42 protein-coding genes, 1 tRNA gene and 1 other annotated feature (2 of these 44 running past the window's edge) are annotated in these 57,671 nt (G+C 44.1%); of the genes, 26 read left to right on the top strand and 17 right to left on the bottom strand.

Annotated features, from left to right (window positions below; genetic code table 11):
- From ACPEGP_RS02110 to ACPEGP_RS02100, 3 genes are all read left to right on the top strand, one after another.
- A protein-coding gene (locus tag ACPEGP_RS02110; protein ID WP_423813788.1) for an NADP-dependent oxidoreductase crosses the window boundary here: on the top strand, positions 1-245 show its end. The gene continues 805 nt to the left of window position 1, outside the view; only the last 245 of its 1,050 coding nucleotides appear in the window; its start codon lies off the left edge, out of view; the stop codon is at positions 243-245.
- Between the two features lie 109 nt (positions 246-354).
- On the top strand, positions 355-1,032 hold the full coding sequence (locus ACPEGP_RS02105; RefSeq protein ID WP_423813787.1) for a type 1 glutamine amidotransferase domain-containing protein: 678 nt from the start codon (positions 355-357) through the stop codon (positions 1,030-1,032).
- Between the two features lie 28 nt (positions 1,033-1,060).
- A complete protein-coding gene (locus ACPEGP_RS02100) occupies positions 1,061-1,696 on the top strand; it encodes a glutathione S-transferase family protein (RefSeq protein ID WP_193030347.1) in 636 nt (211 codons plus the stop codon).
- A 60-nt stretch (positions 1,697-1,756) separates the two neighbouring features.
- On the opposite strand, the gene ACPEGP_RS02095 is transcribed toward ACPEGP_RS02100, so the two are convergent.
- On the bottom strand, positions 1,757-3,103 hold the full coding sequence (locus tag ACPEGP_RS02095) for a D-arabinono-1,4-lactone oxidase (RefSeq protein WP_423813786.1): 1,347 nt from the start codon (positions 3,101-3,103) through the stop codon (positions 1,757-1,759).
- Positions 3,091-4,311, bottom strand: coding sequence for an alanine racemase (locus tag ACPEGP_RS02090; RefSeq protein WP_423813785.1), 1,221 nt, complete (start codon positions 4,309-4,311; stop codon positions 3,091-3,093). Before ACPEGP_RS02090 ends, ACPEGP_RS02095 begins: the two co-directional genes overlap by 13 nt.
- A 482-nt stretch (positions 4,312-4,793) precedes the next feature.
- Here ACPEGP_RS02090 and ACPEGP_RS02085 point away from each other — a divergent pair, with 482 nt between their 5' ends.
- The gene (locus tag ACPEGP_RS02085; protein WP_423813784.1) at positions 4,794-6,482 is read left to right on the top strand and encodes an MFS transporter; all 1,689 of its coding nucleotides are present in this window, start codon (positions 4,794-4,796) and stop codon (positions 6,480-6,482) included.
- Between the two features lie 99 nt (positions 6,483-6,581).
- The gene (locus ACPEGP_RS02080; RefSeq protein ID WP_191691595.1) at positions 6,582-7,877 is read left to right on the top strand and encodes an HlyD family secretion protein; all 1,296 of its coding nucleotides are present in this window, start codon (positions 6,582-6,584) and stop codon (positions 7,875-7,877) included.
- A gap of 116 nt (positions 7,878-7,993) precedes the next feature.
- Here the strand turns inward: ACPEGP_RS02080 and pdxH are convergent, their stop codons facing one another.
- From pdxH to cysS, 5 genes are all read right to left on the bottom strand, one after another.
- A complete protein-coding gene (gene pdxH, locus ACPEGP_RS02075) occupies positions 7,994-8,653 on the bottom strand; it encodes a pyridoxamine 5'-phosphate oxidase (RefSeq protein WP_191691626.1) in 660 nt (219 codons plus the stop codon).
- A gap of 63 nt (positions 8,654-8,716) precedes the next feature.
- The gene (glmM, locus tag ACPEGP_RS02070) at positions 8,717-10,087 is read right to left on the bottom strand and encodes a phosphoglucosamine mutase (protein WP_191691594.1); all 1,371 of its coding nucleotides are present in this window, start codon (positions 10,085-10,087) and stop codon (positions 8,717-8,719) included.
- A 415-nt stretch (positions 10,088-10,502) separates the two neighbouring features.
- Positions 10,503-11,975: an IMP dehydrogenase gene (gene guaB, locus ACPEGP_RS02065; protein WP_068405659.1), complete on the bottom strand. Its 1,473-nt coding sequence runs from the start codon at positions 11,973-11,975 to the stop codon at positions 10,503-10,505.
- Between the two features lie 373 nt (positions 11,976-12,348).
- Entirely contained in the window at positions 12,349-14,391 is a 2,043-nt protein-coding gene (locus ACPEGP_RS02060) for a mechanosensitive ion channel family protein (RefSeq protein WP_423813783.1), read from the bottom strand.
- 165 nt (positions 14,392-14,556) lie between these two features.
- The gene (gene cysS / locus ACPEGP_RS02055; RefSeq protein WP_423813782.1) at positions 14,557-16,017 is read right to left on the bottom strand and encodes a cysteine--tRNA ligase; all 1,461 of its coding nucleotides are present in this window, start codon (positions 16,015-16,017) and stop codon (positions 14,557-14,559) included.
- A gap of 250 nt (positions 16,018-16,267) precedes the next feature.
- Here cysS and ACPEGP_RS02050 point away from each other — a divergent pair, with 250 nt between their 5' ends.
- Positions 16,268-16,867: a cob(I)yrinic acid a,c-diamide adenosyltransferase gene (locus ACPEGP_RS02050; RefSeq protein WP_306495752.1), complete on the top strand. Its 600-nt coding sequence runs from the start codon at positions 16,268-16,270 to the stop codon at positions 16,865-16,867.
- Between the two features lie 147 nt (positions 16,868-17,014).
- Here ACPEGP_RS02050 and ACPEGP_RS02045 read toward each other — a convergent pair whose 3' ends face one another.
- Positions 17,015-17,983: a hypothetical protein gene (locus ACPEGP_RS02045; RefSeq protein ID WP_423813781.1), complete on the bottom strand. Its 969-nt coding sequence runs from the start codon at positions 17,981-17,983 to the stop codon at positions 17,015-17,017.
- Positions 17,984-18,367: 384 nt separating this feature from the next.
- On the opposite strand from ACPEGP_RS02045, the gene ACPEGP_RS02040 reads away from it, so the two are divergent.
- The 7 genes from ACPEGP_RS02040 (at position 18,368) to ACPEGP_RS02010 (ending at position 27,610) form a co-directional block, all read left to right on the top strand.
- A complete protein-coding gene (locus ACPEGP_RS02040; protein WP_423813780.1) occupies positions 18,368-19,096 on the top strand; it encodes a glycerophosphodiester phosphodiesterase in 729 nt (242 codons plus the stop codon).
- Positions 19,097-19,398: 302 nt separating this feature from the next.
- Positions 19,399-20,796, top strand: coding sequence for an acyl-CoA desaturase (locus tag ACPEGP_RS02035; protein ID WP_423813779.1), 1,398 nt, complete (start codon positions 19,399-19,401; stop codon positions 20,794-20,796).
- A gap of 289 nt (positions 20,797-21,085) precedes the next feature.
- Positions 21,086-22,552: a protein adenylyltransferase SelO gene (locus ACPEGP_RS02030; protein ID WP_423813778.1), complete on the top strand. Its 1,467-nt coding sequence runs from the start codon at positions 21,086-21,088 to the stop codon at positions 22,550-22,552.
- A 340-nt stretch (positions 22,553-22,892) separates the two neighbouring features.
- Positions 22,893-25,214: an NADP-dependent malic enzyme gene (locus tag ACPEGP_RS02025; RefSeq protein WP_423813777.1), complete on the top strand. Its 2,322-nt coding sequence runs from the start codon at positions 22,893-22,895 to the stop codon at positions 25,212-25,214.
- A 163-nt stretch (positions 25,215-25,377) separates the two neighbouring features.
- Positions 25,378-26,565 (top strand): tRNA nucleotidyltransferase, encoded by a 1,188-nt coding sequence (locus tag ACPEGP_RS02020; protein ID WP_423813776.1) that lies wholly within the window; start codon positions 25,378-25,380, stop codon positions 26,563-26,565.
- Between the two features lie 58 nt (positions 26,566-26,623).
- Positions 26,624-27,436, top strand: coding sequence for a pteridine reductase (locus ACPEGP_RS02015; protein ID WP_201591025.1), 813 nt, complete (start codon positions 26,624-26,626; stop codon positions 27,434-27,436).
- Positions 27,437-27,533: 97 nt separating this feature from the next.
- A tRNA-Ile gene (locus ACPEGP_RS02010) sits at positions 27,534-27,610 on the top strand.
- Positions 27,611-27,844: 234 nt separating this feature from the next.
- On the opposite strand, the gene ACPEGP_RS02005 is transcribed toward ACPEGP_RS02010, so the two are convergent.
- Positions 27,845-29,064, bottom strand: a protein-coding gene (locus ACPEGP_RS02005; RefSeq protein WP_423813775.1) for an IS3 family transposase whose coding sequence is annotated in 2 segments (ribosomal slippage) — positions 27,845-28,782 and positions 28,782-29,064 — 1,221 coding nt in all. Because the reading frame shifts where the segments join, the coding sequence is not laid out codon by codon here.
- Positions 28,673-28,789, bottom strand: a sequence feature (AL1L pseudoknot). It overlaps the preceding gene by 117 nt.
- Positions 29,065-29,362: 298 nt before the next feature.
- Complete coding sequence (locus ACPEGP_RS02000; protein WP_201591028.1) at positions 29,363-30,166, bottom strand: helix-turn-helix domain-containing protein; 804 nt, start codon at positions 30,164-30,166, stop codon at positions 29,363-29,365.
- Between the two features lie 342 nt (positions 30,167-30,508).
- On the opposite strand from ACPEGP_RS02000, the gene ACPEGP_RS01995 reads away from it, so the two are divergent.
- From ACPEGP_RS01995 to ppc, 6 genes are all read left to right on the top strand, one after another.
- Positions 30,509-31,501, top strand: a complete 993-nt coding sequence (locus tag ACPEGP_RS01995; protein ID WP_423813774.1) for a proline racemase family protein — start codon at positions 30,509-30,511, stop codon at positions 31,499-31,501.
- Positions 31,502-31,625: 124 nt separating this feature from the next.
- Positions 31,626-32,873 (top strand): NAD(P)/FAD-dependent oxidoreductase, encoded by a 1,248-nt coding sequence (locus ACPEGP_RS01990; RefSeq protein WP_369958193.1) that lies wholly within the window; start codon positions 31,626-31,628, stop codon positions 32,871-32,873.
- Between the two features lie 96 nt (positions 32,874-32,969).
- Positions 32,970-33,833 carry a 4-hydroxy-tetrahydrodipicolinate synthase gene (dapA, locus tag ACPEGP_RS01985; protein ID WP_305935352.1) on the top strand — a complete coding sequence of 288 codons (864 nt, stop codon included), beginning with the start codon at positions 32,970-32,972 and terminating at the stop codon, positions 33,831-33,833.
- 53 nt (positions 33,834-33,886) lie between these two features.
- Positions 33,887-35,371 (top strand): aldehyde dehydrogenase, encoded by a 1,485-nt coding sequence (locus tag ACPEGP_RS01980; RefSeq protein WP_068407412.1) that lies wholly within the window; start codon positions 33,887-33,889, stop codon positions 35,369-35,371.
- A gap of 62 nt (positions 35,372-35,433) precedes the next feature.
- A complete protein-coding gene (locus ACPEGP_RS01975) occupies positions 35,434-36,882 on the top strand; it encodes an alanine/glycine:cation symporter family protein (RefSeq protein WP_201619401.1) in 1,449 nt (482 codons plus the stop codon).
- Between the two features lie 90 nt (positions 36,883-36,972).
- Positions 36,973-39,747 carry a phosphoenolpyruvate carboxylase gene (ppc, locus tag ACPEGP_RS01970; protein ID WP_423813773.1) on the top strand — a complete coding sequence of 925 codons (2,775 nt, stop codon included), beginning with the start codon at positions 36,973-36,975 and terminating at the stop codon, positions 39,745-39,747.
- 139 nt (positions 39,748-39,886) lie between these two features.
- Here ppc and ACPEGP_RS01965 read toward each other — a convergent pair whose 3' ends face one another.
- The 7 genes from ACPEGP_RS01965 to ACPEGP_RS01935 form a co-directional block, all read right to left on the bottom strand.
- Positions 39,887-40,648, bottom strand: a complete 762-nt coding sequence (locus tag ACPEGP_RS01965) for an IS5 family transposase (RefSeq protein ID WP_423813772.1) — start codon at positions 40,646-40,648, stop codon at positions 39,887-39,889.
- 951 nt (positions 40,649-41,599) lie between these two features.
- On the bottom strand, positions 41,600-43,282 hold the full coding sequence (locus ACPEGP_RS01960) for an NAD-dependent malic enzyme (protein WP_144296318.1): 1,683 nt from the start codon (positions 43,280-43,282) through the stop codon (positions 41,600-41,602).
- 359 nt (positions 43,283-43,641) lie between these two features.
- Entirely contained in the window at positions 43,642-44,700 is a 1,059-nt protein-coding gene (locus ACPEGP_RS01955) for a CaiB/BaiF CoA transferase family protein (protein WP_423814230.1), read from the bottom strand.
- Between the two features lie 4 nt (positions 44,701-44,704).
- The gene (locus ACPEGP_RS01950; protein WP_423813771.1) at positions 44,705-46,888 is read right to left on the bottom strand and encodes a 3-hydroxyacyl-CoA dehydrogenase NAD-binding domain-containing protein; all 2,184 of its coding nucleotides are present in this window, start codon (positions 46,886-46,888) and stop codon (positions 44,705-44,707) included.
- 57 nt (positions 46,889-46,945) lie between these two features.
- Positions 46,946-48,154: an acetyl-CoA C-acetyltransferase gene (locus ACPEGP_RS01945; protein WP_423813770.1), complete on the bottom strand. Its 1,209-nt coding sequence runs from the start codon at positions 48,152-48,154 to the stop codon at positions 46,946-46,948.
- An 81-nt stretch (positions 48,155-48,235) separates the two neighbouring features.
- The gene (locus ACPEGP_RS01940; RefSeq protein WP_423813769.1) at positions 48,236-49,387 is read right to left on the bottom strand and encodes an acyl-CoA dehydrogenase family protein; all 1,152 of its coding nucleotides are present in this window, start codon (positions 49,385-49,387) and stop codon (positions 48,236-48,238) included.
- Between the two features lie 720 nt (positions 49,388-50,107).
- Complete coding sequence (locus ACPEGP_RS01935; RefSeq protein WP_423813768.1) at positions 50,108-51,025, bottom strand: LysR family transcriptional regulator; 918 nt, start codon at positions 51,023-51,025, stop codon at positions 50,108-50,110.
- Between the two features lie 187 nt (positions 51,026-51,212).
- Here ACPEGP_RS01935 and ACPEGP_RS01930 point away from each other — a divergent pair, with 187 nt between their 5' ends.
- From ACPEGP_RS01930 to ACPEGP_RS01900, 7 genes are all read left to right on the top strand, one after another.
- Entirely contained in the window at positions 51,213-52,385 is a 1,173-nt protein-coding gene (locus tag ACPEGP_RS01930) for a muconate/chloromuconate family cycloisomerase (RefSeq protein WP_423813767.1), read from the top strand.
- A 42-nt stretch (positions 52,386-52,427) separates the two neighbouring features.
- Positions 52,428-52,718, top strand: a complete 291-nt coding sequence (gene catC / locus ACPEGP_RS01925; protein WP_011513602.1) for a muconolactone Delta-isomerase — start codon at positions 52,428-52,430, stop codon at positions 52,716-52,718.
- 99 nt (positions 52,719-52,817) lie between these two features.
- The gene (gene catA, locus ACPEGP_RS01920; protein WP_200661716.1) at positions 52,818-53,741 is read left to right on the top strand and encodes a catechol 1,2-dioxygenase; all 924 of its coding nucleotides are present in this window, start codon (positions 52,818-52,820) and stop codon (positions 53,739-53,741) included.
- A gap of 128 nt (positions 53,742-53,869) precedes the next feature.
- The gene (gene benA / locus ACPEGP_RS01915) at positions 53,870-55,255 is read left to right on the top strand and encodes a benzoate 1,2-dioxygenase large subunit (RefSeq protein WP_423813766.1); all 1,386 of its coding nucleotides are present in this window, start codon (positions 53,870-53,872) and stop codon (positions 55,253-55,255) included.
- Between the two features lie 62 nt (positions 55,256-55,317).
- Complete coding sequence (gene benB / locus ACPEGP_RS01910; RefSeq protein WP_020443471.1) at positions 55,318-55,815, top strand: benzoate 1,2-dioxygenase small subunit; 498 nt, start codon at positions 55,318-55,320, stop codon at positions 55,813-55,815.
- A 65-nt stretch (positions 55,816-55,880) separates the two neighbouring features.
- Positions 55,881-56,897 carry a benzoate 1,2-dioxygenase electron transfer component BenC gene (benC, locus tag ACPEGP_RS01905; RefSeq protein ID WP_191691231.1) on the top strand — a complete coding sequence of 339 codons (1,017 nt, stop codon included), beginning with the start codon at positions 55,881-55,883 and terminating at the stop codon, positions 56,895-56,897.
- Positions 56,898-56,956: 59 nt separating this feature from the next.
- Positions 56,957-57,671, top strand: the 5' portion of a protein-coding gene (locus tag ACPEGP_RS01900) for a 1,6-dihydroxycyclohexa-2,4-diene-1-carboxylate dehydrogenase (RefSeq protein WP_191691233.1). It continues 65 nt past the right edge of the window; 715 of the gene's 780 nt are visible here — the first part of the coding sequence; it begins with the start codon at positions 56,957-56,959; the stop codon falls past the right edge of the window.

Raw genomic sequence — 57,671 nt, 5'->3', positions numbered from 1 at the left:
TCGGTATGCTAATGGGTCTTATTCTGAGCCAGCGCCTGACTATCAAAGGTTTTATTATCTTTGAAGAGTACGGCGATTATTTCCCAGAGTTCTTAAAAACCATGGGTGAATGGGTTGAGTCGGGTAAAGTTAAAACCAAAGAGCATATTGTCGATGGCTTAGCACAAGCGCCGCAAGCTTTCTTTGACATGTTAGACGGTAAGAACTTCGGTAAAACCGTGGTTAAAGTTGCCGACGTTCAGTAGTGGTTATTTTAAATAGCGCAACGCTAAGAGCAATAGAATCTCTCAGCAATACTTAACGATGAATACCAACAAGCATCAATACCAATATCAATAATAAATAAGGACAATTATGAATATTTTAATGGTACTAACCTCACACGATAAATTAGGTGATACTGGCAAAAAGACCGGCTTTTGGCTCGAAGAATTTGCCGCCCCTTACTATGCTTTTTTAGATGCTGGCGTCAATATTACCTTAGCCTCTCCTGCTGGCGGTCAACCACCACTCGATCCGAGTAGCGATACGGAAGATGCGCAAACCAAGGACACCAAACGCTTTAAAGACGACAAAGAGGCGCAAGAGCGTCTTGCCAATACCAAAAAGCTTGCCGACGTAAAAGCCGAAGACTTCGATTCTGTCTTTTATCCAGGCGGTCATGGTCCATTATGGGATTTGGTAGTCGATAAAAATTCTATCGAGTTAATTGAAAGCTTTGTTAAGCAAGACAAGCCGGTTGCTTTTGTTTGTCACGCTCCTGCAGCGCTGAAAAACGTCAAAGTCAATGGTGAGTATTTGGTTAAAGGTAAAAAAGTTACTGGCTTTACCAATACCGAAGAAGAAGGTGTACAGCTCACTGACGTCGTACCTTTCTTATTGGAAGACGTTTTAAAAGCCAATGGTGGTGACTATCAAAAAGGCGCAGATTGGGAATCGTATGTCGTCGAAGACGGTCTATTGATTACCGGCCAAAACCCAGCCTCATCAGAAGAAGCTGCCAAACGCTTACTGGCTAAACTGAACGCTTAATATAAAATACAGCAACAAGGCTGACATCATGATTCGCTTACACCATCTTAATCAATCACGCTCACTACGTACACTATGGCTACTAGAAGAATTGGGGCAACCTTATGAAATTATTAGCCATCAGCGTGATGCCAACACGCATCTAGCACCTGGTAGCCTAAAAGCAATTCATCCACTCGGTAAATCTCCGGTTATTGAGATGGATGGCGAGCTTTACGCAGAATCTGGGGCGATAATCGAGCTATTGATTGAGCGTTTTGCGCCAGAGCAATTACGCCCTGCGACCGACAGCACTGATTATGGTCATTACTTGCAGTGGATTCACTTTGCCGAAAGCTCGCTGATGTTGCCGTTATTGCTTGAGCTGTTTACCACTAAAGCAGGCGTTGGCGACAATGCGTTTTTGACCGGTTATATCGCTCAAGAAAAGCACAAACTCCTGAGCTATTTAGATAATGAGGTGAAAGACAAAACGTTTATCGTCGGCAACAAACTCAGTGGCGCTGACTTCATGCTATCGTTTGATTTAATCATGCTCGCTAAGCGCGGCGCGTTAGAAGACTACACCCATATCAAACAGTATGCTTTGCAACTGACGAGCATTGATAGCTACCAACGCGCCATGCGTTTGGAAGCCAACTATGATGACTCTATTAAGCGCTAAGTAAGACATTTCAATGGTTTAATATGAAAAAACAGCTCTTTATGAGCTGTTTTTTTATGGCTAAGCTGTTAAGGGCTTAAGGCAAAACTTTTGCTCAAGCCAGCTATTCATAAAGACATTATCAGGATCATACTCACGGCGTATCTCCAAAAAGCGATTTAGCTTAGGATATAAGCTTTGCAGCTCTATACGGCTCAATTTATTCACTTTGCCCCAATGCGGGCGACCCTGCCATTTTTTCATATACTCGTACAGCCATTTAAACAATGGCTCACAGTCCATACCCTTATAGACATGGAACGATAATACCGCGCAATCCTCCCCCTGCGTAGGACTAAGCATGCCTGTCTCGCCTTTATGCGTGCGCACCTCAATAGGAAAGTGCGAGCCTTTATTGTCGTTTAATAAAATATGATTGACCTCTGAGATACATTCATCAAAGTCAGATAACTTGATAAAATACTCAGACTCATTAAACTTAACGCCGCGCGGTGTCGGAAACACCTCGTAGCTATAGCCTTCACGCTTGGTATTAGGAATGGAGCTTGCTGATATTTCACTGACCTTTTTGGTCAGCGACGGCTTCATACGAGCCAGCTCGCACAGTACATAAAAAGCACCATTTAAAGTGACCACACTGTCAAAATGATCTTTGAGTTTTTGCGTGCCCGTCATCGCTTTGGGTGCTATGACTGACAGCGTCTTTTGCTGAACCTTATTGGTGCCGGGAAACAAAAACCATTCTAGATGACGATGGCTGTGCGCGGTTTCATGAAAACGTGCCAAGCCTTCTTCAAAATCTAAGACTTCATTGGACTCTTTAAGTCCGTAGATATCGACTACTTTAAGCGTTAATTTGGTGAAAATACCAAGCATACCAAGGCTGGCATGTAAGGCATTACCCAGCTCATCGGTTTTCGGATCGCCGCGATGATGAGTATGCAGTTCTCCTTTACCATCGACCCATTCCCATGTTACCACTTGATTGGCAATCGAGCCTAAAGTAATCCCTGTGCCATGAGTTGCGGTACTGGCAGCACCAGCAATGGTTTGCGCTTGCACATCGCCCATATTTTCTAATGCCAAACCATGCTCTTTGAGCGCTGGGCCAATTTCATATAAGTAAGTACCAGCATGTAAAGTGGCAAGCTTCGCCTCTTTATCGACTAAGATAAGACCGCGCATATTATGTAAACTGACGGCAATTTCTTCAGGTTTCGCGCAGCCACTAAAAGAATGCGCCGCACCGGTGACTCTAACGCGCTTTTTATTTGCCCGTGCATTTTTCACAATCTCTTGTAGTTCTGCAACCGATGAAGGCGTGAGTTTTTGCTCAGGGGCAGCACGCTCGTACCCTACCCAATTTTGCCAATCATTGCTTCCTTGCCACTGCCTTAGTGAAAACATTTGCGCTCTCCTCGGTAAGTTATCATGGTTTGCTGCTTTTGTTCTTTGTTTGCTGCCACTGTAGGCTGACCAAATTGTCGATAACAAATGAGTTCATTAAAATGTTCACACAGCTCGCCTGCTTTTGCATGGCGGCACCAAACCATATCGCCAATATTAAGACGCGGCATCTCATCATTGCCCGTTTTGCCAATTGCCATCGGCGTTTGTACTTCACCAAAACCTTCATCGTTTAATAGAGATAAATATTTGGGATAATGAATGACCGGTGCTTTATCGGCACCTGTCGCACCCGAGGCAATAAAGCCGCCACTATGACAGGTAATCACGCCTTTTTCTGGTTGACGCGTCACAGGCAGCACAAAGCCCGCGGCAGGCTGAAACTCATGCATGCTATCCATATAATCAAAATACACCGGTTTATAATAGGCAGAACCGACCGTTATTTCGCTAACCTCAGGCTGGCTTGAGGTGAAATCCATACTGCCACTGCCGCCCCCATTGACGAGCTTAAGCGTATAACCTTGTTTATCCAGATAGTCAACAATTGAGCGGCGGCGCTTACTCACTTGTTTTTGTGAGCGATTTTTTAATAAACGAATCGCAGGCGACAACACAGTTTTACCCGGTAAATGCTCGGGCAAACCCGCAATTTGTGCCTCATAGCCCATTGCCGCACTGATCTTAATATTGGGATATTTTTTGATATGCTGTAGTAGCTTTTTTACGTCTTTGATGCTCATTATTGCTGAACGTTTGGTACCGAAATACAGCTTGGGCAGCGGCATCGACATATTGATATCGAGACAAACATCAATAATGACATCGTGCGCTTTGGCAACTTCATTAAGCACATCCACATGCTCTGGGCGATCGATCATCCAAATCATGGTTGCGCCCTGTTTGGTAAAGTCAAAAGTTGCGGCGACACTTTTCGTATCTAAAGTTGGATAAGCGCAGAGAATATTATCAAAGCCATTTTCTAACAGATACACTGATTCGTCAGCCGCATAAGACATCAGCCCGATAAAGTTAGGAGATTTGTCTTTAATGTAGTGCAGAACGTCGATAGAGCGAATAGATTTGGTCGCCAAGCGTAGTTGAACAGACTTAGTTTTTTGGTTGACCAGTGTTATATTATGATCGAGCGCGTCCATATCGAGCCACGCACTCGGAGCTTTCGACGGAATAATGTGGGCAAAATCCATTTTACTTTCCTTGTAACGACCATTGAATACGACCTTATATTTCTTATAATACTGTTATTATGCCTCTAAAAAAGAGGATATATCAGCATCATAGTTTGTACCCAGAGCCTAGCTCAGTCAAGCGCCATATTTATAAAAAATCGACATTTGTTAAATCACATAAATAAGTTTAGCTAAGAAGACCTTCGAGCAAAAACTCTAAATAAAAGTGGAATTATTTATATCTTTAAGCATAAAAATAACTATGACGCTCTCACCTTTTTAAACTAAAAAAGTACAATCACTAAATAGTCTCAAATTGAAATCATGATAAAATAATGCAAACAGTCCTTTGACTGTTTTTTATTTTTTATAGCTACTATTTATAGCTACTAAATGAAGCACTTATGGCTCAATTTGATAATAGCTCTTCCAATTATTGCTCGTATAAGAGTCCTACGATGTCACTTTATCTTTCTACTTTTAGCAGGTGGCGATAGACAATGAGCAATGAATACCAATTCAAACCGCACGAACAACCCTTTATGGTGGGTTCTCCCGCCACACCCGACCATCCTACTCGCCGTAAAGTATTTTATCTATTGATTGGTATTTTTATTGGCATCACCGCCAGCTTTCAAAATGGTTTATTGGTAGCGAATCTGACCCAAATCCAAGGTGAAATGGGCTTGACACCCGTCGAAGGTGGCTGGATATCGGTCGCCTATAATATGACCAATGCTTGTATTACGGTGCTGCTATACAAAATCCGTCAGCAATTTGGTATGGCGCTCTTTAGCAAAATCACCCTGTTCTCACTGTTGGCGACCACCAGTTTACAATGGTTGGTCAGTAGTCATTTATTGGACACCAGCGCTATTATTATTGAGCCTTATTATCTAGAAATCATCGCCCGCGGCTTAAGCGGTATGGTTGCTAGTGCCATGACGGTGTTGGCTATTTTTTATTGCTTGCAAGGCATGCCAACCGCCAAACGCATTAGCGGTCTGATTTTGGGATTTGGCTTAGTACAATTTGGCATTCCTCTCTCAAGGATTATCTCGCCATATCTCGCGGTCGACGGCCAGCTTGAAACGCTATTTTTGTTTGAATTGGGCTTAACCCTGATTTGCTTTGCCCTGATTAATATCTTAGAGCTACCACCTGGCAATACCGAAAAAGTATTCGAAAAACTGGATTTTTTAAGCTTTGCGTTTTTTGCTAGCGGACTTGCAGCCTTGGCAGTCTTTTTGGTTCAAGGGCGTATCCAGTGGTGGACGACGCCTTGGCTGAGCTATCCGCTCATCATCGCGGTGGTGACGATTAGCATCGCTTTATGGATTGAAACGCACCGTAAAAACCCAATGTTACAAGTGCGCTGGATGCGTAGCCGCAATATCATCGCTTTTACGATAACCGGCGCGGTGATGCGTATTTTATTATCCGAGCAAAATGTCGGTGCAGCAGGTTTATTGGCCAATTTGGGCTACGGAAATGATCAACTGATTACCTTTTATGCGGTGATACTTGCCGCCAGCGTTCTGGCCTTGGTCATCAGTATTTTTAGGACTAATGCGATGGATTTACGCCGTCCGGTCATTTTCGCCGTGGCACTGATTGCTGTTGGCGCATGGCTAGATACAGATATTTCGCTAAATTCTGCTCCTTATATGTTTTATGTCAGTCAATTTATGATTGCCTTTGCTGCCGTTTACTTTATGGGTCCCATGGTTTTTGAAGGGATGTTTCGCGCTATCGCTAACGGCCCCGCTTACATTATTAGTTTTTCGGTTATTTTTAGCATCTCGCAGACCATTGGCGGACTTGCAGGCGCGGCAGCGATTCAAGCGTTTACCACCATACGTACACAGATACACTACGCTGATATGGTCAGCTCGCTTAATTTGGGCGATCCGGCCTTAATGGCACAAGTTGCAGGCGCAGGTCGTATGTTATCTACCCAAATCACGGATGCCAATCAAGCAAATGTCGCAGCGATGGGACAAGTATTGCAAGGCATTCAGCGCCAAGCGACTGTCGCCGCCTATGCTGATTTATTTTTTCTTATGGCAACTATCGCCTCCATCACAACGCTGATTTTATTACTAAATTACTTGTATCATCGCTACCATAAACGTAATCCATTGGCTAAAGAATTGGCAGCGATTGCAAAAATGCGCGAAGCAAAATAGCCCGAATAATTAAAGCATTTTCTTCATTTAAAAATGCCACTTAACATATTAATTAATGCAAAAAACTTATGATAACTATTCAAACTTTAGGAGCGCGGCATGAGTCAAGAAAAATCTGATGAGCTTAACCAAAACCCTAAGCCTGCCTCTGACGCGCTAACCAACGACAATCATGCTCCTGATGCAACAAATCATCCAAGTGCTGTGGTCAATATAGATAAATCAGCTAACGACAGGCTCGTAAATGATGAGAGTATTGTTAATGACGAGAGTACTGTTAATGATAATCTTACTGACAGTGATGAGTCGTCCATGCCGCCAAAGGAGCCGATTCCTAGCAGCGACGGCTGGTCGCCAAAGAAGAAATCTTATTTAAATTTAGGCATACTAATCGCCTTGATTGTGATTGGCGTGGCCTTAATTTTGTACGCTTGGAAGCTGCCGCCTTTTACTCCGACGATCCAGCAGACCAATAATGCCTTTATTAAAGGCCAAACCACCATTATCAGTCCGCAAGTATCTGGCTACGTGACTGAGGTGGCGGTTGAGGATTTTGCCAATGTTAAAGAAGGTGATTTATTAATCAAAATAGACGATCGTACTTTTAGGCAGCAGCTTGAGCAAGCGCAGGCAAACATTGAAATCGCTGTGACCAATCGCGCTAGTAATGCGCAGGATACAGGAACCAGCCAAGCGCAAATCGAAGCACGCGAGGCGGACTTATATAGTGCTAAAGTCAGCGTCGACAGTGCGCGTGAGGATGTCAAACGCTATCAAGGTTTAGACGCTATCGGCGCGGTCTCAAAGGCAGAAGTGGCGCATATCAAAGCGCAACTTGCAAAAGCGCAGGCCAACGTGCAACAAGCAGAAGCGAATTTACAAGTGGCTCGTGAGGCAAGCGAGAAGACCAGCGGTAGCCGCTCATCTTTAGATGCCAATATTAAGAGTGCAGAAGCCGGTGCTAAGCAAGCTCAGATTAATTTAGACAATACCGTTATTAAGGCACCAGAATCTGGGCAGCTGAGTCAAATCAGTGTCAAAGAGGGACAATACGTGAGCGCAGGTACGCAGCTGATGTATATCGTACCAAAAGGCGTATGGATTATTGCTAACTTTAAAGAAACGCAAGTAGCCAATATGCGTATCGGTGAGCCCGCTACCATTCATGTCGATGCCCTTGGCGGTGCCAAATTTAGTGGTCATGTCAGTAATATCTCGCCTGCAACGGGCAGCGAATTTAGTGCCGGCGCGGCCAATCCTGCGACGGGTAACTATATCAAAATTGCCCAGCGCGTTCCTGTTAGAATTGATTTAGACCAAAGCCAGCCTAACCTTGCGCAGTTACGTCCAGGTATGTCAGTGTCAGTGAATGTCGATACCAAAGCAAGAAGTTAGGCTAAAAATCAGCGCAAGAAAAGCCTCTTTAAATGCCTAGCGTGTTAGGTTTAAAGAGGCTTTTTGATTTTTGCAATATCTTATTTTCAGTAGATTTTAGCTTAAATGAGCTAATTTTATGGTAACAAACGTTTGGTTGTCCATTTTGCCGCGTCGCCCGTGCCACTCTTATCTTGCGTATAAACAATGCGGTCATGCATACGATTGGCACGGCCTTGCCAAAACTCGATGCTCTCAATCGTAATCTCATAGCCACCCCAAAACTCAGGGGTTGGCACTTGACTGTCTGCTGGATAATCATTTTGCAACTGCTCAAACGTTTGCTCCATGACCTCGCGATTGGCAACTTCACCACTTTGCGGCTGGCTAACCCACGCGCCCACTTGACTATCATGCGGACGTTTTTGGAAATAAGCCGCGGATTTAGTAGCATCTATTTTAGCAATGCTGCCGCTGATACGGATTTGACGCTCAAGCTTATGCCAAAAAAACAGCGCTTCGGCATTGGGATTTTCAGCGATATCTTGACCCTTGGCACTTTCATAATTGGTATAAAACACGATGCCTTTTTCAGTAATCTCCCGCAGCAAAACGATACGCACGCTGGGCTTATTGTCTGCGCCGCACGTCGCTAAACTCATCGCATAAGGTTCTTGCACTTCTGCTGCTATCGCTTCATTCATCCACGCGTGTAGCATCTCAAATGGTGAATCTGGTACTGACTGCTGGTCGAGTTGCCCTTTCTCATACGATAGGCGCTGATCGGTAAAATCCATACTCATGATTGTTTCTCGCTAACTTTCAAATATTATTAATATAAGTGTATTTAACCAAGACGTTTAGCCTAAAACCGTTTTGATTTTATCGGCCAAATCATTGGCCATCACATCACATTCTATCTCATCGTCTGACTCAACCATGACCCGAATCATCGGCTCTGTACCTGACTGACGGATAAGCAGGCGACCACGACCTTCTAAAGTAGCGCGCGCTTTATCAAAAGCTGCGACAAGCTCTTCATGCTCAAACGGATCTTGCATTTGCGATAAGCGCACATTGACCAGTTTTTGTGGTAATACTTCAAAACCTTCGGTCAAATCGCTAAGTGCCTTACCACGTGCTTGCATCACTGCCAGCACTTGTAAGCCTGCGATAATGGCATCGCCCGTGCGGCTTTTATCCAAGCATAAAATATGACCAGATGGCTCACCGCCCAATATCCAACCTTTGGCTTCAAGCTCTTGCATGACATAGCGGTCGCCAACTTTTGCACGGGTAAAGGCGATATCCGCGTCTTTTAACGCCAACTCTAAACCCATGTTACTCATCAAGGTACCCACAACGCCTTCAGCTTTGGTTTGACCTTGAGTAGCAAGTACATACAAAATACCATCGCCATCGACCAGCTCACCGGCTTCATCGACCATCACGATACGGTCACCATCGCCATCTAAAGCAATACCGACATCGGCTTCATATTCGAGTACCGCTTTTTGCAGACTCTCAGGATGGGTTGAGCCGCAATTGGCATTGATATTGATACCATCGGGTTTGTTATTAATTGCGATAACATTGGCGCCAAGCTCACGCATAACGCGTGGCGCAACGCTATAACCAGCCCCATTGGCACAGTCGACGACGACGGTCAAATGATCTAAGTCATATTGATAAGGGAAGCTACCTTTACAAAATTCGATATAGCGCCCTTTCGCATCATTAATACGATTGTTTTTGCCCAGTTGCGCCGGATCTAGAATTGGCATGATGGCATTATTAGCGGAATTTGAGGCATCCATAATTGCGGTCAATTTATCATTGATTGCGCTTTGCATCTCATCGGTCAGTTTTTTGCCATCACCTGAGAAGAACTTGATGCCATTATCAAAATAAGGATTGTGCGAAGCAGAAATCACCACACCAGCATCGGCGTTAAAACTGCGGGTCAAATGCGCGATAGCAGGCGTCGGTAGCGGCCCTAGCATATGGACGTCAACCCCAGCCGCATTAAAGCCCGCCTGCAGCGCCCCTTCAATCACATAGCCGGACAGACGCGTGTCTTTACCTATCACCACACTGGGTTTGCGCGCAGGATTATTATTATTTTCTATCAGCACCAGCCCCGTCACATAACCTAACTTCAAAATAAAATCAGGGGTAATCGGTAACTCACCAAATTTGCCGCGAATACCATCAGTGCCAAAGTAACTCATTATTATTGTTCCTCAATTTTATAAAGTAAAAAATCAAACGGGCGCGCAGACTGTCATTGGTTTAAAAGAAGCTAATTGATAGACAATCGCTTTTGTAGAAACCCTTTTAAAACTGTCTGCTGCTATAAATTTTCTTTTTTTGCTCTCTTTCTATGCGCCTTGTCCTTTTTAAGGCTACTAAAAATTCACTCCAGCATTAGCGAAGTGTTTTTAAAATACATCAAGTATAAGCCTTAAACCTAGACAAGGCGTCTAAATAATAAAAAGGCGTCTAAGTTATAGATAGAAGAGTTTAATGTTGTATTTTACAAAAAAAACAGCCAACAATAACAAAGCATTGTTGGCTGTTTGTATCTTGGTCTCACGGCAACGCTACAGAGCCGATAACCTACACATAACTAGCGTTAAGAAATGATTAATCAACGCGATAATTAGGTGCTTCTTTGGTAATCTGCACATCATGGACATGAGATTCTTTCATACCTGCTGAAGTGACTTTGACAAACTGCGGCTTCGTGCGCATCTCTTCAATGGTCGCACAACCAGTATAACCCATCGATGAACGTAGGCCACCCATCATCTGATTGACAATACCAGAAACTGGGCCTTTATAAGGTACGCGGCCTTCGATACCTTCTGGTACCAGTTTTTCTACGCCGTCTTTGGCATCTTGGAAATAGCGATCTGATGAGCCGTTTTGACCTGACATCGCACCCAAGCTACCCATACCGCGATAGGCTTTATAGTAACGGCCTTGGAACAGCTCAACCTCACCTGGCGCTTCTTCGGTACCCGCCATTAGTGAACCAACCATGATGCACGACGCGCCAGCAGCAATGGCTTTTGCCATATCGCCTGAATAACGAATACCACCATCAGCAATCAGTGGAATACTGCCTTGTAGCGCGCTTGCGACACTATCGATTGCCGAGATTTGCGGCATACCAACACCCGCAATAATACGCGTGGTACAGATAGACCCAGGACCAATACCTACTTTTACCGCGTCTGCACCGGCATCACGTAATGCTTTAGCGGCATCACCAGTGGCAATATTACCGCCGATAACCTGAACGTTTGGATAGTGCTTTTTAATCCAAGAAACTTTATCAATCACGCCTTTTGAGTGACCATGCGCGGTATCAACAACGATGATATCGACATCAGCGGCAATCAAAGCTTCAACACGTGCTTGGGTATCAGCGCCAGTACCAACAGCCGCGCCAACACGCAAGCGCCCTTGCTCATCTTTACAAGCATTCGGATTGTTTTCTGCTTTAGAGAAATCATTGACCGTAATCAAACCACGCAAACGAAAATCATCATTAATCACAATTACTTTTTCGATACGGTGCTCGTGAAGTAATTTTTTGATATTTTCATTGCTTTCACCTTCTTTGACGGTGACCAGCTGATCTTTTGGCGTCATGATATGGCTAACTGGTAGTGACAAATTGGTTTCAAAGCGCCAATCACGATGGGTGACAATACCGATGACTTTATCGGTACCCTTCTCAACCACAGGCACCCCTGAGATGTTGTTATCTTGGGTCAATCTTAATAGCTCACCGATGGTCATCTCTGGGTGCACGGTGATGGGATCAACAACTGTACCCGCTTCGAATTTTTTAACGCGGCGTACTTGCATGGCCTGTTTATCGATATCCATGCTCTTGTGCAAAATACCCAAACCACCAAGCTGCGCCATAGTGATGGCCATCTCAGATTCAGTAACGGTATCCATCGCAGCCGAAATCATCGGTAAGTTTAAAGTGATATTTTTGGTTAGGCGGGTCGTTAAATCAGCAGCTTTTGGTAGGATTTCAGAATAAGCTGGTAATAATAAAACGTCATCAAAGGTTAAGGCTTCATCGACAATTCGCAACATACAGACCCCTAGTGGTGGTTATTTTGATGGGTGGGCAATGCAGTATCACGTCGATAAACGAAAGCTTTATCAAAATCAATACGCCAAAATAAAGCGGCTAGAATTGTGAAAAAACCATGAGGAACAAACCTTAAATACGGATATCACTCGGCATGTTATCTGTTTATCAGCGGTAATAAAATGCTTAAGAAAGTAGAATTGCTAATATCGCGCTTCTAAACCTTCTAACATCTGATTACCCGACGCTTAATAACTGAATTATCCCTTAAAAATAACGCCATATTATAACAAATAAAGCAAGTCTTCGCATAACATATTTGTCAGCTTATTTTGCTAGATGATGCCTTTGTTTTTCGATGCTCTTACATCGTTACTATGTTTCTGTTTTAACGATAAAACGTTCCGCTGGCAGATAATCCTTTTGTTCGCTATATAAGTAGCTTAGCATTTGCTCACGCACTTCACATTCAAGCATCCAAGCATTGAGCGGGCTATCGGACGCTTGGCTACAGCGCAGCTTGATAGTGGTCTCTGTTACCGATACCGTATACATCTCAGGCTCGGTATCACTATCCCATAGCTCACTGTCTTTGACCAGCTCAATATATTTTTGTCGTATCGCTTCGATATCGGCGCCATAATCGACATATAAATAAATCACTGAGATTTGATGCGACTCAGTATGTGACCAGTTTTCTACAATCTCAGTGATAAAATGCCGCATCGGCACAATCAAGCGGCGCTCATCCCAGGTTTTTAGTACCGCATAGGTATAACCCAAATCCTCAATCGTGCACCACTCGCCTTCCATCATCACCGTATCACCGATACGCACCGGCTGGGTAATGGCGACTTGCATGCCTGCGATGATATTACCCAAGATAGGCTGGGCGGCAATACCTATCACCGCACCTGCAATCCCTGCCGAGGTAAGTAAGGTTTTACCCAAACCATCAATATTGGTAAATTCACTCAAACCTATCCAAATACCGCCTAAAATCATCACAAAGATAAAAACGCGGCGAAAAATAGACACATAGGTGCGGCGACTGCGGCCTTTATCAAACTGCTCTTCGCTCAAATTCTCGATTTGCAAATCTTTATAACGATTGGCAAAGAAATTAATGGCGCGTGTACCCAGCCACATGGCGCTTAGCACCAGCCCAATCCAAATAATGGGGCGTGTCGATGAGGCAAGCGCATCTAAGTAAGGAAAACCGCCCGATACCAAGGTATAAACCGCGGAAAAACTGATGGTAAACGTCAAAGGCACGGTCAGCTTATTGACCAAGTCCTCGACGCCGTTATGATGAATGGTGGCGAGCCGATTGCCCTCTTTGTCTAAAACGTACCAATTGAGCAGTTTACCAGCCGCTTTACTGAGCAGCCAACCAGCGCCCATGGTAAAAGAAAAGAATAAAAATAAAGCGATAAATTCCCAAATAGCAATGCCGAAAACTTTTAATTTGGTCCAGTCGGGCAAATAACGCTCAAACTTGGCAGGCTGATATTGCTCATACAGCTTATTGATATTGGCGACCGTTTGCGCGGAAAACACCCAAAAAGGCGGGCTGTCATCGATACGTACGCGCTCAAGATGCAGCGGTACACGGCGATCTCGATAGTCGATATAACCCAACTGGATTGAGCGCCGAGGGATGCCTTGGATACTATTATTGCTACCAAGCGGCGGTTCTATCAAACCATCAGGACGGTCGGGCAACTTATCAAACGTATACAGCTTTTTTTCCATCAATAAAAAATCGAGCTGTTTGGCAAGCTCTATTGCTTGATTACGCTGCAACTCCTCGTCAATCAAGTTCATATTGAGCGCATAAGCGGCCAAATCATACTGCTGCTTGATAACTGCCGATTGAAAAAACTCTAGCGTTGCCAGTGGTGTCGATAAATTCGGTGGCTCAGATAGTGGCGGCAAGCCGACATTGAGCTTACTTAAGGCATAATAACTTTCGTTATAGTCGCCAGTCAGACCAGAGTCGCCCTGTAATACTCCTGCTTGCTGTTCGGTTTTTTTCTCAAACGGACTAATGACCTCTTCGGCAAGCGCAGAGACACTGACGCCCTCTTTTTTGAGCTTATCAATCCGTTGCGATGCATAGTCAACGATATTTTCTGGCGCGTCGGTGATTGGCGCAGTTGTTTCGTTTTGATTGTTGATCGTTGAATTTTCATTCGCTGAATGACTAGCCGCATAAGCTGGCAGATAGACAATACTTAGGATAATAACGGAAATACTGAAAATAAAATGACGTATGTTCAAATGCCTCACGGTTAATTTCTGCCTACCTTTAATAGTGTCTAGACTTTTACAACCAGAAACATCAGCGTCGCCCCTATTGCCCATATACCGAGCTTGGATATTTTTAGCAATCAAAGACTGAGAGGAATGTTTCATACGTTAAGGTTCTAGGCTGATTAATGAAATGATTTAGTAAAGTTAAGCATTAATTTTGAATATAAGATAAAGCTAATGCACTGAACCAAAAAAAGCCAGCGTAAAGCTGACTTAATTTGAGGGTAAAATGTTAATTGATACAATTAGTTATAGAAAGAATACGATTTAAGCACGGCGCCAAGTTGTACCCGCACGGCTGTCTTCAAGCTCAATTCCCGCCTCTTTTAGCTGCTCACGTATCTCATCAGCACGGGCAAAGTTTTTATTGGTTTTGGCATCGGCACGCTCGGTGATTAATCCATCGATAGCGTCATCGGACAAACCACCTTCTTGCGCCCCACCCACGACCGCTTGTAAAAACTGCTGTACCGGCAGCTGCAATATATTTAATGTCTGTGCCAAAGCTTTTAGTTGCTGCGCTAACTGCCATGCAGCCTCTGCATCTTCGCCTTTGAGCGCTTTATTAATATCTCGTGCCAGCCCAAATAATACGCTAATAGCCGTTGAGCTATTAAAATCATCATTCATGGCTTTGATAAAGTCTTGTCCTGCCGCGCTATCATAAGCAGAGTTTGTTAGCGCATCATCGATAGTGAGTGTTTGTCCTTTTTGTTGTTCAGCCGCTTTTAATGCTTGATATAATCTGCTTAGGCTATTATGCGCTTCATCTAAGGCTTTGTCTGAGAAGTTGACTTGGCTGCGATAGTGACTTGATAACAAGAAAAAGCGCACCGTTTCAGAATGATACTTGGCAATCACATCGCGAATGGTAAAGAAGTTATTTAGCGATTTGGACATCTTTTCGCCATCAACATTGATAAAGCCAACATGCATCCAATTACGTGCGTACTCGCAGCCCGTCGCGGCCTCAGATTGCGCTATCTCGTTTTCATGATGCGGAAACTGTAAATCATGCCCGCCGCCGTGAATATCAAAGGTATCACCAAGGCATTTGGTTGACATCGCCGAGCATTCGATATGCCAGCCCGGACGCCCTTGACCCCACGGCGATGCCCATTGTGGCTCACTAGGTTTCGCCGCTTTCCACAATACAAAATCAAACGGATTGCGCTTGTCGTTTTCGACATCGACGCGTGAGCCCGCCTGCATATCGTCCAAATTGCGCTTGGATAATTTACCATAATCTGGAAAGCTATCGACCGCATAATAGACATCGCCATTATCGCCAGCGTACGCATAGTCATTGCTGACCAAATTGCCAATCATCTGCTGCATCTCATCGATATAATCGGTCGCACGTGGCTCAGCATCGGGTGCTAAGCAGCCAAGGGCCGCAAAATCTTCATGCATCGCTGTGATAAAGCGCTGCGTTAATGCGCCAATTTCTTCGCCATTTTCGGCTGCGCGAGCGATGATTTTGTCATCTATATCGGTGATATTCCGCACATAATTAACCTCATAGCCCAATTGCTTAAGCCAACGCACCACCATATCAAAAGCAACCACCACTCGCGCATGACCAATATGACAATAATCATAGACCGTCATTCCGCACACATACATGCCGACTTTACCCGCAACCAGCGGCTTAAATACCTGCTTGCGTCCGTTGAGTGAGTCATAAATGGCAAGCTGAGACATCGCGTCTGCAAGAGGTGTGGTCATAGTAAAAAAGCCTTTTGATAAAAAAGATAAGAGTGAAACGAAAATATTCTTACTGCACACTTAAATAATGAAAACGCTTATTTATAACAATATTTAGCGTCATTATTATTTTTGAAAAAGTAGCAGTATAAAACTTAACCCATTATCTTAGCGAAAATGCTCGTAAAATACTACAATGAGCGCATAACTAACATTCGCAATGCTAAAAAATACTGACTTTTTAACAAACACTAACCTTTAAGGATAAAACATGGGCAATCGTTTAAGCAAAATATATACACGTACTGGCGATGACGGTACCACAGGCATGGCAGATGGCAGCCGCGTGAGTAAAGCGGACAATCTATTTAGCGTCATGGGTGATGTCGATGAGCTCAACTCACATATTGGTTTGGTACGCGCGCAGTTGGCGCAAAACTCGACTGAAGCGACAAAAGAAGCCGACTTTGCCCAAGCATTAGTGATTATTCAGCATCTGCTATTTAATATCGGTGGCGAGCTTGCCATGCCAGAATATGAAGGCGTGAATAGCGCGCACATTGCATGGTTAGAGCAACAGATTGACGCGATGAATAGCACTTTGCCGGCGCTAAAAGATTTTATCCTACCAACAGGTTCAGTGTTGGTCAGCCAATTGCATGTCACCCGTACCGTCTGTCGCCGAGCTGAGCGTCAAGCGGTGCTATTGCAGCAGCAGCGACCAGAAGCCATTCGTCCAACGGCAGTTAGCTTTATCAATCGTTTGTCGGACTGGTTGTTTGTCGCTGCGCGTTTTTGCACCGACCCTGAGCAAGTTTCTGAAGTGCTATGGGACAGTCAAGTATTACAAAAATTCGCTGAGAATAAATAGTTTAGCTTTTACTGACTGCTAAAAATTAACCGCTAAAAATTAATTTAAGCAAAAAGCCCGCGACTTACGATAGTTGCGGGCTTTTGAATTTCAAACGCTAGGCTTAGACAGCACCTACTGACATTTTATTAATAAACTGAGAGGTTATTAATAAGTTGCGTCTTTATCTTCAATAATCACCATATCGATACTGTCATCTTTAGGGACTGACTTAGGTGTAGCTGGAGTCGCAGGCGCTGTAGTACTAGGCGTTGTGGCAGCTTGGTTATTGCTTTGGTTATCCTGATTACTCGTGTTCTGGCTACTGTTTTGACTGCTGCTATTTTGATTGACAGTCGGTGGCGTAGCTGGCTCAGCTGGACGCACAGGGGCCGCTGGCGTTACCGGTCTTGGTTGACGAGTTTGGTTTTCGCTATTGTTTTGTGCCGTTTGACGGCGGCGTTCGGCTGCTTGCGCGGCACGCTGCTCTTCTAGTGCTGTCTGAAAGGCTGAGCCTGCCACTACTTCTGATACCACGGTCAGCAGTGCTGGCTGTCCAGCGATACGCGTACGTACTTGACCGCCTTGGGTACCAACGACATAGGTAAAGGCATCGTCAACAAGCATGTTGTTATTGATACGGATATTGTCATTGGCTAGGCGTGATTGTAAGCTTGGCTGATTGTTAGTGGCTTGCAGTTGGCTGGCTTGGTATAAGTCTTCACTTGGCAAAGTCATGCTGACACTCGCCTGACAGGTGGTCATGCCATTATCATTTGTGGCTTGTAATACCGCAGCGTTTTGCACATCGATGACGATACCGTTGGTTTTACCAGTGACAACGCCACTACTTAAAGCAATTTCAGCATCGTTAGCGTAACTTGCTGCCAAGGTTTGCGCTTGTTGATTGAGCGTATTTTTTAAGGCTGATTTGAGGCGATCTTGCACCATAGGATCATCACAACTTACCGCTGTAGCAGCAGCGTTTTCGTTAGTGGCGGTCTCTTCGGTTAGCTCGGCAGTTTCTGTGGCCTCTTCTTTTTCTGAGCGGTTACAGCCTGTAAGTACCAAACTACAGGCGATACCAATACCAGCAACCTTATACCACTTGCTCAAACTCTTATTTGCTACGCTCATCTTCTTTTTGCTCCAATTTCCTGATTCGTACCGCCAATGACGGCCAGTGTTTTAACATTCAAAAACTTACACGCGCATCATGACATTTAAATGGTAACGACGGTATAGTAAAGATCGTCATGCAAGTTTTGAAAACCACGTTATTATACGGCGTTTGATTTAAATGGTCATCAGTGTAGCCTATTGATATACAAATAACGTCCAACATTGTGTACAAAACCTTGCTTTGGTTGCAAAAAAGCTACAAAGACATATTTTATATCGTAGCTGCAGCTCCTACGTACGCTATATAAGTAATGCTTCTGTTCTCAGATAAATATTTTATTAGACCCCATTTTGCAGAGACGATATGATAGCGATAAGAATTTTTGATAGCTATTAATAATGATAAATTTTAAAAATACCCTTTTATTGGGCCATCGCGGGGCGCGCGGTGAAGCATTAGAAAACACCTTAGCAGGCTTTAAACTGGCGCAAAACCTACAAAGCGCGGGTTTGATAGGCGTTGAATTTGATGTGCAATTAAGCGCCGATGGTCACTTGCTGGTCTTTCATGATGATAATTTACAACGCCTATGCGCTCAGCAATCCTGCATCGACCAGTTGAGTCTTGCCGAGATTGGACGCTATTTGCAGTCCGGCCATCAGATTACCCCTTTGGCCGAAATATCCTCTGTACTAACAGGTTTTGGCTATATTGAGCTGGAAATTAAGACGCATGAGCGCACCGATTACAGCAAACTAATCAAGGCGTTAATGCACGATTTAATCGACAGTCCGCTTGCCAGCTTGCCTATAGCGCTGACCAGCTTCGATGTCGAATTACACGCGCGGCTGCAACGCAATAAAACCTTACAACACATTCCGCGTGGTTTACTGATTCGCACCCCTAAAACTTTGCTAAGCGCACCGCAAACTGCCCTGCAACTTTGCTGCGTCCAGCTAGGTATTCACTATCCATTGCTGACTCAAGCAGTCATTAAGCACTGTCATCGTTATCACCTGCCAGTCAGCGCGTGGACCGTCAATGATAGCGAAACGATTAAACAGCTTATTACGTGGCAAGTCGACGTCATCATCACCGATTATCCAACCTATTTTCTCACGCGCTAAGTAAGTAAACCTCTTACCTATCTTTTTGTCATATTTCAAAAAACTTGCTTGAAAATGGCTTAAGAAAGCCAGCTAATTAATTGGCTCGATAGTCATTTATACATTTTTATTGCACACATATTTATCTTTTTACTTACACTTTCACTTAATTGCTGATAAGTAAGGGATTATTTGGGTTGATCACTACCATAACTCCTACAAGTTATTGTTATTTAGCAATATTTTTCTAGTGTATAACTGTTCACTTTACTAGTCTTTTAGGGTAATATGGAGGCTGAAATTAATATCATTAGGAATATTACATGATTGCTAAAAAAGTAATAGGCTTACCACTTAAGGGCTTGCGTTTCGCCATGAAGTCGGGTGATACGCTTATACAGCATGCTGGCACTCAGGCGCTGCGCGTGAAGACGTGGCTTGATACTGGCAAAAGCAAAACTGATGAGGCTGCCGATACGCAGTTTGCGACGACGAGTGGTTATAAAGATGCCAATGCAGTCGCTAACTATGAGGGCATCGATCCGCTTGAGCTTGAATTTCAAAAGTCGCCAATCAACTTGGTTCCAGCGATTTTTCTGATTGCGACGCCTATTGCTGCTGCCGTTATTACGCCATGGTACTTACTGACCCATCAAGTTAGTGCGCCGGTTTGGGGCGTGTTTGGTGCCTTTATGGTGTGGACCGGTATTAGTATCACTGCAGGCTATCACCGCCTATTGTCGCATCGCGCTTATAAAGCCCATCCCTTGGTAAAAAACTTCCTATTACTTGGCTCAACCCTTGCGGTTCAAGGCTCTGCTTTTGATTGGGTATCGGGCCACCGTACGCATCATCGTCATGTTGATGACCGCATGGAGGATCCTTATTCAGCAAGACGTGGTTTTTGGTTCAGTCATATCGGTTGGATGTTACGCAATTATCCTAGTGGTCGCTTTGATTATAAAAACATTCCTGATTTGACCAAAGATAAAGTGCTACAGATTCAGCATAAATACTATGGTTTATGGGTACTGGCTACCAACGTGGCGATGGTTGCGGCAGTTGGTTGGTTAATCGGTGACGTTTGGGGCACGCTCGTATTGGCAGGTCTACTGCGTTTGGTGCTGACCCACCACTTTACCTTCTTTATCAACTCGCTATGCCACATGTTTGGTACGCGTCCTTATACAGATACCAATAGTGCACGCGATAACTTTTTCCTTGCTATCTTTACGTGGGGCGAGGGTTATCATAACTATCATCACTTCTTCCAATACGACTATCGTAATGGCGTGAAATGGTGGCAATATGATCCAACTAAATGGCTTATCTTGGGCTTATCTAAACTTGGGCTAACCAGTGAATTACGCACGGTTGACGACACCACCATTAAGCATGCTGAAGTGCAAATGCAGTTCAAAAAGGCTCAACAGCAGATTGATAGTGTTACTGCGAACGGTCTAGATATTCCACATGCGATGAAGAGTTTCCAAGATCGTATCAAGTTTGAATATGAAGCCTTTACGCAAACGGTCGAAGAATGGCAAGCGCTAAAAGCCAAAACTATTGAGCTAAAAAAGACCGAGTTTGCCGATCGCCTGCATGAAGTTGAAGAGATGCTAAAGCACGACTATGCCAAAGTTGAGAAAAAGATACTGGCGCATAACAGCAATCTAAAAACAGCGTTTCGCTCTATCGGTCAAAGTCCAAAAGCGGCGTAAGCGTTTATAGATTTATTATCTTAGTTTTTATTGTACGTTTCTCCTGCCCTCTATCTGTAAAGATAGGGGGTTTTTTTCAGCCATGAGCTGTGCGCTGCTCGTTTACATACTTATTATTTTTGCTCACTCATTGTTTATACAGCAATTACAAGAGATGGACAGAGTGAAACGCGGCATTATTAAGGCTATGCTATAGTAAGTTTATTACTCTCTTTACACGCTTTCATTACTCGCTTTTAACCTTAAGTTTTTATATTAAAAATACATACCTTTATATTGGAACGCACCTATGCGCTATCAAAATACTTACGTCACATTAGATACTCGCCTTTATCATGAACAGCAGCCGACACCGCTTGATAATCCGCGCGCTGGTCACTTTAACACCGAAGTTGCCAAGCAATTAGGCTGGCTCGATGACGATGAGCTGATGGCGCGTTGGGTTGAAATATTAGGGGGTCAATACGTGCCAGCTGAGTTTCGACCGCTGTCCATGGCCTATGCTGGTCACCAGTTCGGACAGTGGGCCGGACAATTGGGCGATGGGCGCGGTTTACTCATGGCGCAAGTGCTCGATAATAATGATAAATTACAAGATTTACATTTAAAGGGCATTGGTCTGACCCCCTACTCTCGCATGGGCGATGGGCGCGCGGTGTTACGTAGTACCATTCGCGAGTATTTATGCGGCCATGCGTTGACGCAGCTTGGCATTCCTTCGTCTAATGCTTTAGGATTTGTGGTGTCTGATACACGTGTCCGCCGTGAGCGTATGGAAGCAGGCGCGGCATTGATGCGCGTCGCTGACAGTCATATTCGCCTCGGTCATGTTGAGTGGATTGCCAGCTTTGCGCCCGACTTACTTGGCGAGTTTACCGATTATATGATTGATACATTCTATCCAGAATGCCGTGATAGTGAAGCGCCTGTCTTAGCATTTTTACAAGCGGTGGTTGAGCGAACCGCACGTATGATTGCCGATTGGCAATTGATTGGCTTTGCCCATGGGGTGATGAATACTGATAACTTATCGATTACGGGCAGTACCTTAGACTTTGGCCCGTTTGGTTTTATGGAGCGTTTTAACCCTGCGTGGATCAATAATCATTCTGATCATACTGGTCGTTATGCCTATCAAAACCAACCTGCCATCGGTCATTGGAACTTAAATATTTGGCTACCGCATTTTATGCGCTTGGACGGCGTAACGCGCGATACCTTGGCTGATTGCCTAGCGCCGTATGAAGCGACTTTTATGCAGCATTACCAGCAAGGACTCTGCCGTAAGCTTGGGCTGCCGCACACTAAAGAAAGTTTGACCCTTGCTTTTGAGTGGTTAACTTTGTTAGAGGATAATTTGCTCGACTATAGCAACAGTTTTCGCGCGCTATTGGGTTTGGTCGCGCCAAATGACCATCCCTATGAGCAAGAGTTGCTAGCAAAAATGACTGCTGAGTTTAATAATAAGGCACAGCACGTTTGGCAGCAATGGTCAATAAGGTATTTAGCAGCGTTAGAGCCGTTATCTAGCGAAGCCTCTATTGAGCAAATGCGCAGCAATAATCCAGTTTATGTGCTGCGTAATAGTGTGGCACAGCGCGCGATTACGGCGGCGGAACAAGGGCAATTTGATGAGTTAAATCGAGTCTTTGACTTGCTTGCCAATCCTTACAACGTCCAAGACATCGCCACTGAGCTTGATACCATGCCGCCCGCGCCACATGCGCCGCAAATGCCAATCAGCTGTTCTTCGTAAGAGAATACGGACAAGCTGCTATTCTGTAATGTTTTGAAACATTAGGCAATTATGGTTGATATCGAGGGGCGTTTTTTGCCATTATCAAACAGCGAAATAACGAATATCATTTTATTATATTATTCACCTAATTGAGATGACTTGACTAGGCAGTGAAATACCAATAGTGCTAGAATAACGCTTCCTGTGAGATTGCTGTTTTTACGCTGATGTCTAGTCGCCGAGCAAGACCTTTTTAGTATAAATGTGCCTTAATTATCATAGTCATGATAATGAAGCATAGACATTGGTTTTTATCACCATTTACTTTATTCCAATTATTCCAACCATGGCAATTATTATGAATGACGATATCACTTTGAATACGGACACCCCTACTACGGAAAAAGAGCAGTTTGAACAATCTGCCTTACACTACCATGAGTTTCCGCGCCCCGGTAAAATCTCAGTTACGCCTATCAAGCAACTGGCCAACCAACGTGATTTGGCACTTGCTTACTCTCCAGGGGTTGCGATACCTTGTCTTGAGATTCAAAGAGATCCAGCGTTAGCGGCTAAATATACTGCTCGTAGCAACTTGGTTGGCGTGATAACCAACGGTACTGCGGTGCTTGGTTTAGGGGATATTGGTCCATTGGCCTCTAAACCTGTCATGGAAGGTAAAGGGGTTTTATTCAAAAAATTTGCTGGTATTGACGTTTTTGATATTGAAATTGCCCAAAATGATCCAGATAAGTTCATCGAAGCCGTCGCCTCGCTTGAGCCTACTTTTGGTGGTATTAACCTTGAAGACATCAAAGCCCCAGAATGTTTCAAAATCGAGCGCGAATTGCGTGAGCGCATGAACATTCCGGTATTCCATGATGACCAGCACGGTACCTCAATCATTGTTGCCGCAGCGATGCTAAACGCTTTACTTATCACTGGCAAAAAAATCGAAGAGATTAAAGTGGTCTGCTCTGGCGCAGGTGCGGCAGCTATATCTTGCTTGGATATCATTTGTGCGCTTGGCGTAGATAAAAACAATATCTTTGTATCAGATTCACGCGGTATCATTACCACCAGCCGTGAAAACCTTGATGAAACCAAGCAGCGTTATGCGCGCAATACTACCGCCACTACCATCGAAGAAGTGATGGATGATGTCGATATGTTCTTAGGCCTATCAATGCCTGGCACCTTAACTGAAGACATGGTGCGCCGTATGGCAAAAGACCCAATCGTCTTTGCCCTTGCCAACCCAACGCCTGAAATCATGCCAGAAGTGGCGCACGCCGTACGTCCAGACGTTATCATGGCAACCGGTCGCTCAGATTATCCAAACCAAGTAAACAACGCGCTATGCTTCCCTTATATCTTCCGCGGTGCACTTGACGTTGGGGCGACAGCGGTTAATGAAGAGATGAAAATCGCTTGCGTAAAAGCCATCGCGGCTATGGCGCATGTTGAAGCGACACCAATGAATAACGTGAAAAACGTTGAGAGTACGCCAAGCTTTGGCCGTGATTACCTTATCCCAGGCCCTCTTGAGCCAAACCTAATCATCGAAATCGCCTCTGCGGTTGCCAAAGCGGCGATGGATTCTGGCGTAGCAACCCTGCCTATCTCTGATATGAAAGCCTATCGTCAACGCTTGTCTGAGTTTGTTTATAACTCAGCGTTCGTGATGAAGCCTATCTTTGCCCGCGCGAAAGCCGATCCTAAACGCATTGTTTACTGTGAAGGCGAAGACCGCAACGTACTGCTTGCCGTACAAGTGGTCGTTGATGAGCAATTGGCGCATCCAATCTTGGTTGGTCGCCCTGCCATCATTGAAAAGAACATTAAAAGATTGGCGCTGCGTCTAAAAGATGGCGAAAACATCACCATTATTAATCAAGACGATGATCCACGCTATAAAGACTACTGGCAAGGCTACTACGAGAAAAATAAACGTAATGGTGTCAGTATTGAGCTTGCGCGCCGTGATGTCCGCCGTAAGACTTCTTTAATCGGTGCCCTACTGGTTGAAAACGGTGATGCTGATGGCATGATTTGTGGTACTTTTAGCTACTATCATCTGCATTTAAAATACGTCAGCCGAGTTATCGACAAAAAAGCAGGCGTCAGCGATTTTTATGCGATGAACGCGGTATTGATGCAAGATCGTAATATCTTTATTGCCGACACTTACATCCATGAAGACCCAACGGCTGAGCAGTTGGCTGAAATGACGGTACTTGCAGCCGATCAGTTACGTCACTTTAATATTACGCCGCGTGTGGCTTTGGTTTCGCATTCAAACTTTGGTACCTCAGACCGCGAAAGCGCAGTAAAAATGCGTCGAGTGTATGAGCTACTGACAGAAATGAATGTGGACTTTGACTTCGACGGTGAGATGCAAGGGGATGCGGCACTTGATGAGCATATCCGTGCCAATGACTTACCATCAAGCAACCTAAAAGGCTCAGCGAACTTGCTTATCTTGCCAACGCTTGATTCCGCAAATATTGCTTTCAACCTACTAAAAACGGCAACTGGCAGTGCGTCTATTGGACCTATTTTGCTAGGCGCGAGCAAACCTGTGCATATCCTAACTCCATCAGCGACAGCACGCCGTGTTGTCAATATGACAGCGCTTGCAGTTACTGAAGCTCAAGACTTAATTAATGAGCAAAAATAGTCGTTTTTATGTCATATATAAACGCTATATTACGGCGGTTGTCTAGCGTTTATTTATAGAAACCGTCTGCTATACTAAAACCAGTCAATACTCATATCAGTGTTGACTGGTTTTTTTTGGCAACCTGTTTTATTAAATACTGGATAAATACAAAGAGACTATTATGCAAGTGTATCTCGTCGGCGGCGCTGTCCGTGACCAATTATTAGGTCTTCCTAACAAAGACAAAGACTTTGTCGTCGTTGGCGCGACGGTCGCAGATATGCTGGATGCAGGATTTCAGCAAGTGGGCGCAGACTTTCCAGTATTTTTGCATCCTATTAGTCATGAAGAGTATGCGCTGGCGCGTACAGAACGCAAACAAGGGCGGGGCTATCAAGGCTTTAGCGTACATGCCAGCCCTGATGTGACGTTACGTGAAGACTTAAAACGTCGCGACTTGACCGTCAACGCTATGGCAATAGAAGTTAAAAGCCTTATGGATGATACGCCGATAAGTGGCGACGTTGTCGATTACTATGGCGGTTTGAACGACATTCATAGCAAAACCTTACGCCATGTATCAAGCGCGTTTAGTGAAGACCCGTTACGGGTACTGCGCACCGCCCGTTTTTATAGTCGTTACTATGATTTGGGCTTTAGTATTGCCGATGAAACCTTGCTATTGATGCGTGAGTTGGTGCGCTCAGGCGAGCTTGCGCATTTAAGTAGTGAGCGCATTTGGCAAGAATCGAGCCGTGCTATGATGCAAGTATCGCCGCAGGTTTATTGGCAACAGCTGTTTGAGATTGGGGCTTTAACGGAGTATTTTGCTCCTCTACAGCAAGTTTGGAATGATAAACAGTACGCTCAAATACGAGAGATTATACAAACTGCATTGTATTTCGCCGGTCAAATGCAATTAAATTTATCGCAGCGCTGGGCGTTATTGATGGCAAGTTTAAATACCGATTTATTTACTTTAAACTCTACAGAAACTCTTTCGGTTAATATAGAGGCAGCGGCTAAAGCTATTAATGAGATCGGAAACAGCGCCAAAGTGCCAAAAGCACAGACTCAATTTTCCACTTTATTTGTGCAGCAAGCGAAAAATCTTAGCCGCATAGACCAGCTGAGCGCCGCCGAGAAAATCGATCTTATTCAAGCTTGTAGCGCTCATAAAGCGCCCGATAAACTGTCGCAGCTCTTGGTCACCAGTCATGTCTTAAAAATGGCCATACAGCACCGCCAAATGATGCTCGCCTTAAATAGCTTTCATGCAATCAGCATGGATAATATTGACCAGAATCTAAAAGGCCCAGCGATAGGCGAAGCATTACGCCAACGTAGAATTGAGCATTTACAAACATAACCTGTCTTGTAAACAAGCACTTTCAACCAGCAATTTAAATAACAAAAATACCTTTAATATGAACCATGAATTTAGTTTAAGCCAATCAAAATATTCTAATACCTCAGCGCCCGTAATGGTAGTCACCGGTGGCGCTAAGCGTATTGGTGCGGCTATTGTCCGTGCCGCCCATGAGCAAGGCTACCGTGTCATTATTCATTGTCATCATAGTGAGCAAGAAGCCAATGACCTAGCCGATACGCTGAATCACAGTCGTCCTGATAGCGCAGTCGTCGTCCTTGCAGATTTGACGGTTGTTAATAATAGCGAGATGCTACAGCAATTTACTCAAAATATTATGCAAGCATTTGGGCAACTTGATGTCCTAGTGCATAACGCCTCTCGCTTTTATCCAAGTCCACTTGGTGATATAGATCTAGAGCAATGGGATGATTTATTTTTAACCAACGCCAAAGCGCCCTTATTATTAAGCCAAGCGTTATATCCTTATCTACGGACACAGCAAGGCTGTATCATTAGCCTACTCGATATCCATGCGCATAATAAACCTTTTAAAGAGTATGCCGTCTACAATATGGCAAAGGCGTCGCATCGCATGATGGTACAGTCTTTCGCGCTTGATATGGCCCCAGAGGTACGCGTCAATGGCATCGCTCCTGGCGTCAATATCCTACCAGAAGCAGATAGCGACCAAGCACTTGACCCACAGCAGCAAAAAAGCATCATCGACTCCATTCCTCTGCAGCGGATAGGCAAACCTGAGGAAATTGCCCATAGTGTGCTTTATTTGGCGCACGCCCGTTATGTGACGGGTGAAATAATTACTGTCGATGGTGGTCGCAGCCTGACATTGGCTGGCGGTGGTGTTTGACCAGGAAAAAAGTGGCTTTTTGAATAATATCTGTCTGACAGGCCATCTTTTACTTGAAAATTTAAAAAAACCAGGTATCATTATGCGTCTAACGTTAGGGCCCATAGCTCAGTTGGTTAGAGCAGAGGACTCATAATCCTTTGGTCGTAGGTTCAAGTCCTACTGGGCCCACCAAATTCAAACCCTTACAGTCATTGACTTGTAAGGGTTTTTTATTGTCTAAAATTTGTGTGAGTGCATGGATGTGATTAATTTTTTGATACTATCTTGATACTTTGACCTTTGTAGTAATTAAAGTATGATAACTACTAACACTATGGTTATGTACTACTGCATGGGTGATATATGAAGGTTAAACTTACAAAAAAATGAACCGCCCCGACTTTATCGGAGGCTTATTTACTTTACTCAGGCAGCAACACCTGACAGGATTAAATTATCATAATACTGCTTTTCAAACTCAAAAGGTGACACATAACCAATCGTGCTATGCAAACGCTTCTTGTTAAACCAGTCTACCCATTCAAGGGTTGCCAGTTCAACATCGTTCACACCAGTCCAGCTCTCTTTCAAATAATGAATGACCTCGGACTTATAAAGCCCGTTGACCGTTTCAGCCAATGCATTGTCGTATGAATCGCCTGTTGTACCAACAGAGGCAATCACACCGCAGTCAGCCATCTTATCTGTGTAGCGAATGGATAAATACTGAACCCCTCGATCACTGTGATGAATCACATCTTTGGGATTATTCCTATCTGCTATCGCTTGATTGAGCGCGGCCATCACCATATCGGTGTTCATGCGATTGGATACTTTCCAGCCCACAATGGCACGAGCGAACACATCAATAACAAAAGCAGTATAAACCCAGCCACTCAGTGCCTTGATATAGGTAAAATCTGCAACCCAAAGCTGATTAGGACGATGGGCATTAAAGTTACGATTGACTAAGTCATCAGCGCGCTTTTGGTCGTCACGGCTGTTGGTGGTAATCTTGCCTTTGCCACGCCAGACGCCTTGTAGGCCATACTGCTTCATTAATCGCTCTACGGTGCAACGAGCAACCTTTAATCCGTCAGCTTTCATCTGCTGCCAGACTTTACGCGCACCGTAACGGCATTTACTGTCCTGCCAAATACGTTTAAACTCTCTGAGATAATAGTCATGATGCTGACTGCGTAATGAGCGCTTCTCAGGGCAGTCCTCTAAGTCTTTAGCACGATAATAAGTTGACGGGGCAATCGGCAGTACTCTACAAATCAGCTCGACCCCATAACTACCTCTATAGTCATCAATAAACTGAACCATTATCTGGGTGGACGGCCCTTCTCCGCCTGGGCTTCAAGACCAGCAGCCTTACGTATAATCTCATTGGCTTGCTTGAGCTCTTTGTTCTCGCGTTCAAGCTCTTTAATACGTTGCTCTTGGCTTTGGGCTTGTACTGAGGCGGGAATGGTTTGGTCTATGTGCTTTTTATGCCATGACCGCAGGGTTTCAGGCGTACAGCCAATCTTAGGTGCAATTGCTTGAATAGCTGACCAGGTGGAGGGATAGTCGCTTAATGCTTCAATCAGCATGCGAACGGCGCGGTCTTTAATCTCGGGGGTGTAGTGTCGTGTTTTCATCGTTGTATTCTCTCAGAATGTTGAGTCTCCGACAATACCGGGGCGGTTCAGTGCTATAAGTTCTGGTTTTCTTCGTCATGGTAAACTCTTCATCGGGTCGTTAGTTTACCAAGTTTATCTCTACGGTTTCTTCAGCATAACTCAAATAGCTTCAAGCTTGAATTCTCGGGTATATTGATTGCGTTTGCTGGTCATACTATGTTCATTCTTTGAGTTAGCATAACTTCTTAGTAGCTATCCAATTTAATGGTACTACTACACAACCCTATAATATGATACGAAAGAAAAACCTTGGTCACTATATTTCAAAATGCATCTTACGAAACTTAATAGGTGACATTCCAGTAAATTGCTTAAACTGCCGACTAAAAGCACTATGATCACCATAACCACAATTTAAAGAGATTTGCGTCACTGTGAGCTTATGGTCTGCCAAAAGACGAATCGCATGCTCTAAACGAAGTTTTTGTACAAACTGAATCGGCGACATATTAAGTACTGCCTTAAAAGTACGCTCTAGTTGTGATTGACTAAGATTCGCCAGCGTCGCTAAATGCACAATATGAATCTTTTGATCAATGTTGTTTCGTACATACTCCTCTACACTTGCCAAGCGAGCGTGCTTACGCAATATTCGCTCATTATCTTCATCGATATCGACCGATATGCCCACCATTGCTACAATACGCCGTTCTGTATTATATACCGGTAGCTTTTGCGTGATACACCACCCTAGCTGTCCAGAAGCATAGCTATGTAACTCCAGTCTATCAGTAATCTCCCTGCCCTCTTTCAGCACTTTCATATCCTGATTAAGGTAATCTTTGCCTTGAGGCTCTGAAAACACTTGCTCTGAAGTTAGCCCTACAAGTTCTTTTTTATCTTTGAACCCACTACGTTTAATCAGTGTCCTACTTACTAATTGATAACATGCTTGGCTGTCTTTCACAAAAAATACCGTGTTCGCCATAGTATCAAGCAAAGGTATTAATAATGATACGTTACCAACAAACTCCTGCAAGTTTTTTGGTCGATAAGCCTGTAGCTGTTTTGACAATCCATTTGTCGGCTCTCTTAACGATAGCATTTGCACATTTTCCATATAGCCTCTCTTGGGCTCTCCTGCTAAACCCTAAAAACATTTTAAAGAAACCTTATTACCATTTAGGCTCTGTACATAAATACTTCATTAGAAAAATAAACTTTAAAATCATTTTACCCTGAGCTTCCCTAGAGCCTAATAACTATTTAGCACGTTAGGTAAATAACATATGACCTTTATACCGTTATATCGCTCTATAACCTATGCAGAAATGCGCATTTATTCATGGAAAAACAACAAGCCCCCTTTTACGAAACGGGGCATTCTATATCTATGCACTATTTATTAATAATTAAGTGCTACGAACACACCTTAATTCATGGATGAATCGGGAAGTTAATTATGTCTGCCATACTTTTTAATTTTAAAATCATTGATTCGCACACTGGCGGTGAGCCTACTCGCATGGTGTACGAAGGCTTCCCAAACCTTAGTGGGTATACCATTCAAGAAAAACTCCACGACTTTAAACAAAACTTTGATCATTTACGCCAAAGCATCATTCTAGAACCACGTGGCAACGATGTACTTGTTGGCGCTTTACTGTGTGAGCCCACTGACCCTCGCGCCAAGGCTGCCGTTATTTTCTTCAATAATTGTGGCTATTTAGGTATGTGTGGTCATGGCACTATCGGTGTAATTGCCTCACTTGCTTATCAGAAAAAGATTACTCCAGGCGAGCATTACCTTGAGACAACTGTTGGTTTGGTAAAAGCTACTCTGCATGAAGACGGCAGTTGTAGTGTACAAAATGTAGCTTCTTATCGCTACCAAAAACAAGTCGCAGTTCAAGTCCCGAATATTGGCCCTGTGTATGGAGATATCGCTTGGGGCGGCAATTGGTTCTTTTTAGTGAGTGAGCATCCTCAAGCCATCAAAGCGAGTAATGTCCAATCGCTTACCCAGTTCAGCTTACAAATCAAATCTGCACTTCATGAAGCTGGCATTACTGGCGCTAATAATGGCGAAATAGATCATATAGAGCTGTTTGGTCAGAGTGAGCTCGCCAGCGCCAATAGCAAAAGCTTCGTTTTATGTCCAGGTGCCGCTTATGACCGTTCTCCTTGTGGGACCGGTACCAGTGCCAAATTAGCTTGTTTGGCAGCGGATAACCTATTAGCTCCTGGGCAGACTTGGGTTCAAGAAAGCGTTATCGGTAGTATATTTAGCGCCAGCTATCAACCTGCTGAAAGGCTTAGCGAAAATCAGTCCGTTTCTCACCCTTATCCTAACAATACTATCATCCCTACAATTCGTGGTTATGCTCATGTCTGCGCAGAGACCTCTCTAATTGTCCAAAATAGCGACCCATTTAAATGGGGTATATCTTTATAACAGTATAGATTCTTTTACAAACCTCTTCTAAGAGATATTTACAAGATTTTTAAGTAGGGACTAAAAGCAGTATTAGATCGAGCAAGACGCATCATATTAATAATCACAAGGAAGTGAGAGCAGCATGGGCAATCAAGAGTTTGATTTACATATTATCGGTGGCGGTATCATTGGCTTATGCGCTGCCGTTAGTCTGCAAGCTCGTGGAGTGCAAGTCGCTATCCTAGAAGCTGATAAAATCGCCCGCGGAGCCTCTTATGGCAATGCCGGTCATATTGCCACCGAGCAGGTCTTTCCTATTGCTGATGCCAATATATTGCAGCATGTACCAGCCATGTTATTAAACCCTGAAGGACCGCTACGCATAGACTGGCGCTACCTACCACGCTTAATGCCATGGGCTTTTAAGCTGCTATTGAATATGCGCTCAGAACCTTTTGCGCAGAGCCATCAAGCACTCTTAGCTCTCAATAGTCAAAGCCTACAAGCTTGGCAGGATTTTGCCGATAAATGGCAATTAACATCCTGGATTAAGGTACAAGGGTCTTTATTAACAGTCGAAAAGAACACTAGCCTGTACGAATTGAAAGCACATGGCCATCGTCTCAATGACCTTGGAGTGAATAACGAACTACTCTCTCAATCGGCTCTCTTAGACCTTGAGCCTGAGTTAAAAGATAACCAGTTGGGCGCTTTGCTTTTCCCAGAGACCGGACACATCACTAACCTCGAAGCCATGGCTCAGAAATTAACTGATACATTCAAAGAGCTTGGTGGTCGAATCTTTGAGAACTGCCGTGTTTTGGGTGCGAAAGTGACGGCCGATAGCATCACTTTAACGACGGCCAACCGACAAATTAATGCCAAAAAAGTCATGCTAGCGGCAGGCGCGCACTCTAAAGTTTTAGCCAAACAGTTGACGGGCATCTCAGTTCCTCTCGATACGGAACGTGGTTATCATCTCATGCTGCCTAACGAAGCCACACGCTTAACCCTACCCGTTTCAAGTATGGATCGTCGCTTTATCATGACACCAATGGAAACCGGTCTACGCTTAGCGGGCACAGTAGAATATGCAGGGCTCGAGGCTCCAGCCAATATGAACCGGGCGCAAATGCTGCTAAAGCAAGCACAAGCAATGATAAAAACCCCGCTTGATAGTCAAAATAGCACGCAGTGGATGGGGTTTAGACCCTCGACCGCCGACTCGTTGCCCATTATCGACAAGTGCGGTTCCGTTCTTTTAAATTTTGGTCACCAGCATCTGGGATTGACACAAGCCGTCGTCAGTGCCGATATGATCACGGCTTTATATTTTGGTGAGACTCCCGCTATAGACCCTACTTCTTATCGTTTAAATCGTTTTAAATAATTCAAATTTTACCTCTATGATCACTCATAGAATTTTCACTGTCGCTATTGGCATGCTGCCTACTAACGACTTTTATCATTAAATAAGGATATTTATATGAACATTCATGGCGTTTTAGTCCCTATCGTTACCCCTTTTGATGCCAATGGCGACATTGACACGCAAACTCTAACCGAACTAGTCAATGTCTTTATAGAAAAAGGCGTCACCGGTATCGTAGCCTGCGGTACTACTGGCGAATACTATACTTTTTCACCTGAAGAGCGCGAGCTCGTCCTAAGCACTATTGCTGATACTGCCAAGGGGAAAGTCACTTTAATCGCTGGTATTAACAGCCTTTCGACCGATCATTCCATTGAGCTGGCACATCAAGCAAAAGCGCTGGGCTACGATGGTTTAATGCTATCAGCCAATCCTTATAGCCTTCCAAATCAAGAAGGTATTATCGCTCATTTCGAAAAAGTCGCTAATGCGACAGACCTGCCTATCGTTATGTACAACTTTCCCGCGCGCGTAGGTGTAAGCATTGAATTTGAAACGGTTGCTCATCTAGCCAAGCACCCAAATATTGCAGGCATTAAAGAAAGTAGTGGCGATTTTAGCCATGCGCTACGCCTGCTACAAGCCAACTTTGACAATTTCGAAGTAATTTGTGGTTGTGATGATCAACCGGTTGACTTCTTCTTTTGGGGTGCAAAAAGTTGGATCGCAGGTGCGGCCAACGTTTTCCCTGGCGAGCAAGTTGCCCTATTTAAAGCGACACAGCAAAGCGATTGGGATGGGGCTAAAGAGCTGATGAGTGGTATGTACCCTGCGATTCATTCTATGGAATCTGGTAACTATAATCAAAAAGCTAAAGCCGGATGCATTAACGGTACCATCGATGTCGGACCCGTACGTATACCATTGACTCCCATGTCCGATGAAGATACCCAAACGTTCTTAACGCTATTGTCATAGTCGTTAAACCACCTCCGTATTGAGAATATTACTTTATATAAAAGGACAATCTAATGAGTATGACCACTGCGCAAGTATTCGAACTCTCAAAAAAACAACAGCTTTGGGCAGGCCATCTTATAGCCTCTGAGCAAGTTTCCGAGGCTACACTACCTAACTATAGCCCTATCGACAATAACCCTATCGGTACTATTGCTAAAGGCAATCGTCAAGATGTTGACCTTGCGGTGATTGCAGCTCGCAATGCTTTTGATACTGGAGATTGGCGTCGGATGTCGCCTGCAGAGCGCAAAGTTATAATGCAGCGCTGGTGCAAGTTAATGCATGAAAACATTGATGAGCTTGCGGCATTAGACTGTGTCGATGCGGGCAAGCCAATCACAGAATGCCTCAACACCGATCTACCCGCTACGATCGAAACCTTTGAATGGTACGCCGAAACTGCTGATAAAGTATTTGGTAAGGTCGCACCTACTGGATCTGATGCACTAGGGCTTATCGTACAAGAACCAATTGGAGTAGTTGGCGCAGTATTACCTTGGAACTTCCCTGCACAAATGTACGCTTGGAAGGTCGCGCCAGCGCTAATAACCGGAAATTCAGTGATTGTTAAGCCTGCCGAACTAACGTCACTATCAGCTTATCGCTTGACGCAATTAGCGTATGAAGCCGGTGTACCAAAAGCGGCCTTACAGCTGATTTGCGGCCTTGGTGAAGAAGTCGGCGCGGCACTCGGGCAGCACATGGATGTCGATATGATTTCCTTCACCGGCTCTACCGAAGTCGGTCGATTATTTCTGCAATATTCTGCGCAAAGCAACCTAAAAGAAGTGGTCTTAGAGTGTGGTGGTAAGAGTCCACAAGTGGTGTTTGCGGATGCCCTCATCAATGAGCAAACCGTTGAGCATATTTTGTCAGCGGCTTTTTGGAATATGAGCGAAAACTGCAGCTGTGGCTCACGATTAATAGTGCACTCTAGCCAAAAGGAAGCTTTATTGAGCCTCCTACAAGAAGGTCTCAAGTCATGGAAAGTAGGTCTTCCCTATGACCCTGAAGTCGCTATTGGCCCTATGATCGAAAGGGCGCATTTCGACAAGGTAGTTTCCTACCTTGATACCGCTAAAGCTGAAGGCGCTACTTTGGTTGCAGGCGGTCGTATCCATGAGGAAGTTGGCAGTGGCTGGTATATCGAGCCCACTATTTTTGATAATGTCAGCGCAGACATGACGTTGTTCAAGGAAGAAGTCTTTGGTCCAATTCTCGCTATCACCAGCTTTGAGACTGAAGAAGAAGCCATCACGCTTGCTAATCAAAGTAGCTATGGCCTAGCTGCGTCTTTTTATACTCAAAACATCCACCGTGCTTTCCGTGTCGCAGCCGCTATAAAAGCAGGTACCGTCTCGATTAATGGCTTTTCAGAAGGAGATATTACGACACCTTTTGGTGGCTACAAACAATCTGGCTTCGGCGGGCGTGACAATGGCCTTGAGGCACTATCTCAATACACTCAAACTAAAACTATCTGGTTGGTAAATTAAGCAAGGACGTCTCCCAAGAACTAATGTCAGCGTAGCCAAAAACATTACAAGGAAGTAAAGTTATGGAAAACATCATTAATACCATCGTCGGGTATATTTGGAGCGACGCGCTGGTCTATCTTGCGTTAGGCGTCGGTATCTATTTTACTATCATGACCCGCGCTGTGCAGATTCGCTATTTTAAAGAGATGATCAAGCTGTTATTCGATAAACAAACCTCATCAGCAGGGGTTAGCTCGTTTCAGGCCTTCTGTATGGCCCTATCCGGACGTATCGGTGTCGGTAATATTGCAGGGGTCGCAACGGCTATAGCAGCTGGTGGCCCTGGGGCGGTATTTTGGATGATCGTCATGGGAGTTTTAGGCGGCGCCAGTGCCTTTATTGAGTCCACTTTGGCACAGGTTTATAAGCATAAGGTAGACGACCAATATCGAGGCGGCTCACCGTTTTATATTGAAAAAGGTCTCAAGTTAAAGCCTTTTGCTATCGTCGTTGCTGTCGTGACTTGTCTCTCTTATGGTGTGTTAGTGCCTGGGGTTCAGGCAAATACTATTGCTGATTCTTTTAGTACCGCATTTAATATCCCTCCATTCGTGACTGGTATCCTAATTGTCGTACTGCTAGGCATCATCATATTTGGTGGCGTCAAGCGTATCGCTAGTTTCGCTGGCAAAGTGGTTCCGGTCATGGCCATTGGCTACATTGTTATGATGGTCATTGTGTTGGCCTTTAATGCTCACAATATTCCTTCTATGTTTGCGCTCATCTTCAAAAGTGCTTTTGGTATGGATGCTGTATTCGGTGGCATGGTCGGTACTGCTATCTCATGGGGCGTACGTCGCGCTGTATTCTCTAATGTCGCGGGAGCTGGAGAAGCTACTTTTAGCTCAGCCGCAGCAGAAGTTTCTCACCCTGCTAAGCAAGGATTGGTACAGAGCTTTTCTATCTACATTGATACCGTACTCGTTTGTACCGCTACCGCTTTGATGATTCTATCAACCGGAATGTATAACGTAACTACCCCAGAAGGGGTGGCGCTGGTCGAGAATATGCCTGGCATTGAGGCCGGCACTGCATTTACACAAGCAGCGGTATCTACTGTTTTTAGCCAATACGGTAGTGGATTTGTCGCTATTGCTATTTTCCTGTTCGCATTCACGTGTTTGATTGCCTACTACTATATTGCCGAAACTACTTTGGTCTATTTGGATAACAAATTGCGCTACCCCATCCTTAAGCACTTACTAAAACTGATTTTTTTAATTGTTTGCTTCTCAGGCAGTGTCCAATCTGTCGGTATGATGTGGGCGCTAGGCGACATTGGCTTTGGCAGTATGTGTTACCTAAACTTTATCGCCATTTTACTCCTAAGCAAAACTGCATTAAAGGTGCTCAAAGACTACGATGCGCAGATGAAGTTAGGGGTTAACCCTATCTTTGATCCTAGAAAGGCTGGCGTGGATAATGCAGACTTCTGGATAGGCTACAGTGATGAGCATGGTCATAAATAATGGTCTTACCTATTGTTTTAAACAATAGACTGCGATATAAATTAGCCTATCAGGACTATTTCACCCACTAATTTAACGAGAAGGTTAAGGATGACTATAAATAATGACGTATTACGTGAACGCATCAGCTTATTAGGCTCATTCCTAGGAGATGCGATTTCTCGCCAGACGGGCGAAGAAACACTTAATACGATTGAGACCCTGCGTAAAGGTTTTATTCAACAACGCCGTGAGCCTAACGAAGCGAACAAACAACAACTCATCGACTTCATCGCCTCATTAGATAATCGAACCTTAAAAAACGTCATCCGCAGCTTTTCTATCTATTTCTTTTTAGCAAATCTAAGTGAGGAAAATTACTTACGCGAGCAGCGTCATGCCTTGCGTATGCAATCCGATCAAAGCTGGGAAGGCTCGTTTCTCCGCACCTTGCTTGAATGTCGCGAACGCAATATTGAACCTGCCCAAATGCAAGAGCTCATTGAACAGCTGAAATTCATACCTGTCTTTACCGCGCATCCTACTGAAGCGCGCCGCCGTACGACCATGAATCTATTGCAGAGTCTATTTACTCATAGCGACGCCTTAAACAATCTTGCAGAAGACAGCTTTGCCTACGAACAAGCAAAAGAAAAAACGGCGCAAACGATTGATTTATTATGGTCATCGGATGAAGTGCGTACGCGTAAACCTTTAGTTTATGACGAGATAAATAATGGTCTGCATTATTTTAATGCCAGTTTGTTTAATGCCATCCCTAAGGTTTACCGTAATATTAAAGACGCCATTGTTGATATTTATCCAGAGCTAACAGACTACCCATTACCTGCCTTCATAAGTTTTGGCTCTTGGATCGGTGGCGATAGAGATGGCAATCCCTTTGTCACTCATGACACCACAGAAATGGCGGTATTGATGCATGCTGATACCGTGCTACGTCATTATCAAGTACTGCTAAAAAAACTGCGCCGTGAGCTTATTCATAGCGATACGATTATCAATATTGCGCCAGACGTTTATGCTCGTATAAAAGCGTACGCCACTCTCGATCAAAAAGTGTTTTATTACAATCCTGACGATTACAACAATGAGCCGTACCGCAGATTGTTATCGATTATCCTTGCCAAAATAAAAGCGACCAATCGTCATATTCAAAGTAAAGGTACAGACCTCGACGCCGCACACGATGCTTACGCCAACCCGCAAGAGTTGTTAGAAGATTTACGCATCATTCGAAAAAGTGTCAATACTCATGACAAAGCACATGGCGAAGGGCTATTACTCGATACGATTCGTCTGGTCAAAACCTGCGGCTTTCATCTAGCAGCGCTCGATATCCGTCAAGAGTCGTCTTATCATAGCGATGTGATCGCCGATATTTTCGCCAATGCCTCGAACTTACCAGACTATCAGACTCTGGGTGAAACCGAGCGCCAAGAGTGGTTGACGCGTTTACTTGAAAAGCCTGGTACACCGCTCATTTATACCGATAACTTGACTGATAAAACCCGTGAACAATTAGCCTTGATGAACTCAGTGGCAACATTACGTAAGCTGGTCGGGCAAGATACGTTTGGCAGTTATGTCATTTCGATGACCAATAATGCCAGTCAATTATTAGAAGTCTTACTACTGATGCGTTTTGCAGGCTTATGCAGGGTTGATGATGCAGGTCAGCTGTCTGCTGACTTACCCGTCGCACCCTTGTTTGAAACCATCGAAGATCTTAAAAATATCGATAAGATCTTACCTGCCGTGTTGGACAATCCGCTATATCGAGGGTTGCTTGCGCACTCAGATAATACCCAAGAAATCATGTTAGGCTATTCAGATTCATCGAAAGATGGCGGTATTATTACGTCTGCATGGCAGCTTTATAGCGCGCAGCAAACCATCAATCGTATCGCTGCTGAATATGGCATCAAAACACGCCTTTTCCATGGGCGCGGTGGCTCTGTCAGTCGTGGCGGTGGCTCAACGCATAATGCAATTGCCGCTCAGCCCGCAGGCACACTGCATGGAGAAATTAAAGTAACCGAGCAAGGTGAAGTCCTTTATGCCAAATATGCCAACACCGATACCGCTGTATTTGAGCTTACCATGGGCATCACTGGTACCCTCAAAGCGTGCTCAACAAGATTTGTAGTGCAGCCACCTGAGCTGCCAAATTATGAAGCACTCTTTGCGCGTCTAGCAGATGCGGGTGAACAAAGTTATCGTACGCTGACGGACCATACCGAGGGGTTTTATCAATTCTATTCACAAGTGACGCCAGTGCAGGAAATCTCTTTATTAAATATTGGCTCGCGCCCAGCGCACCGTAATAAAGGCCTGCCAAGTAAGACAACCTTGCGGGCGATTCCTTGGGTATTTGGTTGGTCTTTAGCGCGCTTTACCCTACCAGCTTGGTATGGCGTAGGTAGTGCTCTTAGTAGCGTTAAAGAAGACGAAGCTTTAATGAGAGAGATGAACAGTTGCTGGCCATTTTTTAACGTATTTATTAGTAATATTGAAATGGCGTTTACCAAGTCTGAGATGAGCATTGCTCAGGCTTATAGTCAGTTATGTGAAGATGAGGGATCACGTGAAAAGATTATGCAAGCGGTAATCGATGAGCACGAGCTGACATTTTCAGGTTTAAATTCTTTGCTCAACCAAACATCATTATTGGCACATCAGCAAAACCTTGCCGCGTCACTACAATGGCGAAACGCTTATTTAGATCCGATTAACTACATACAAATCGAGTTGTTGAAACGTGCCAGACAAAAAGACACTATATATGATGACGGTGACCTTAGTGTTGAAGATCCATTAATCCGTAGTATCAATGCTTTGGCAGCGGGTCTACGCAATACGGGTTAATTAATAGAGAATTACGTTCAGATATCTAACTTATGACCTAAATACATTGACTTCCTTTAATTAAATTAAGAAGGTTGAAAAGGTGTAAGGGTCAACTAATTCAGATATCTGAGCTATGCTAGTAGGGTGTGTATAGAATTCAAATGAGTGGCAACCAGATAAAGACACAAGCAAGCATTACCGCTGCTGCATAGCTATCTTTGAGCTTATCATATCGCGTGGCAATGCCCCTAAAATGTTTCAACCTAGCAAAAGCGTTTTCTACCAAGTGACGGCAACGATACAAATACCAGTCTAGTGTGTCATTGTTGCTGTTTTTAGAGTTCGACTTAACGGGTATGACTGACTCAGCACAGTGCTTGAAGATACACTCTCTAATATCACTACTATCGTAGCCCCTGTCTGCAATCACCGCTTTAGTCTGGTTGTTAATCGTGCTATCTATCAACGTCTTTGCCATCTTAGCGTCATGCACTTGCCCACCTGTCAGCTCAACATGTATAGGGTTACCACAAGCATCGACCACTAAGTGCAGTTTGCTGCTATTACCTGCAACACTTTTACCAATGGCCTCATCAAGATGACTGGCTGCACCTGAACTATGCTGATGAGCTTTGACCACGCTACCGTCTATGAATAACCATTCACTATCATAGTTTGCTGTGATTATTTTCATGAGCTTTTGCCATTTACCGGTTTTACGCCAATAACGGTATTGATGATATATGCGAGACCAATGACCGAAATAAGAAGGTAAGTCTCGCCATGGACAGCCTACTCTTATGAGGTACAGCATGCCTTCAACGGTACGTCTTAGATTGGGCTTGTTATATACGTTAATTTGTCGCAATATAATAAATAGCTTGTGCCAAAGTTCATCGTTGAGCTTGGTGCGAGTCATAAGTGATGCCTTATTTCTTTGTTGTGGTAAACAGTAGAGTAAGGCGTTGCTTATTCTTTTCAATGGTTCCTCAATTCTATACAGCACCTATCATTTGTATAGTGTAGAAGACTTAGGTATGAAATCACTTTTCTCAGATGGTATTGTTAATATTCGGGTTTGAACTGAATACTTGTCCCTTACTGTTAAGTATCAGTAGATAGCAGCCATAACTATTTAGACTTTTAGAGAGTATCAATACTATTAATTTGATACTATTTTGATACTCTAAATTTATTGATACGCATATCTACTTGTTGATAGGTATATTTATCTTTTAATCCAATCCTTTAATAGGAAAGGCTTTCAGACAATAATTGCAGCTAATTATCGCCATCCATTGTGTATTGTTGTTGTAAAAACAAGGACTCATAATCCTTTGGTCGTAGGTTCAAGTCCTACTGGGCCCACCACATATTGAATCAGGCTTGTTCGCAGCGATGCGGCAGGCCTTTTTTTATAGAGTTTTTTAGGACTTTCAGAAGATATAGAAATAGGGCGGACTATATAGAAATGGTTGATTTTGCTAATATTGCCGATATCATCTCTAAATACATTACCGAAGAGGCTTAATGCTCCTACGTCTGAACAGTACCCCATACTGATGAACATATGAGGCTTATTATGGGTTTGAACCATAAGCTTAAGCTACCTAGGAAATCAAAAAGCCCTCTACGCTATTTTATATAGCGTAGAGGGCTTTAACGGTTTTAATGAATGAATAATTGATAACTATAAAAAGACGCCGCTGCGCCTGCTGAACTAATTGCTTTTTTATGCTAAACCAAATCAGCCGCAACCGACCAACTGTATTTAGCAAATTTCAGTTAGCGTTCAAGCAAGGACATGCCCTAGCCTAGAACCAGCTATCTACTATTTATTTATCGTTTACCTATAAACACCTTCTAAAAACTAGAAAGAAGTACGACGATAATTGCGATATTCAGGCAACCAAAAATTCGCTTCCAGTCGGCGCTGTAGGTTCTCCGCTGTGATAGGTAATGCCAGCTTATCTTGGACCGCTTGCAGTGCCACTTCATAGGCTATTTTTTTACTGATCTCTTTAATAACTTTAATTGGCGGTAGTATGGCGCCGGGCGCTTTTTCGTACTCCATTGATATATCTGCAAGCGCTTGGCTTGCCGCCATTAACATATTGTCGCTGATACCTCTCGCCCTTGCTGCGAGAACACCAAGACCGATACCAGGAAATATATAGCTGTTATTACATTGAGAAACCTCAAAAGACTGACCGTTAAAAGTGGTATGAGCAAAAGGACTACCCGTTGCGATAATGGCGCGACCACGGCTCCAGTTCATCACTTCTTGCGGTGTGGCTTCCACACGAGAGGTCGGGTTTGAAAGCGGTAGTACAATTGGGTGTTCAGTATTAGCACATAAGGACTCGATCACCTCTTGAGTAAACAAACCTTTTTGTCCACTCACGCCGAACAATACCGTTATTTTTGCTTGTTTCACCACTTGCGCTAAACCGAGTTTTTGACTCTTATCCCAATGTTCAATTGCTGATTGTTTTTGCACCAGTGGCTCTTGGAATTTTTGTAATTCTGTCATGCTATCGATGAGCAAACCGTAACGGTCAACCATAAATACTTGGCTGCGCGCTTGCTCTTCGGTTAAGCCTTCGCGCTGCATTTGGCGAATGATATGCTCAGCAATACCGCAGCCCGCAGAACCTGCCCCTAAGAAAGCTATTTTTTGCTGACTGAGTTTTTGACCTTTATTGAGGCACGCGGCAATCAAAGCGCCGACCGAAACCGCAGCAGTCCCTTGAATATCATCATTGAAACAGCATAACTGGTCACGATAACGATTTAATAACGGCGTGGCGTTTCCTTGAGCAAAATCTTCAAATTGTAATAAAACCTCTGGCCAACGACGCTTAACAGCTTGAATAAATAAATCGACAAATTCATTGTATTCCTCGCCAGAAATGCGTGGATTTCTCCAACCCATATACATAGGATCGTCAAGTAGCTGTTGGTTATTGGTACCGACATCTAACAAAATAGGCAGACAGTAAGCGGGACTGATGCCACCGCAAGCTGTGTACAACGCCAATTTACCAATAGGAATGCCCATACCACCAATACCTTGGTCGCCAAGGCCCAATATACGCTCACCATCAGTGACAACGATTACTTTGACATTTTGTTTGGTGGCGTTTTGCAGCATATCGTCGATTTTATGACGCTCAGGGTAGGAGATAAATAAGCCCCGTTTCCGGCGATAAATTTGCGAGAACTTTTCACAAGCTTGACCAACCGTTGGCGTGTAGATGAGCGGCATGACTTCCTCAATATGCTGCTCAACCAGATGATGAAACAAGGTCTCATTGGTATCTTGTATATTACGCAAATAAATGTGCTTATCCATCGTATTGGTAAATGAACGCAGTTGGTGATAAGCCCGCAGAGACTGCTCTTCAATCGTCTCAATGTTGTGTGGTAATAGCCCTGTTAAATTAAAGCTATCGCGTTCTTCTGATGAAAAAGCACTACCTTTATTCAATAAAGAGGTTTCTAATAGCGCGGGGCCAGCAATAGGAATATATAAGGGACGCTTGTTTGACATAATAAAATCTTCTTATTAAGGACGTATGAGTGAAAACGATGCTAGGGCTGCATTATACCTAGCATCCGCTCATGTTTAACAATAGATAACAAATCATTTTGAGTCAGTACGGCTTTAAACTTGATTGCTTATACATTTGCCTAGAAATACTGCCGTTTTCTCTAAAATTGCATGCAATGAGTCGATTGCCAAGCCAATAGTGATAAGTTCATAAAGGGGTTAACGCAAAAGAGGAATGTTTTTTCAGTCGCTTAAGAATGCCGTAGATGCTAAAAATATAATGGCTAAGAGATTAAGTGGCTAAATGATTAAGCTATTAACTGATTCACTAACAATGCTGTTACTTCAGCTTCATTACCTTACTGCCAACCCAGTGTCGCCCCATACTCATCTTGATGGGCAAATAAAGGATGTGCTCTTGCCTCCTCTAAACTCAATACTGGCGTGACGCACACATCGGTAGATGCAAAAACCTGCTGCCAATGGCTTAAAGGCTGATTGGCAAAGGTATCAGCAACCATTTGTGCTGCCTCTTGGCTGCTCTTGGTATTGGGCATAATCCCACGCTGCCAATGCACATCTTTAATTTCAGCCAATTTTAATATTTCACACAGCCCTTGCCAGAATTTTAGCTCTAGTGAACCCACCGCCATATGGCGATCATCGGAAGTTCTATACAACCGATAACAAGGTAATAAACCGCCTAAGAAATCCTGTTGCGGCTCTGGGTTTTTGCCAGAAAAGCTGGCAACCAGTTTTCCAGTCGCTTTTGGCATGACCAGATGCTGATACAAGCTGTGCGTCATACTGACCGCAACGTGGCGACCTTTCCCCGTACGCTGGGCTGCAAATACAGCCGCTAATAGAGCAATCACCGCCGTGTCACTGCCGCCTGCTAAGTCTGCAAACTGAACATTAGGCATTGCCTGCTCGCCATCTGCCGTCTTGAGCTGGTCAAGCACCCCGCTCATCGCCATAAAATTGATATCATGACCGGCTTTATGCGCCCAATCATGAGTGATGCCATCGCTATTAGCCATGCCATAGCCCGTAATCGATACCATGACCAGCTTTGGATTAATGGCATGCAAGGTTTTGGCATCAAGCCCCATGCCTTCTAATACCTCAGGGCGAAAGCTATCGAGCATCACGTCGCTATCCTTGATTTGCGCTTTGATAGTCTCAATACCTTGCGAGTCACGAAAGTCAACTTTTAAAGTAGTTTTGCCATGATTAAGGGCGGTAAACAAATCCCCAAAAGCGCGGGCTGGATCGCCATTGAGTGGTTCAATCTTAATAATATCCGCGCCTAAGTCCGCAAGCAATCTGGTCGCAAATGGCCCAGGCAGGTTGCGCGTCAAATCAACGACGCGCAGCCCTTGTAAGCAGTCTTTCATAGCATCCGCTTGATTAACCATCGATTCAGTCATCTGAGAAAACCTCGCCTTTTGCCGCCATTTCCACTAATAGCTGCGCAGGCTCAAAACGTGCGCCATATTTCTGTGCCAGCTCACGACTACGCGCGACAAATTTATCGACGCCTACTGAGTTGATAAACTGTAGCGTCCCCCCTTGGTTTGGCGCAAAACCCCAACCGAATATGGAGCCGATGTTGGCATCGGCCACCGTACGCACGACGTTTTCCTCATAGCATTTGGCAGTCTCATTGGCTTGCACGTAAAGCAAGCGGTCTACCAAGTCTTGCTGCGATGGCTGCTCATCTGTTGTTGGATACAGTTCAGTGAGCTCAGTCCATAGATGTTTTTCACCATTCTCTGGATAATCATAAAAACCTTTAGACACCTTTTTACCTTCGCGGCCAAATTCTTTGACCATTTTTTCTACTACTGACATCGCAGGATGCGGCGTAAAAGTCTTACCTTCTGCCTCCATTGCCTTTTTAGTCTGCTGCATAACATGTAATGACAGGCTGAGTGACACCTCATCTTGTAATGCGAGCGGCGGCATCGGCATACCAGACTTCATACCAGCCACTTCAATACTGCGAGGATGAACACCCTCAGCTAACATGGCAATGCCTTCTGACACATAAGTGCCAAAAACACGCGATGTATAAAATCCGCGGCTGTCATTGACAACGATGGGCGTCTTGCCAATTTGACCAACATAATCAAAACCTGTTGCTAGCGTGGCATCGTCGGTTTCTTCACCAACGATAATCTCAACGAGTGGCATCTTATCAACCGGTGAGAAGAAATGTAGACCGATAAACTGGTTCGGGCGTTTGCTGGCTTTAGCAAGCTCAGTGATTGGCAAGGTTGAGGTGTTCGATGCATAAACGGCAGTCTCTGGAATCACGGCTTCAGATTGTCGCGTACATTGTGCTTTAATATCTACATCTTCAAAAACAGCTTCAATGATTAAATCACAGCCTTCTAAATCATCATAAGACGTGGTGGTCTTGATAAGGTCTAATAATGCTTGTTTTTTGTCCTTTGTTGAACGCCCTCGGCTGATGGCTTTGTCTAGCAGCTTAGTAGAGTAGCTTTTGCCTTTTTCGGCACCTTCAATCGCCGTATCGAGCAATACCACTTCCATACCCGCTTTAGCTGAAACGTAAGCGATACCAGCGCCCATCATGCCAGCGCCTAAAATACCGACTTTGCTGACTTTAGATCGCTCAAACCCTTGCGGGCGTGATTGTCCTTTTTTAATGCTATTGAGCTGCGTCCAAAGGCTATTAATCATGTTTTTGGATACGTCTGATAACACGCAGGCGACAAAAAAACGCGACTCGATTTTAAGGCCGTTGTCGATATCGGTTAAGCAGCCTTCAAACACGCTAGATAAAATATGGGTAATCGCAGGATAGTTGCCGTGGGATTTTTGATTGGCCATCGCTGGGGCCATAGAAAATACTTGCACCATTTTTGGATGATTGCTATCACCGCCTGGGATTTTAAAGCCTTTTTTGTCCCATGGTTGCTGCGCTTTTGGATTGTCATTAATCCATGCTTTCGCCTTACTGATAAGCTCGTCATCGTCATGAGCCACGTCATCGATAAAGCCAATTTCTAGCGCTTGCTGTGGACGCAGCTCTTTACCTTGGGTCATCAGCTCAAGGGCTTTTTGAATACCAATCAAACGCGGTAGACGCTGCGTACCACCACCGCCGGGTAACAAGCCAAGCTTAACTTCTGGCAAACCCAGCTTGGTTGTAGACGAGGTTTTTGGTGAATCGATAGCAATACGATAATGACAGGCTAAGGCAAGCTCAAGACCGCCCCCAAGCGCCGTACCCGTAATGGCAGCAACCACTGGTTTACCTGAAGTTTCAAGTTTACGCAGGCTAGTTTTTAAGTCCTCAACCAAGTCAAACGCTTGCTCAGCCGTTTCAATAGTAGCCAATTGGTCAATATCTGCGCCAACCACAAAGGTTGATTTACCAGACGTTAGAATTAGGCCTTTTGCGTCCTGGTCATTGATAAAAGCATCCGTTATTGTAGCAAAGGCTTCATTAAAGCCCTCTCCAATGACATTCATCTTACGCTCGGTTTGGTCGATAGTGACGGTGATAATTCCATTATCAGATTGGGCAGAAAAATTCTTTAATGCATTGATGGCATCTACGCTATTGGTGCTCATTTTAAATCCTTGTTAATCATCCATAATCATTTTTATAATCGTTTTTGCTAAATGTTTTTATACACGCTCAATGATAGTTGCAATCCCCATACCGCCGCCGACGCATAGCGTAACCATGGCGGTTTTTAAATCGCAGCGCTCAAGCTCATCAAGCACCGTCGTCATTAGCATCGCACCTGTTGCGCCGAGTGGGTGACCCATCGCAATCGCGCCGCCATTAACATTGACTTTATCTAATGAAATACCAAAGTCGCTAGCGGTATTCATCGGAACAGCAGCAAAGGCTTCGTTTATCTCCCATAGGTCGATATCAGACGCTTGCATACCTGCTTTATCTAGCGCTTTTTTACAAGCTGGTGTCGGACCTGTCAGCATAATAGAAGGCTCTGAGCCAATGACCGCTGCCATAGTAATCTTCGCTCGCGGCTTAAGTCCAGCTTTGTCCCCAGCGGCCGCACTACCGATAAGACATATCGCAGCACCATCGACGATACCTGATGAGTTGCCAGCATGATGCACATGGTTTACTTTTTCAATCGTGGTGTATTTATCCAAAATAACGCTATCAAAACCCATCTGACCGGGCATAGCAAAAGACGGATTGAGCTTTGCTAAAGTGGCAACATCAGTATTTGGACGAATGGTTTCGTCTTTGTCTAATAGTAATAAACCATTAATATCCTTAACAGGCACCACTGATTTATCAAAATAGCCTTTTTCCCAAGCGGCGGCGGCTCTTCTATGTGATTCAGTGGCAAACTCATCAACATCGCTGCGACTAAAGCCCTTTAGGGTCGCGATAGTATCAGCGCCAACCCCTTGTGGGACAAAACCAGTAGCATCATTAACGCGTGGATCCATATACCAAGCACCGCCATCTGAGCCCATCGGTACGCGGCTCATAGACTCAACGCCGCCCGCTACAACCATGTCCTCCATACCGGACATGACTTTGGCAGCAGCAAGGTTGATAGATTCAAGGCCTGAGGCGCAGTAGCGTGACAATGTCACCCCTGCTACACGTTGATCCCAGCCTGCATCGAGAGCAGCGATACGAGCGATATCTGAGCCTTGCTCACCGACTGGCGTCACACAACCCAGCACGATATCGTCGACGAGGCTGGTATCTAAGTGATGACGCTGCTGCATCTCTTTAAGTAGCGTACGTGTCAACCAAATTGGCGATGCTTGATGCAAAGCGCCATCCTTTTTTCCTTTACCACGTGGAGTGCGGAGCGCATCATAGATATAAGCGGTCTGGGTCATAATAAATCCCTTTAATTTTTAAGTAGCTAGTTTTAAATAAGGAAGTGTTGAGAAGCGCGCATTCTGCTCACTCATAAGCGATTACATAAAGCGCGAGGCCAGCTCTTTCATGATTTCATTAGTGCCGCCGTAGATTTTTTGTACGCGAGCATCGGCATACATACGAGCGATTGGGTACTCTGACATATAACCGTAACCACCAAATAACTGTAAGCATTCATCCATCGTTTTACACTGTTTTTCTGTCACCCAGTACTTGATTAAGGATGCTTGCGCGGCGTCAAGCTTACCCTGTATTTGCGCCTCAACTGCTGAATCACATAAGGCTTTTACCGCTAAATAATCCGCTTGTACCTCAGCCAGCTTAAAGCGCGTGTTTTGGAATTGCCAAATTGGCTTGCCAAAGGCTTCACGCTCTTTGACATATTTAAGCGTCAGCTCTAACGCCAGTTTCATCGCGCCGCAGCCACTTAAAGCAATAATCAAGCGCTCTTGTGGCAGCTCTTGCATCATGTGTATAAAGCCGAGCCCCTCGACACCGCCTAGTACGTTTTTTTGTGGCACACGCACATTACTAAAGAAAAGCTCTGAAGTATCTTGTCCAGCAAGACCCGTCTTTTTCAGGTTACGGCCACGTGTAAAACCCTCTAAACCGTCGGTCTCAACAAGAATCAGCGAGACGCCTTGCGCGCCCTTATCGCGGTCTGTCTTACAAGCTAATAGCACGATATTGGCATGCTGACCATTGGTGATAAAGGTTTTTGAACCATTAATGATATAGTCGTCGCCCTCTTTTATCGCATAAGTTTTGATGGCCTGCAGGTCAGAGCCCGTCGTCGGCTCAGTCATCGCAATAGCACCAATATATTCGCCCGTCGCCATCTTAGGCAACAATGATTTTTTTTGCTCTTCAGTTCCAAGCTTATAGATATATGGAGCCACGATACCTGAGTGCACCATACCGCCATAACTGGCTTGGTTCGCCTGCGCCTGCGCCAAAAGAATCGCGGCTTCATGACCAAAATCACCGCCGCCGCCGCCGTACGCTTCTGGTATTGACGCACATAAAAAGCCCATCTCGCCGGCCTCTTCCCAAGCCGCGCGGTCAATCATACCGTTTTCTCGCCACTGCTCGTCTTTGTCCTCCCAGCTTTGAAACATTTTTAGCGCACTGTCATATACCATTTCGTGCTCTTCAGTCATCCATTTTGCTGGAAATGCTTTGATACTCATACGGGTCATCCTTGACGTAAATTAACAGACATAAATTAAAAAATAATGAAATTGATACGATTAAAACTAACGTTTATTAGAATAATAGCCAATATACGGTAATCATAATTACCATATATGTTAACTCTCTAAAGCCATATATTTAACAACTCGCAAAAACATACTAAATTAACCAAAAGCTTTGTTCAATAAACTTGTATAAAATCGTGCTGGGTAGATTTGACCACATACCCTAAGACTGTTCCTTATATTTCATAAAAAAAGGCTTGTTCGCAGCGATACGACAAGCCTATTTTTATGGTATTTTCAAGGTTTTCAGAAAGTATAAGACTAGGACGAACCTTATACTTAGATATCGTTGAGATATGCTGCATCAAGCGCATAACGGAATCTGGTAAACGAATAATCATATTAGGGTAAGTTAGCAAACCCAAGCTTAGCACACTCTTTCAAAGCACTTACTCTTTGATAATTTAAAAATAGTTCAACTTTAGAAGTTGCAGATTTATAATGCTACTTAAGCATGCGGTAAACCTTTATCAGCTCTTTATAGTCAGTCTTCTAGTTCAGCAAAATCGTATTCACGACAATTATAATAAGGGCTACCACAAACGAGCAGTGCTACTTCCGCCGGGCCTGCTTCGGGTTTGTAATGGAATTCTTGCATAAAATTATCCTTTTATGAGTTCATATTAGGATTCTTAATGAGTGCAGAATCTCTCAAATTTGCTCAGGCTTATAATCAAACCCTTCTTCATCGTAAATCTGATAAGTCACGTCCAACAATATTTTTAATAGCTCTGATTTGTCAAAGTGTCTCACACTCATGACGATAGGCGAGGTTAAAAGCCCGTCCTCGAAAGGAATATAAGTCACTTCCTGTTTCCGTAGATGCTCAAGCGTTTTTGGTACGATAGTCAAGCCCTCGCCTGCTGCTACCAACCCTAACGCAACATGCAGCTCACGTACCTCAGTAAAATAGTTTGCTTTTAGATTGCGTGACTCAAAGAGCTCTAAGACAAAATCGATAAAGCTAGGACGAGGTGCCATTGGATATAACAATAAATTTTCATTGGTTAAATCCATTAAACGAATACTCTTTTGTTGCTCTTTTGCCAATCGATGCTTGTTAGGAACCGCAACCACTAAACGCTCCTGTCTCAGTAATAATCGCCTAATAGAAGCGTCTTCAAATATAAGCCTTCCAAAACCGACATCTATTTTGCCTTCTACTAAGCTTTGCGTTTGCTGCCAAGAGTTCAATTCATATAATTTAATCTCTATATTTGGATAGACCTCTCTGAAGCGCGCAATCACTTTCGGCAATATGCCATACAGTATCGATGACACAAAACCTATCGATAATGTGTTGTCAAAGCTGCCTTTACGAAAGGTCATCGCCCGCAGATCATCTGATTTTTTTATTATCTCAAGCGCATGATCATAAAAAAAGTCGCCAGCTTCAGTAAGCTTTAAAGGGCGATTGTCCCTATCAATGAGCGTGACGCCGATCTCTTCTTCCAACTGTTTTATCTGACGGCTCAGTGGGGGCTGTGAAATAAACAAACGCTCTGCTGCCTTATTAAAACTTTTTTCCTCTGCTACCGCTACAAAATAGCGTAAATGTCTCAATTCCATTGAACATTATTCCTTGAGTGACCTATAAGCCTATCGATACCTAAAGAACATAACACGGTGAAGGTTGATTATCAAAATACCCAAAAGGTATCAATATCAGACCAAATAGGTCTTAGACATGTCGTTATCTAATAACTATAGTTCTTATTAAGCATAAGGAAGCATCATCTATTCAATAGGGACTGTCATGATTCGTTCAATTAATACTTTATTGGTACCAATACCTACTATAAGGGCTCATAAGCTCGCTTGTACCGTTATGAACGAACAAGTCTTGGTCTTGGTACACATTCAAACAGAAGATGGCTACGAAGGTTGGGGCGAAGCGACCACCATTGGCGGCCTAAGCTACGCAGAAGAAAGCCCTCATAGCATCAAAACTAATATCGATACCTACTTTACCCCTCTTTTATTAAAAGAGCAGCCGACTAGTCCAGCAAAAGCTATGCAGCTGCTAAGTCTTCATATCAATGGCAACCGCTTTGCAAAGTGTGCCATCGAAACTGCCCTACTCGACATTGAAGGTAAACGCCTAAACCTACCAGTAAGTGAGCTGATTGGTGGTCGTGTTCGTGACCGTATCGAAGTGGCTTGGACGCTTGCCAGCGGCAATACAGCGACCGATATCGCCGAAGCTAAGCGCATGATTGAGCAAAAGCGCCATCGCATTTTTAAATTAAAAATCGGTAGCAATCCGATTACTGATGATGTGGCCCACGTATTAGCCATAAAAGCAGCCTTGCCTAATTGCCGCATTACCGTTGATGTCAATCAGGCTTGGACAGAACTTGAGGCAATGCAAGGTATTAGCCTATTACAAGCTGGAGGCATTGATTTAATCGAACAGCCTGTTTCAATGCGTAATAAAGCCGCTCTAAAACGTTTAACTGATCGCTTTGATGTGGCGATTATGGCGGATGAAATTGTCCAAGATCCTCAGAATGCCTTTCATTTAGCAGCAGATCATTATGCTGATGTCTTTGCGGTAAAAATTAATCAAGCAGGCGGATTGAGAGCAGCTTGTCTTATTGGACAAATGGCACATCTAGCAGGTATCGAGCTGTATGGCGGCACTATGCTTGAAGGGCCTATCGGTACGGTAGCCTCAGCTCATGTATTCTCAACCTATCCCAGTCTAAATTTTGACACCGAACTGTTTGGTCCGTTGTTATTAACCGAAGACGTTTTAGTACAGCCTCTTGATTATCAAAATTTTGGGTTAAATGTACCTACGGGCGCAGGTCTTGGTATCGAAGTAGATAGCGATAAAGTCTATCACTACGCCAAACAAGCAATCAATAATTCACTTAAATCATCGAAGCCGCAATTTGCCACTAATGCTCAAACTGAAATGCTGTAACAGCTAAAAAAATTACCCGTCATCAAATATAAGGAAATAATTATGTTATACCACGTCAGAATGGATGTCTTAATCCCAACAGATATGGACGCCGACAAGGTCAACGAGCTTAAAGCCACCGAAAAAGCGCTGTCACAAAAGCTCCAAGAGCAAGGTAAATGGCGTCATATTTGGCGCATAGCCGGTCAGTACTCTAACTTCAGTATCTTTGATGTTGAGAGTAATGAAGAGCTACATGACATTATGATGTCATTACCGCTCTATCCGTATATGAAGGTTGAAGTGACACCATTGTTACGTCATCCATCATCTGTTCGTAGCGATGACAGCTAAAGCAAGCCAGTACAGCTGATATCAGAATCTATAAAAACTGAGTAAGAATACTCACTGTAATTACCCCTTAATAAAACAGTCCTCAACAAGGAGAGAGACATGGAACGCAGCCAAATTGAAGCATTAGCCACTCAGTTCATCAAAGGCAAAATCGACTTCCCTGAGCAAGTCAATCCACGCGTACAAGAGATTGTCTTGCGTATCGTGACCGACCTTATGCAAACCATTAACGACTTAAAAATCACTGCCGATGAATATTGGTCTGGCGTTGAGTTTATCGGTGATTTGGGCAAAGAAGCTGGTTTATTATCACCAGGCTTGGGTTTCGATCATTTTATGGATTTAATGATTGAAGAGGATTTAAAAGCAGCCGGTCTTGACGGTGGTACTGTACGTACTATTGAAGGTCCACTCTATGTCGCTGGTGCGCCAGAAGAAAAGGGCTTTGCGCGTCTAGATGATGGCACTGACCTTGATAATGGCACCGTGCTATTTATGCAAGGCACTGTTTATGGTGAAGATGGAAAGCCTCTTCCAAACGCAAAAGTTGAAGTGTGGCATGCCAACAGCTTAGGTAACTACTCTTTCTTTGATGAATCACAGTCTCATTTCAACTTACGTCGTAGCATCATTACCGATGAAAACGGAAATTATGCATTCCGCAGCATCGTGCCGCTAGGTTACTCGGTACCACCAGAAGGAATGACGCAAAAAGTATTGGGCGCGCTAGGACGTCACGGTCATCGCCCAGCTCACATTCATTTCTTTGCCAGTGCTGACGGTCATCGCAAACTGACCACGCAGATTAACATCGATGGCGATGAGTACCTATGGGATGACTTTGCTTTTGCAAGCCGCGAAGGTTTGGTACCAGAGGTAACGATGGTCGAAGATGCGGACAAGCTAAAAGAAAAAGGTCTCGATAAACCATATGCCAGTATCGATTTCGACTTTCATTTAGTAAAAGATATCGACCAAAACGTCCAAGGCAGTGAAGTCGAACGTCGCCGTGCCCAAGGTTAATCTGGGCTTGTTATTGGATATTAGTAGTTCATAAATATTAAATCTCTACGTTTGGTACGTCCCAAGCTGCCGTATCAAGCGTAACACCGAATCACATTTAACACCGTTATTATACAAGGAAGGCAGCCATGAGCCAGCGTATCAATCTAGTACCTGAAGGATCAGACATCACTATTGATGATTTTTTAGAAGAAAACAGCGAAAAAGGGATTTATCGCCTGCATCGTAGCGCCTTCACTAACGAAGAGTTGTTCGAGCTTGAGATTAAGTACATCTTCGAAAACAATTGGGTATATTTGGCTCATGAGTCTCAAGTTCCTGATAACAACGACTACTACACCTCATACATTGGCCGTCAGCCCGTCATTCTTGCCCGCAATAAAGAAGGCGATTTGCACTGCATGATTAATTCATGCTCACACCGCGGCGCACAGCTCTGCCGTCATAAGAAAGGCAATAAAGCCACTTACACCTGCCCATTCCACGGTTGGACCTTTAACAACTCAGGCAAGCTGCTTAAAGTTAAAGACCCAAGACATGCAGGCTATCCAGAATGCTTCAATAAAGAAGGCTCACACGACTTAAAACAAGTGAAGATGGCTAATTATAAAGGCTTTATCTTTGCCAGCTTAAATGATGATGTTCAGCCAATCGGAGACTGGCTTGGTGGCTCTACCAAAATTCTTGACATGATTGTCAATCAATCGCCAGAAGGTCTAGAAGTGTTACGCGGCACCTCAACCTATACCTTTGATGGTAACTGGAAGCTGCAAGCTGAAAACGGTGCCGACGGCTATCACGTATCAGCCGTCCATTGGAACTACGCTGCGACAACTGCGCGCCGTAAAGAAGCTGAAGCTGTCAAAGAAGACAATATCAAAGCCATGAACGCTGGCAAATGGGGTCGACAAGGCGGTGGGTTTTATTCTTTTGAAAACGGTCACATGCTGTTATGGACACAGTGGGAAAACCCACAAGACCGTCCAAACTACGCTTATCGCGATGAGTATGTCGCCAGCTACGGTGAAGCCATGGCGGACTGGATGATTGAACGCTCACGTAACTTATGCCTATATCCAAACGTCTACATCATGGATCAGTTCGGCTCACAAATTCGTATGCTCCGCCCTATCGCGGTTGACAAAACTGAAGTTAGCATCTGGTGTATCGCACCAAAAGGCGAAAGCGATGAGTCACGTGCACGCCGTATCCGTCAGTATGAAGATTTCTTTAACGTTACTGGTATGGCAACCCCTGATGACTTAGAAGAGTTCCGCTCATGCCAAGAAGGTTATAACGGTATCAAGCTTGAATGGAATGATATGTGCCGAGGCTCCGAGCACTGGATTCAAGGTGCAGATGAAGGCGCTGCCGCTATTGACCTCAAACCTTTAATGAGTGGTGTTAAGACTGAAGATGAAGGACTATATACCGTCCAACATCGCTACTGGCATGAAGAGATGAAAAAAGCTCTAGAGCAAGAGCAGCAGCTACACGGTGCTAATAGCGACTAATACATTTTTTATTATTACTCTGCTATTTATTGTAGAACTGACAAAAAATAAGGATATCAATCATGAAAAATGCAACGGTTAACATTGAAGACATTAGACAGTTTCTATACCGTGAAGCGCGTTTATTGGATGAGAAAAAATGGGAAGAATGGCTCACTTATTACGATGAAGACTGCCCTTTCTGGATGCCAAGTTGGGATGATGATGGTCAGCTCATCAGCGACCCACAACGAGAAATCTCGCTGATTTATTATCCGGATCGCCGTGGTCTTGAAGATCGTATCTTCCGCATCGAGACTGAGCGCTCATCAGCGACCATTCCTGATACGCGTACCACGCACAATTTATCGAATATTGAACTACTCGAAGACAATGACGGTATTGTGACGGTGCGTTTCAACTGGATCAACAAGTCCTTTCGCTATCACGAGACCAATACCTATTGGGGTTACTCTCAGTACAAAATAGACATGACTCAAGACCAACCAAAAATTTTGGATAAGTATGTGGTCTTAAAAGACGACTATGTGCATCAAATCATGGACGTCTATCACGTCTAATCATTATTCACTCATTATTTAGCCACTAGCTTTTAATTAATACGTGTTGAAAAGGGATATTTCTCATGGAATATAATATTGCTCTACAGTTCGAAGACGGCGTCACAGGCTTCATCAAATGTGAAGCCGACGAAACCGTCGCCGAAGCCGCTTATCGTCAAAAATTTAATATCCCTGTGGATTGCCTTGATGGTGCTTGCGGTACTTGCCGTTGCCATTGTGAATCTGGCAGCTACGACATGCACCCTGATATGTATATCGAAGATGCACTGACAGAAGCTGAAGCCGCTGAAGGTTATGTACTCACCTGTCAGATGATTCCTGAAAGCGACTGCGTGATCAAAGTGCCAAGTTCTTCTGAAGCCTGTAAAGTCGGCAAGTCTGTATTCAAAGGCAAACTACAACAGCTGAATGTGCTGTCAGAATCCACTATTCATTTTGGTGTAGATATTGATAATCCCGAGGCTTTGGTGTTTCTTCCGGGACAATACGTCAACATCAACATTCCTAACTCCAACGAAACGCGCTCTTACTCATTTAGCTCTGTACCCAATGCCAAGCAGGCTGAGTTCGTCGTTCGTAATATTCCTAACGGCAAAATGAGCACCTTTTTATCTGATACTGCGACTATAGGTCAAGAGATTAATTTTGAGGGTCCATTTGGTAGCTTTTACCTGCGCCCTCTAATCCGCCCGACCCTATTTCTAGCAGGTGGTACTGGTATCGCACCTTTTTTATCGATGCTAAAAAGCTTAGAAGTGTCTGGTGCTCATCATCCTGTCAGGATGGTCTACGGCGTCACCAACGACTTTGATCTTATAGAAGTTCAGAAACTAGAAGAAGTCAAACAAAACCACCCTTGGTTTGACTACCGCACCTGTGTCGCCGCTGAAGACAGTAATCATGAGCGTAAAGGCTATGTTACCAGTCATGTTGATAATGAGTGGCTGAACGATGGTGACGTCGATGTCTACTTGTGTGGTCCGTTAGGGATGGTGGATGCGGTGAGTAATTGGTTAGACAGCAGTAATCTAAAACCGAGTAATTTTTACTATGAAAAATTCACGCCCAGTGAACAATAACGTAGCCTAGCCGTATTACTCTACTAGCAAAGCATGAGCAAGATTTTTAGGAGACCGTCATGAGTAAAAGATTTGATAATAAAGTATGTATCGTTACTGGTGCCGCCCAAGGCATCGGACGCGGAGTCGCTTTACGTTTGGCAAATGAGGGCGGAAAAATCGTCATGGCAGACTTTTCTCCATTAGTAGAAGAGGTGCTGGCTGAAATCATCGCTAATGGTGGAGAGGCAATTACCATTCAAGCCGACCTTGAAACCCATCAAGGTGCTAAAGAGGCTATTGATAAGGCACTTGATAGCTATGGGCGTATCGATATATTGGTCAACAATGTCGGCGGCGCAATATGGATGAAACCTTTTACCAGCTTCTCTGAAGCAGAGATTCAAAAGGAAATTAGCCGCTCATTATTTCCAACATTATGGTGTTGTCATGCTGTTTTACCAACCATGGTCAAACAGCAGTCAGGCACTATTGTTAATGTGTCCTCTATCGCTACTCGCGGTATCAACCGCATACCCTATTCGACAGCGAAAGGCGGCGTGAACGCCATGACCGCATCGCTCGCTTTTGAGTATGCAAACGATGGCATCCGTGTGAATGCTGTAGCAACTGGCGGTACTGAAGCGCCGCCCAGAAAGATTCCACGTAACGCCAAACCATTAACTGATGATGAAAAATCATGGATGAATGCGGTGGTTGATCAGACCATTGATCGCACCTTTATGAAACGCTACGGCACGATTGATGAGCAAGTCAATGCCATCTTGTTTTTAG

Origin of the sequence: Psychrobacter sp. 219-2-C (assembly GCF_049560815.1) — a bacterium.
Taxonomy (GTDB): domain Bacteria; phylum Pseudomonadota; class Gammaproteobacteria; order Pseudomonadales; family Moraxellaceae; genus Psychrobacter; species Psychrobacter faecalis.
This window is presented reverse-complemented; position numbering and strand designations above follow the sequence as displayed.

What these genes read in the sequence shown, in the direction of transcription:
- ACPEGP_RS02105 (WP_423813787.1), top strand. Translation starts at nt 355, where the DNA reads ATGAATATTTTAATGGTACTAACCTCACACGATAAATTAGGTGATACT.
- ACPEGP_RS02080 (WP_191691595.1), top strand. Translation starts at nt 6,582, where the DNA reads ATGAGTCAAGAAAAATCTGATGAGCTTAACCAAAACCCTAAGCCTGCC.
- ACPEGP_RS01950 (WP_423813771.1), bottom strand. Translation starts at nt 46,888, where the DNA reads ATGAGCACCAATAGCGTAGATGCCATCAATGCATTAAAGAATTTTTCT.
- ACPEGP_RS01990 (WP_369958193.1), top strand. Translation starts at nt 31,626, where the DNA reads ATGGGCAATCAAGAGTTTGATTTACATATTATCGGTGGCGGTATCATT.
- glmM (WP_191691594.1), bottom strand. Translation starts at nt 10,087, where the DNA reads ATGAGTTACTTTGGCACTGATGGTATTCGCGGCAAATTTGGTGAGTTA.
- benC (WP_191691231.1), top strand. Translation starts at nt 55,881, where the DNA reads ATGGAATATAATATTGCTCTACAGTTCGAAGACGGCGTCACAGGCTTC.
- ACPEGP_RS01930 (WP_423813767.1), top strand. Translation starts at nt 51,213, where the DNA reads ATGATTCGTTCAATTAATACTTTATTGGTACCAATACCTACTATAAGG.
- ACPEGP_RS02050 (WP_306495752.1), top strand. Translation starts at nt 16,268, where the DNA reads ATGGGCAATCGTTTAAGCAAAATATATACACGTACTGGCGATGACGGT.
- guaB (WP_068405659.1), bottom strand. Translation starts at nt 11,975, where the DNA reads ATGTTGCGAATTGTCGATGAAGCCTTAACCTTTGATGACGTTTTATTA.
- ACPEGP_RS01945 (WP_423813770.1), bottom strand. Translation starts at nt 48,154, where the DNA reads ATGACCCAGACCGCTTATATCTATGATGCGCTCCGCACTCCACGTGGT.
- ACPEGP_RS02085 (WP_423813784.1), top strand. Translation starts at nt 4,794, where the DNA reads ATGAGCAATGAATACCAATTCAAACCGCACGAACAACCCTTTATGGTG.
- ACPEGP_RS02035 (WP_423813779.1), top strand. Translation starts at nt 19,399, where the DNA reads ATGATTGCTAAAAAAGTAATAGGCTTACCACTTAAGGGCTTGCGTTTC.
- ACPEGP_RS01955 (WP_423814230.1), bottom strand. Translation starts at nt 44,700, where the DNA reads ATGGTTAATCAAGCGGATGCTATGAAAGACTGCTTACAAGGGCTGCGC.
- ACPEGP_RS01935 (WP_423813768.1), bottom strand. Translation starts at nt 51,025, where the DNA reads ATGGAATTGAGACATTTACGCTATTTTGTAGCGGTAGCAGAGGAAAAA.
- ACPEGP_RS02095 (WP_423813786.1), bottom strand. Translation starts at nt 3,103, where the DNA reads ATGTTTTCACTAAGGCAGTGGCAAGGAAGCAATGATTGGCAAAATTGG.
- ACPEGP_RS02025 (WP_423813777.1), top strand. Translation starts at nt 22,893, where the DNA reads ATGAATGACGATATCACTTTGAATACGGACACCCCTACTACGGAAAAA.
- ACPEGP_RS02000 (WP_201591028.1), bottom strand. Translation starts at nt 30,166, where the DNA reads ATGGAAAATGTGCAAATGCTATCGTTAAGAGAGCCGACAAATGGATTG.
- ACPEGP_RS01965 (WP_423813772.1), bottom strand. Translation starts at nt 40,648, where the DNA reads ATGACTCGCACCAAGCTCAACGATGAACTTTGGCACAAGCTATTTATT.
- ACPEGP_RS01940 (WP_423813769.1), bottom strand. Translation starts at nt 49,387, where the DNA reads ATGAGTATCAAAGCATTTCCAGCAAAATGGATGACTGAAGAGCACGAA.
- ACPEGP_RS01980 (WP_068407412.1), top strand. Translation starts at nt 33,887, where the DNA reads ATGAGTATGACCACTGCGCAAGTATTCGAACTCTCAAAAAAACAACAG.
- ACPEGP_RS02045 (WP_423813781.1), bottom strand. Translation starts at nt 17,983, where the DNA reads ATGAGCGTAGCAAATAAGAGTTTGAGCAAGTGGTATAAGGTTGCTGGT.
- ACPEGP_RS02090 (WP_423813785.1), bottom strand. Translation starts at nt 4,311, where the DNA reads ATGGATTTTGCCCACATTATTCCGTCGAAAGCTCCGAGTGCGTGGCTC.
- dapA (WP_305935352.1), top strand. Translation starts at nt 32,970, where the DNA reads ATGAACATTCATGGCGTTTTAGTCCCTATCGTTACCCCTTTTGATGCC.
- ACPEGP_RS01975 (WP_201619401.1), top strand. Translation starts at nt 35,434, where the DNA reads ATGGAAAACATCATTAATACCATCGTCGGGTATATTTGGAGCGACGCG.
- benA (WP_423813766.1), top strand. Translation starts at nt 53,870, where the DNA reads ATGAGCCAGCGTATCAATCTAGTACCTGAAGGATCAGACATCACTATT.
- ACPEGP_RS02060 (WP_423813783.1), bottom strand. Translation starts at nt 14,391, where the DNA reads ATGAAACATTCCTCTCAGTCTTTGATTGCTAAAAATATCCAAGCTCGG.
- cysS (WP_423813782.1), bottom strand. Translation starts at nt 16,017, where the DNA reads ATGACCACACCTCTTGCAGACGCGATGTCTCAGCTTGCCATTTATGAC.
- ACPEGP_RS02040 (WP_423813780.1), top strand. Translation starts at nt 18,368, where the DNA reads ATGATAAATTTTAAAAATACCCTTTTATTGGGCCATCGCGGGGCGCGC.
- ACPEGP_RS02030 (WP_423813778.1), top strand. Translation starts at nt 21,086, where the DNA reads ATGCGCTATCAAAATACTTACGTCACATTAGATACTCGCCTTTATCAT.
- ppc (WP_423813773.1), top strand. Translation starts at nt 36,973, where the DNA reads ATGACTATAAATAATGACGTATTACGTGAACGCATCAGCTTATTAGGC.
- ACPEGP_RS01960 (WP_144296318.1), bottom strand. Translation starts at nt 43,282, where the DNA reads ATGTCAAACAAGCGTCCCTTATATATTCCTATTGCTGGCCCCGCGCTA.
- pdxH (WP_191691626.1), bottom strand. Translation starts at nt 8,653, where the DNA reads ATGGATTTTACCGATCAGCGCCTATCGTATGAGAAAGGGCAACTCGAC.
- catC (WP_011513602.1), top strand. Translation starts at nt 52,428, where the DNA reads ATGTTATACCACGTCAGAATGGATGTCTTAATCCCAACAGATATGGAC.
- ACPEGP_RS02020 (WP_423813776.1), top strand. Translation starts at nt 25,378, where the DNA reads ATGCAAGTGTATCTCGTCGGCGGCGCTGTCCGTGACCAATTATTAGGT.
- catA (WP_200661716.1), top strand. Translation starts at nt 52,818, where the DNA reads ATGGAACGCAGCCAAATTGAAGCATTAGCCACTCAGTTCATCAAAGGC.
- ACPEGP_RS01995 (WP_423813774.1), top strand. Translation starts at nt 30,509, where the DNA reads ATGTCTGCCATACTTTTTAATTTTAAAATCATTGATTCGCACACTGGC.
- benB (WP_020443471.1), top strand. Translation starts at nt 55,318, where the DNA reads ATGAAAAATGCAACGGTTAACATTGAAGACATTAGACAGTTTCTATAC.
- ACPEGP_RS02100 (WP_193030347.1), top strand. Translation starts at nt 1,061, where the DNA reads ATGATTCGCTTACACCATCTTAATCAATCACGCTCACTACGTACACTA.
- ACPEGP_RS02015 (WP_201591025.1), top strand. Translation starts at nt 26,624, where the DNA reads ATGAACCATGAATTTAGTTTAAGCCAATCAAAATATTCTAATACCTCA.